The organism is Streptomyces sp. NPDC059009 (assembly GCF_042740175.1).
Classification (GTDB): Bacteria; Actinomycetota; Actinomycetes; order Streptomycetales; family Streptomycetaceae; genus Streptomyces.
The window spans coordinates 114,257-171,927 of the sequence record NZ_JBHYJB010000018.1; the positions used below are offsets into that span (position 1 = coordinate 114,257).

Sequence of the window (57,671 nt, forward strand, 5' to 3'; positions counted from 1 at the left end):
GTCGGGCTCGCGGACGGCGGCGTCGCGGCAGGCGAGGATGCGCTCGGGGCGGCTGCTGCCGATCACGGGGGCGATGCGGGCGGGGTGGCGGCGCAGCCACCACAGCAGGATCGTCTCCGGGGTCGTGCCCTTGCGTTCGGCGAGCTCCGCGACGAGGCGGGCTGCGGGCGCGGCCTGGTCGTCGGCGGAACCGGAGTCCCCCGTGCCGCCGGTGTAGCGGCCCTGGGCGAGCGGGCCCCAGGACTGCACCTGGATGTCGTGGTCGGCGCAGTGCTCCAGCGTCCCGTGCGGGAAGCCGTTCGCCGCCGCGGCCGGGGTGTTCACCAGGACCCCGGCCTCCACCCAGTCCCGCCGGGCCAGGCTCATCTCCAACTGGTCGGCGACCAGCGGGACGTCGAGGTGTGCCTGGAGGTGGGCGATCTGGGCCGCGCTCATGTTGGACACCCCGAACTGGCGCACCAGGCCCTGCTCATGCAGCGACATGAGCGCCTTCGCGATCTCCTCCGGGCCGGTCAGCGGGTCCGGGCGGTGCAGGAGCAGCACGTCGAGGACGTCGGTGCGCAGCCGGGTCAGGCTCTCCTCGACGCGCTGCAGGATGCTCGGCCCGCGCAGGTCGTAGTGGCCCGGCCGGTCGCCGTCGGGGAGCCGGATGCCGCACTTGGACTGCACGAGGATGCGCCCGCGCAGCCCGGCGGACCGGGCGAGCACCTCGCCGAAGACCGCCTCGGACTTGCCGCCGCGGTAGATGTCGGCGAGGTCGAACGCCGTGATCCCGGCGGCCAGGGCGGCCTCGACCGCCGCTTCGGCGTGCGCGATGTCCTCGGCGGTGCACACGTCGGTGTCCCGGCTGCCGCCGAGCCCCATGCACCCGTACAACAGGCGGCTCGTACGGATGTCGGTCGAAGCGGCGGTCATGGCTCTCCCTCACTGGGCCCGGTCGGGCCGTGGCCCGGTCAGCTGGTCCGGGCTCCAGTGTGCAGGGCGAGCGCGCCGCGCGCGGGCAGGGCCGCCGTGACCTTGCCGTCCGCGCCGACGGTGACCGTGCTGCCCGCGCAGTCGTCCGGCGCGGCCTTGGCGACGTTGCAGTACGTCCCGGCCGGGAGCGAGGTCGAGAAGGTCTGCGCGAGTTCGCCGTCGCCGTTGTTGAGGGCGACGAAGCCCTTGCTGCCGCGGCCGAAGGCGAGGGCGCTGCCGCCGTTGTCCCACCAGTCGGTGAGCTCGGCCGAGCCCACCTCGTTGCGGAACCCGACCAGGCCCGTGACCGCCTGCCGGGCGTGCACATTCGTCCAGCCGTCGGAACCGCTCGGCGGGCCCGCGTCCTTGTCGCTCCACTCGTAGCCGGAGTAGACGTTGGGGGAGCCGTAGGGCGAGGCGAGCATGAAGACGTTGGCGAGGGTGTAGCGCTCGCCGTCCTTGTAGGTGAGCGTGGAGCCGTTGCGCTCGGTGTCCCAGTTGTCGACGAACGTACGGGCCGAGCCGCTGCCCAGCTTGCCGTCCGCGACCGACTTCAACTGGGCGATGTTCCCGCCCTGGAAGGCCGACTTGAGGTGGCCGCCGTAGCGGAACTCGTCCACGTCCCCGATGCCCGTGTACTCGTCGGGCTGCACGGCCTCGCCGCCCCCGTGGATGACCTCGGAGACCCAGAAGCCCGGATCGCTCATCCTGCCCTTGATCGCGGCGACGTCGGCGGCCGCCATGTGCTTGGCGGCGTCGATGCGGAAGCCGTCCACGCCGAGCGAGCGCAGGTCGCCGAGGTACTTCGCGATGGTGGTGCGGACGGCGTCGCTGCCGGTGTCCAGGTCGGCGAGGCCCACGAGTTCGCAGTTCTGGACGTTGTCGCGGTTGGTGTAGTCGTTGATGTCCTTGCGGCAGGTGTGGAAGTCCTGGTCCTGGAAGGTGCCGGGGTAGTCGTACTTGGAGTACGCGGTCCCTCCGGTGCCCGTCCCGGAGCCGGAGCTCATGTGGTTGATGACGGCGTCCGCGATGACCTTGACGCCCGCCTTGTGACAGGCGTCGACCATGCCCTTGAAGGCGTCCCGGTCGCCGAGACGCCCGGCGATCTTGTAGCTGACGGGCTGGTACGAGGTCCACCACTGGCCGCCCTGGATGTGCTCGGTGGCGGGGGAGACCTCGACGTAGCCGTAACCGGCCGGGCCGAGCTGGTCGGTGCAGGCAGTGGCGACGTCCTTGAAGGGACGCTCGAAGAGGGTGGCGGTGACGGTCCTGTCGCCGGGGGGTGTCGCCTCCGACGGCCAGGGCGCGAGCGCGGCTAGCCCTGCGGCGGTCAGAACACCGGCCAACCCTCCGCCGAGCAGGCGGGATCGACGGTACATCGTGCGGCTCCTTCGGTGAGCGGGCACAGCTGTGCCCTCGAAGGCAGCCACGCGCCAGGCTGCCGTGGGGGGGACGGACAGAGTGCGGGTGTGTCTGTCCGCGTCAGAGAGTGCCGCCCCCTCAGGGACGCGTCAAGAATTTCTGCAAGAGCAACCAGAAACTTGCAAAGAGCTATGCGGTACGCCGCTCGCGCTGCCCCGCCGCGCGCGCCGCCGTCGAGTCCCGCACCACCAGCTCCGGCATGAACACGAACTCGCTGTGCGGCGCGGGCGTCCCGCCGACCTCCTCCAGGAGGGTGCGCACCGCCGACTGCCCCATCGACTCGACGGGCTGGCGGATCGTGGTCAGCGGGGGATCGGTGAACGCGATGAGCGGCGAGTCGTCGAAGCCGACCACCGAGATGTCCCCGGGCACCGTCAACTCCCGCTCCCTTGCGGCCCGTACGGCACCGAGCGCCATCATGTCGCTGGCGCACACGATCGCCGTGCAGCCCCGCTCGATCAGCGTCGCGGCCGCGGCCTGCCCGCCCTCCAGGGTGTAGAGGGAGTGCTCGATCAGCTTCTCCGACTCCTCGGCCGTGAGCCCGAGCCGCTCCTGCGCCGCCCGCCTGAAGCCCTCGATCTTGCGCAGCACGGGCACGAACCGCCGCGGGCCGACCGCGAGTCCGATGCGGGTGTGGCCGAGCGAGGCGAGGTGGGTGACGGCGAGGCGGGCCGCGGCCCGGTCGTCCGTCGAGACGAAGGGCGCACGGACCTTCGGCGAGAAGCCGTTGACCAGCACATACGGCACGCCCTTGGCGCGCAGCCGGTCGTAGCGCTCCATGTCGGCGGTGGTGTCGGCGTGCAGCCCGGAGACAAAGATGATCCCGGAGACGCCGCGGTCCACCAGCATCTCGGTCAGCTCGTCCTCGGTGGAGCCGCCGGGGGTCTGGGTGGCGAGCACCGGGGTGTAGCCCTGGCGGGTCAGGGCCTGGCCGATGACCTGCGCGAGGGCGGGGAATATCGGGTTGCTGAGCTCGGGCGTGATCAGGCCGACGAGTCCGGCGCTGCCGCGCTGCCGGAGCCGCACGGGACGCTCGAAGCCGAGCACGTCCAGGGCGGCGAGGACGGATTCGCGGGTGCCCGCCGCCACCCCCGGCTTGCCGTTGAGCACCCGGCTCACGGTGGCTTCGCTGACCCCCGCCTGGGCTGCGATGTCGACGAGCCGTGCGGTCATGGCCTGGACTGTACCCGTCGGCCCACGCCCTGCCCACCGGCTGCGGCAACTTGCGCAAGTCGGCCGCTCCGCAGGGGACTTGCAGGTCCGGCCCCCGCCGTCCCCGGCGCCGGGATACGTGCCGGTAACGATCGGCTGCACTCCTTGCAGAAATTTCCCGCAAGCTCTTTCGGCCGCTTTTCAATCCTGTTACGTTCCCTGGCAACCCGGCCTCCCCTTGTTCCGGGATCAGTTGAAGGAGTTCACATGCGGCGTGGCATAGCGGCCACCGCACTGGTCGCTGCCCTGGCCCTGACGGCGGCGGCGTGCGGTGGAGACGACGGGGACAGCGGCAAGAGCTCGGGCGGCAAGCTGTCCGGCACCGTCACCTTCTGGGACACCTCGAACGACGCCGAGAAGGGCACGTACCAGAAGCTCGCCAAGGGCTTCGAGGAGCTCCACCCCGGCGTCAAGGTCAACTATGTGAACGTCGCGTTCGGCGAGGCCAACGCCAAGTTCAAGAACGCCGCGGGCGGCAACTCCGGCGCCCCCGACGTGATGCGCACCGAGGTCGCCTGGGTCGCCGACTTCGCCAACCTCGGCTACCTCGCCCCGCTCGACGGCACGCCCGCCCTCGACAAGCCCGACGACTACCTGGGGCAGGCCGTCGCCAGCACCAAGTTCAAGGGCAAGACGTACGCGGCGCCGCAGACCATCGACTCCCTCGCGCTCTTCTACAACAAGAAGATGCTGAAGGACGCCGGGGTCAAGGTCCCCACCAGCTTCGACGAGGTGAAGACCGCCGCCGGGAAGATCAAGTCGAAGTCCGGCAAGACCGGCCTCTACCTGCGCGGCGACGACCCGTACTACTACCTCCCGTATCTCTACGGAGAGGGCGGCGACCTCCTCGACACCAAGAACAAGAAGGTCACCGTCGACGACGCCCCCGGCGCCGCCGCCTTCAAGGTCATGAAGGACCTCGTCGACTCCAAGGCCGCCACCACCGACGCGAGCGACGGCTACAACAACCAGCTCAACGCCTTCAAGGACGGCGACGTCGCGATGGCCATCGACGGCCCCTGGTCCATCGAAGGCGCCCTCGCGGGCAAGCAGTTCAAGAACGACAAGGGCAACCTCGGCGTCGCCCCGGTCCCGGCGGGCAGCGCGCGCCAGGCGTCCCCGCAGGGCGGCTGGAACCTCTCCGCCTACGCGGGCTCCAAGAACCTCGACGCCTCCTACGAGTTCATCAAGTACATGAGCTCCGCCAAGGTCCAGCAGCAGACCACCGAGAAGCTCAGCCTGCTGCCGACCCGCACCTCCGTCTACGAGGCGAAGTCCGTCAAGGGCAACCAGATGGTGCAGTTCTTCAAGCCCGCCGTCGCCACATCCGTGCAGCGGCCGTGGATCCCCGAGGCCAACTCCCTCTTCGAGCCGATCCGCCTGGAGATGGGCAAGGTCCTCACCGGCAAGACCTCGCCCGACGATGCGGCGAAGGACGTCGGCGACGCGTACCGCAAGCTCCTCAAGGACTACAAGTAGATGACGGCCGACACCGGCCGGCCGGCGGCCGCGGCCACGGGTGCCCCGAGCGCCCGCGGCCGCGGCCACCGCACCGGCAAGAGCAGGAGCGCGCCCCCGGGGCGGCTGCGCAGGGCCCTTTCGACCCACTGGTACGCCTGGAGCATGGTCGCCCCCGTGGTGATCGTCATCGGCGTCATCATCGGCTACCCGCTGGTGCGCGGCGCCTACCTGTCGACGACCGACGCCAACGAGGCCAACGTCGAGCGGCACATCGGCGTCAACGACATCCCGGCGACCTACAAGTCGGTCGGCCTCGACAACTACCGGTCGATCCTCTCCGACGGCGTCTTCTGGGACCGCCTCACCTGGACCGTCGTCTGGACGGTCTCCTGTGTGGCGCTGTCCTTCACGCTCGGCCTGATCCTCGCGAACATGCTCAACCGCAAGCTGGCCGGGCGCTCCCTCTACCGGATGGCGCTCATCCTGCCGTGGGCCGTGCCCGCCTTCGTCTCCGTCTTCACGTGGCGGCTGCTCTTCAACGAGAAGAGCGGCCTGCTCAACAAGATCCTCGCCGGCGGCGGCATCGACGCGGTCCCGTGGCTCAACGACCCGACCTGGGCGAAGATCTCGGTGGTCACCGTCAACGTCTGGCTGGGCGTCCCCTTCATGCTCGTCGCCATGCTCGGCGGGCTCCAGTCCATCCCGGGCGAGCTGTACGAGGCCGCCGAGATGGACGGCGCGAACGCCTGGCAGCGCTTCAGGCACATCACCCTGCCGGGGCTGCGCACCGTGAGCAGCACCGTCATCCTCATCAGCGGCATCTGGACCTTCAACATGTTCCCGGTCATCTACCTCCTGACCAGGGGCGGACCCGGTGACGCGACGGAGATCCTGGTGACGTACGCCTACCGGCTCTCGTTCGTCGTCAGCCCCCGCGACTTCGCGGGCTCGGCCGCCTGGGGCGTGCTCATCCTGCTGCTCCTCTCGCTCATCGCGGTGGCCTACCGCCGCGCGCTCCGCAAGCAAGGAGAGGTGTGGTGACCTCGATGACCAAGAACAAGCCGAGGCCGCGCGGCGAGCGCGGACCACTCGCCTCCGTCGCGCTGCACGTGACCCTGCTCCTCGCCAGCGCGGTCGCGGTGCTGCCGCCGCTGTGGCTGCTCGTCACCTCCTTCAAGCCGCAGAGCGAGGCGTTCTCCACCGACCTGGTGAAGGACTTCACGTTCGGCAACTACGACCACGTCGTCAACGACACCAAGTTCCTGGACTGGGTGGGAAATTCACTGCTCGTCGTCGGACTGACCACGGTCGTCGGCGTGCTCATCTCGGCGACCACCGGGTACGCGGTCAGCCGCTTCAAGTTCCCCGGCATGCGGCCGCTGATGTGGCTGCTGCTCATCACGCAGATGTTCCCCGTAGCGGTGCTCATCGTGCCGCTCTACAACCTCCTCGGGAGCCTCGGCCTGCTGAACCAGCCGGTCGGCCTCGTCCTCACGTATCTGACGATCGCCGTGCCGTTCAGCGCCTGGATGATGAAGGGCTACTTCGACACCATCCCGGTGGAGATCGACGAGGCGGGCCGGGTGGACGGACTCAACCCGTTCGGCACCTTCTGGCGGCTCATCGTGCCGCTGGCCAAGCCCGGGCTCGCCGTGACCGGCTTCTACACCTTCATCACCGGCTGGGCCGAGGTCGCGTACGCCTCCGCCTTCCTCACCGGCGAGGAGAACCTCACGCTCGCCGGCGGACTGCAGACCTTCGTCAACCAATACACCAGCGACTGGGGCTCGTTGACGGCCGCCGCCGTGATCGTCGCGGTGCCCGCCGCCGTCGTCTTCGGCTTCGTCCAGCGCCACCTCGTCTCCGGCCTGACCGCCGGCGCGACGAAGTCCTGACCTCCCCGCCCCTTTCACCATCCCAGGGAAGACATGACCCAGCATCTCGCCGCCTCCGCCACCACCACCGCAGGCGGCACCCGCACGGACTGGTGGCGCGGCGCGGTGATCTACCAGGTCTATCCGCGCAGCTTCGCCGACGGCAACGGCGACGGCACGGGCGACCTGCAAGGCATCCGCTCCCGCCTGCCCTACCTGCGCGACCTGGGCGTCGACGCCGTCTGGCTCAGCCCGTTCTACGCGTCCCCGCAGGCCGACGGCGGCTACGACGTCGCCGACTACCGTGCCATCGACCCGACCTACGGCACCCTCCTCGACGCCGACGAGGTCATCCGCGACGCCCACGACCTGGGCCTGCGCATCATCGTGGACCTGGTGCCCAACCACTCCTCCGACCAGCACGACTGGTTCCGGCGCGCCCTGGCAGAGGGCCCCGGCTCGCCGCTGCGCGAGCGCTACCACTTCCGCCCCGGCAAGGGCGCGCACGGCGAACTCCCGCCCAACGACTGGGAGTCCATCTTCGGCGGCCCCGCCTGGACCCGCACCGCCGACGGCGAGTGGTACCTGCACCTCTTCGCGCCCGAACAGCCCGACTTCAACTGGGAACACCCCGCCGTCCACGACGAGTTCCGCTCCATCCTGCGCTTCTGGCTGGACCTGGGCGTCGACGGCTTCCGCGTCGACGTCGCCCACGGACTCGTCAAGGCCGAGGGCCTGCCCGACATCGGCCACCGAGACCAGCTGCAGCTGCTCGGCAACGCGGTCATGCCGTTCTTCGACCAGGACGGCGTGCACGCGATCTACCGGAGCTGGCGCACGGTCCTCGCCGAGTACGCGGGCGACAAGGTGCTCGTCGCCGAGGCGTGGACGCCCACCGTCGAGCGCACCGCGCACTACGTCCGCCCCGACGAGATGCACCAAGCCTTCAACTTCCAGTACCTGGGCACCCATTGGGACGCCGCCGAGCTGCGCGAGGTCATCGACGCCTCGCTCACCGCGATGCGCCCCGTCGGCGCCCCCGCCACCTGGGTGCTCTCCAACCACGACGTCACCCGGCACGCCACCCGCTTCGCCAACCCGCCGGGACTCGGCACCCAGCTGCGCACCCCCGGCGACCGCGCACTCGGCCTGCGCCGGGCCCGCGCCGCGACCCTCCTGATGCTGGCCCTGCCCGGCTCCGCCTACCTCTACCAGGGCGAGGAGCTCGGCCTGCCCGACGTCACGGACCTGCCCGACGAGGTGCGCCAGGACCCGTCGTTCACCCGTGCCCAGGGGCAGGACGGCTTCCGCGACGGCTGCCGGGTGCCCATCCCGTGGACCCCCGAAGGACCGAGCTTCGGATTCGGTACGGGCGGCAGCTGGCTTCCCCAGCCGCCGAGTTGGGGCGAGCTGAGCGTGCGCACCCAGACCGGCGACCCGGACTCGACCCTGGAGCTGTACCGCAGCGCGCTCGCGGTGCGCCGGGAACAGCCCGGGCTCGGCGCGGGCGACGCGCTGGAGTGGCTCGACGCCCCCGAGGGCGTGCTGGCCTTCCGGCGCGAGGGCGGCTTCGTGTGCACCGCCAACACGACGGGTGCGGCGGCCGGTGTCCCCGTACCGGGGCGGGTCCTGCTGGCGGCGGGCGAGGTGGCGATCGAGGGCGACCATGCCCTTCTCGGGGCCGACTCCACCGTCTGGTGGGCGGTGTGACCGTCTCCCTGCCGCGGCCGAGCGAGCCGGGGGAGCGCGGTGCGGCGCCGGGGGAGCGCAGTGCACCCCGGCTCGCGGACATCGCCGCCCAGGCCGGGGTGAGCGAGGCCACCGCGAGCCGGGTCCTCAACGGCAAGCCGGGCGTGGCCACCGCGACCCGGCAGCGGGTCCTCGCCGCCCTGGACGTCCTCGGCTACGAGCGGCCGCTGCGCCTGAAGCGGCGCAGCGCGGGCCTGGTCGGCCTGGTCGTGCCCGAGCTCAGCAACCCGATCTTCCCCGCCTTCGCGCAGGTCATCGAGCAGGTACTCGCCGGGCACGGCTACACACCGATGCTGTGCACGCAGATGCCGGGCGGGGCCACCGAGGACGAGCTGGTGGAGCAGCTGGAGGAGCGCAGCGTCAGCGGCATCGTGTTCCTGTCCGGGCTGCACGCCGACACCACCGCCGACCCCACCCGCTATCTCGAACTCGCGGGCCGGGGCGTGCCGTTCGTCCTCATCAACGGCTACAACGAACACATCCCGGTGTCCTTCGTCTCGCCCGACGACCGGGCGGCCGCCCGGATGGCGGTGCGCCACCTCGTCGACCTGGGCCACGAACGCATCGGCCTGGCCATCGGCCCCACCCGCTACGTCCCCTCGCGGCGCAAGGCCGAGGGGTTCACGGCGGCGCTGCACGGCATGCTCGGCCTGGCACAGGGGGAGGCCGAACTGCGCGTGCAGCGCACCCTGTTCACCGTCGAGGGCGGCGAGGCAGCGGCCGGGGCGCTCCTCGACCAGGGGTGCACGGCGATGGTGTGCGGCAGCGACATGATGGCACTCGGAGCGGTGCGCGCGGCGCGCCGGCGCGGGCTGAACGTGCCCGGCGACATCTCTGTCGTCGGCTTCGACGACTCCCCGCTGATCGCGTTCACGGACCCGCCGCTCACCACCGTGCGCCAGCCCGTCCAGGCGATGGCCACCGCCGCGGTGGGCGCGCTGCTGGAGGAGATGCACGGAAACCCCGTGCAGCACACGGAGTTCGTGTTCCAGCCGGAGCTGGTGGTGCGCGGCTCGACGGCGCAGGCGCGGGGCTGAGCCGATCTGTTTGCAGCTGATGAGAGCTGAACTCCGGTCCGGACGGCCGGGCGCGTGGGGCCCGTTGGACAGGTCCCCCGGCCGTCCGGACCGGAGCGTGGTTGAAGGTAACACCGCCGCAAGGTCTTGCGTAAGAGCTTGCGACTGCTCGAGAGCGATACCGCACGCACCCTCGTCGCAAGGAGAACCCCGTGACCGGAACCCCACGCCGCACCGCGGCGGCCGTAGCCCTCGCGGTGCTGGCCGCCGCGGCCCCCTTCGCCTCCCCGGCCCTCGCCGCACCCCCCGCCGCGGCGAGGGTCGAGGCCCCCGCCCCCCTCGACCTGACGAAGGCGCGGGCCCAGTGGATCGACCGCGACACCGTCGCCTGGGACCCCCAAGGCGCGTCCGCCACACAGGAGTTGAGGTACTCGGCGGACGGCAGCCTCGCCCTCGAGGGCGGCGAACTCACCGGCGGGGGGCGGCACATCGGGCTCACCCCTGTCCCCGGCGGACTCACCGCCGCCCAGGGCGCCAGGTACCCGCACCTCAAGGACTACGCGGCCTACTCCGTCGACCCGAAGGACCGCGACCAGGTCCGCGAGGCCCTCACCGGCCAGCTCGTCGCCGTCCGCCGCGCCGCCGACGGCACCCCGCTCGCCGCCGCCGGAGTCCAGACCCAGGGCGTGCTCGACGACCTGTACGCGCCGTCCGCGACCCGGGCCACCCTCGGCCCGGACTTCCGCGACGCCGACCGCCCCTCGCTCGCGGTGTGGGCCCCCACGGCGCAGTCCGTCGCCCTCGAACTCGACGGCGAGCGCGTCCCGATGCGGCGCGACGACGCGAGTGGCGTCTGGTCCGTGCGGGGCCACGCCTCCTGGGCGGGCAAGCCGTACCGGTACGTCGTGAAGGTGTGGGCGCCCAGCGTCCAGAAGGTCGTCACCAACAAGGTCACCGACCCCTACTCCACGGCCCTCACCGCCGGCTCGGCCCGCAGCCTCCTCGTCGACCTCCACGACCCGAGGCTGGCCCCGGCGGGCTGGGCGCGCCTGAAGAAGCCGCGGGCGACCCCGCTGCGGGACGCGCAGATCCAGGAGCTGCACATCCACGACTTCTCGATCGAGGACCGCACCTCCCACCACCCTGGTAAGTACCTGGCGTTCACGGACTCCCGCTCCGACGGCATGAGGCACCTCCGTACGCTGGCGAAGTCCGGCACCTCGTATGTGCACCTCCTGCCCGCCTTCGACTTCAGCACGGTCCCCGAGCGCACTGCCGAACAGGCCGCCCCCGACTGCGACTTGGCGGCCTTGCCGCCGGACTCGGAGGCTCAGCAGAAGTGCGTCGCGAAGACCGCGGCCAAGGACGCCTACAACTGGGGCTATGACCCGCTGCACTACACGGTCCCCGAGGGCAGCTACGCCGACGACCCCGAAGGGCCGCGCCGCACCGTCGAGTTCCGGCGGATGGTGCAGGGCCTGAACCGGGCGGGCCTGCGCACCGTGATGGACGTCGTCTACAACCACACCGCCGCGAGCGGGCAGGCCGACCGCTCCGTCCTCGACAGGATCGTGCCCGGCTACTACCAGCGGCTCCTCGCCGACGGCACGGTCGCCACGTCCACCTGCTGCGCGAACACGGCCCCCGAGAACGCCATGATGGGCAAGCTCGTCGTCGACTCGATCGTCACCTGGGCCAAGGAGTACAAGGTCGACGGATTCCGCTTCGACCTGATGGGCCACCACCCCAGGGCCAACATCCTCGCGGTCCGCAAGGCCCTCGACGCGCTCACCCCGGAGCGGGACGGCGTCGACGGCAAGAACATCATCCTCTACGGGGAGGGCTGGAACTTCGGCGAGATCGCGGACGACGCCCGCTTCGTGCAGGCGACCCAGCGCCACATGGCGGGCACCGGCGTCGGGACCTTCTCCGACCGGGCTCGTGACGCGGTGCGCGGCGGCTCCCCCTTCGACGCGGACCCCGGCGTCCAGGGCTTCGCGACGGGCCTGGCGACCGACCCCAACTCCTCCAAGGCGAACGGCACTCCGGCCGAGCAGAAGGCCCGCCTCCTCCACTACCAGGACCTGCTCAAGGTGGGCCTGACCGGCAACCTGGCGGACTACACCTTCACGGACTCGTCCGGCCGCCGCGTCACCGGAGCGGACGTCGACTACAACGGCGCCCCCGCCGGCTACGCGCAGGCCCCTGGCGACGCCCTCGCCTACGCCGACGCGCACGACAACGAGACCCTCTACGACGCCCTCGCCTACAAGCTGCCCCCGGCCAGGACCCCCGCCGAACGGGCCCGCATGCAGGTCCTCGCGATGGCGACGGCGACGCTCTCCCAGGGCCCGTCCCTCTCCCAGGCGGGCACGGACCTGCTGCGCTCCAAGTCCCTCGACCGCAACTCCTTCGACAGCGGCGACTGGTTCAACGCCATCCACTGGGACTGCCGGGACGGCAACGGCTTCGGCCGCGGACTGCCCATGGCCGCCGACAACAAGGACAAGTGGCCCTATGCGAAGCCCCTGTTGACCGCCCCGAACCTCACCCCCGGCTGCACGGAGATCAACGCGGCGTCGGCTGCCTACCAGGACCTGACGCGGCTGCGCGCCACGGACCCGGCGTTCTCCCTCGCGACCGCCGCCCAGGTCCAGTCCGAGCTGTCGTTCCCCCTCTCCGGCACGCCCGCCGAGACCCCGGGTGTGGTCACCATGCGCCTGGGCCGTCTCGTCGTCGTCTTCAACGCGACACCGCGCAGCCAGTCGCAGACGGTCGACGCCGTCAAGGGCGCGCGGTACGAGCTGCACCGGGCGCAGGCGAAGGGCTCCGACCCGGTGGTCAAGTCGGCGTCGTACGACGGGAGTTCGGGGACGTTCACGGTGCCCGCGCGCACGGTGGCGGTGTTCAGCCGCTGACTAGGCCCGCCGCTCCGCATGCACCGGGCAGTAGTGCATCGCCTTGCCCCGCTCCGCGAGCGGCGGCAGATTCCGTACGGGGGTGTGGAGCAGCGGTGCGCTCGCGGGCACCCGCCCCCGCACCCGGTCGAGCCCGTCCCGGGCCCGCGGATGCTTGCGCAGACGAGGCGGCACCAGCCGGAACGCCCCGCCCACCGCCCGCCCCACCAGCTGGTGCAGCCGCGCGTCCCGCCGCGACCACGTGTACCCGAGGCGCTCCCGCACCACCTCGTCGTAGAGCCCCACGGTCAGCCAGAGAAAGCCACGGCCGACGGGGACCCGGACCAGCCGCCACACCGGCATCGGCAGCCAGGAAGCGGACGGCGGCCGGTCGAGCCGCTCGATGTCGAGGACGTCGCGCGTGGCCTTGTTGTCCTCCAGGACGCGACGGCACATGTCGTCCCAGTACGCCTGGAAGTCCTCCCACGTCTCCGGCACCGGCCGCATGCTCACCCCGTACCGCGCGTACCACGCCCGGTGCTCCGCGAAGAGCCCGCGCTTCTCCTCCTCGGTGATGCCGCCGCAGAAGTGCTCGGCGGTGAGGACCGTGCCGTAGAAGAAGGTCGCGTGCGCCCAGTAGAAGACGTCCGGATCCAGCGCGTGGTAGCGCCGCCCCCGGTCGTCGACGCCCTTGATCTCCCGGTGGTAGTCGCGCACTTCGCGCGCCGTCCGCTCGGCGTGCTCGCCGTCGAAGACGACGCCGCCGATGGGGTAGAGCGAGCGGTACAGCCGCTCCCAGCGCTCGCTGAAGAAGTCCGAGTGCTGCTCGACGGCGGCACCGAGCTTGGGGTGCATGTTCTGCATCGAGCCCGCCCACAGCGCCTGCAGGATCCCGCGCCAGTCCCCGAAGTACTTCCAGGTCAGGGAGGAGGGCCCGAGGAGGTCGTCCGTCATCGCGTCAGCTCCCGTCACGCCGTACGCCGCGTACGGCCGGTCAAGATGTGGTACTGACAACGTGCGTTGTCACGCTAAGAAGACCCACAGGAGGTGTCAAGTGAGCGGACCGGAACGGGAGTTGCTCGACGCGCGGCGCCGGACCCGGCGCGCCGACCTGCTCGCGGCGGGCGTCGCCCTGCTGGGCGCCCCCGAGCGCCCGGGCGTGACGGTGCGGGCGGCCTGCCGCAGGGCGCGGCTCACCGAGCGCTATTTCTACGAGAGCTTCGGCGACCGGGACGCGTTCGTGCGGGAGGTGTACGCGCACGTGGGCGCGGTCGCCCACGAGGTCCTGGCGGGGGCGGTGGCGGACTCTGAGGGCGCGGGCCCCGACAAGGTGGCCCGCGCGGCCGTGGAGGCGTTCGTCCAACTCCTCGTGGAGACACCGGAGACGGCCCGGGTCCTGCTCCTGGCCCCCCTGCGGGAGCCGGTGCTCGGCGGCCAGGGCCTGGCGCTGGTCCCCGCCTTCGTCGCGCTGGTCCACGACCAGCTCTCCGCGGTCACGGACCCGGCGGAGCGCCACATGGCGGCCCTCGGCCTGGTGGGCGCGCTCACGAACCTGTTCATCGCCCACCTCGACGGCACCCTCACGGTGGACCGGCAGCGCCTGACCGACCACTGCGTGGCCCTGGTGGTGACGGCCAACAGGGCCACGCGGTAGGGGAGTTGCCTCACTCGGTGCCGACGGCGTTGACGACGGTGGCGGGGTCGTCGTCGAAGGTCACGGGAGCCGCCGGGGCGGCGGGCTCCGACGCCCGCCGCAAGGCGGTGATGCATGTGCCGAGGGCGGCCTGGAGCTCCTCCAGGCGCTGCAGCATGTCGTCCTCGAAGATGTCATCCATCTCGGCGTCGTCGAAGGTGAGCTCCTCGAAGACCTTCGTGGCCTTCTGCAGGCTGCTGTAGAACTTCGTCCGGCGCTCCTGGACGCGCAGTTCGGGATCGGTCTCGACGGTCTCGACGACCAGGCCCTTGATGGTGTCGTACGCCTCCCCGGCCCACTCGCCCGCGTCCTCGTCGTCGTCCAGCTCGTCGATGAGGGAGAGGTGCCGCTCGGCCTCGGCGCGCAGCTCGGCGGGTGCGTCGAGGGTCTGCCCGGCGGGGGACTTGAACTCCCCGGTCTCGGCGATCTGGCGCACATAGCCGATGCGGTCGGCGGCGCGGGACTCGCTGGCGACGGCCTTCTTCAGCTCGTCGGTGCGGGCGATGTCGCGGGCCAGCTCGGTCTGCAGCTCCGGGTCCTCCTTGAGGCGGTCGAGGAGGGCGTGCCGGGCGGCCTGCGCGGTGGAGGGGTCGGCGAGGATCGCGGCCCGCAGCGCGGTCGGGTTCTCCGCGACCTCCAGGGCCTTGGTGGGCTTGATGCCCTCGGCCTCGGCGGCGGCGCTGATGGCGGTGCCGCGCACGGAGGAGGCGCTGGACCGCGAGACGTAGTACGTCAACCACACGTCGGCGTCCGGCAGTTCGACGTCCTGGCCCGGCGCGAGCGCCTCGAAGTGCGGCACGAGACCGTCGTCGGCGGCCCGGTCCCACGCCTTGTAGTAGCGCATCACACGCTCGGCGGAGCACCCGGCGAGCTCGCTGAACTCCTTCGCCGACACCTTGTCCGAGGCCCCCGCGGCCTCCCCGCCGGGCCGCACGCTCCGCGCCACCTTCAGCCCGAAGGCCCACCCGCCGGTACGGGCGTACGCCCCGAAGTCCCGGGCGTCCCGCGCGACGGTCTCGTGCACGCCGCCCGCCAGGCCCTCCCGGCTCTCCTGGCCCTCCTGCGCGGGCAGCGCCGCCTCCTCGGCCTCCTCGGCCGGCTCCACGGCTGCGACGGCTTCTTCGGACGGGTCGATCGCTACGGTCACCGGGGTCTCTCCTGGGTCGGGTGTGGGGGACAAATGATCCACCCCGCAGCTTATCCGGGCCGGTCAGCCGAGCCGCACGGCCAGGGAGTAGACACGGGTGGACTGCGACGGGCGGGCGTTGTTGTCGGCGATCAGGTAGAGGACGCGGTTGCCCGCGTACGCGCCGGAGAGCTTCGGGCCGAGGGCCATTCCCTCGACGTTGGTGAGGACCGGATTGGGCTGGGTCTCGTCCGAGCGGACTCCGCGGGAGGGGCAGGTGCCGAGGTTGAACAGTGGCTTCTTCGGGGCGAGGACATCCGCGTCGTCCCGGCCGAGCGAGTCGTCCTCGCGCACGTCGTCGGCCTTGGACAGGTCCACCTCGTAGACGTGGATGCCGTTGCCGAGCTGGCTGATGTAGCCGCGCTCCAGGGCGAGCAGATGGTCCTTGTCGAGAGCCACGAGCTCGCTCAGATACAGGCCCTCATCGGTCTGGTACGCGTACTGCCCCGCCGTGGTGTAGGCGCCGCCCGACGATCCCTTGTAGTGCTCGATCCGCACCTGGTGGCGGCCGTGCACGTCGTCGTCCTGGAGCAGCGGGCCCTCCATGCCCGCGAAGAGATGCCCGCCGTCGGGTGTGACCGCCAGGGACTCCAGGCTGCGGGTCCGCTCGGCCTCGCCCTGCGGGGGCGGCCGGAAGGCGGCGGGGACCTGGATGCCGGGGCCGGTCTGCTTGCCGTCGCTGACGGTGAACCGGCGGACGGCGGGGCCGAGTTCGGAGCTGACCAGCGCCGTCCTGCCGTCCTTCTCGACCACCAGGCCCTCGCCGTCGAACTCGGCGAACCTGCTGTGGTCGGCCTTGTAGAGCCCCTGCACCTCGGTGACCTCGGGGCGCAGGTCGAAGGGGGTGCCCAGGGAGATCCGGAACAGCTGCGCGGGCTCGTCGTCACGCACCGCAAGGGCCTGCTGGACGCCGTCCCGGGTGCCGGTCAGGGCGAGAGCGGAGAGGCCGTCGACCTTGTTGCCCAGGTATTCGTCGTTCGGTGACTGGTCGAGCCGGTCGGAGACATCGAGCAGGGTGGCGGGGCTGTCCTTGCCGCAGGGGCCGGGGACGGCGGCGGTGGGGCTGGTCGTGTGCGGCTCCGGGGCCTTTGGCCCCCACAGGAGGGTGCCGCCCACGCCGGCTGCGGCGCCCGTCACGGTCAGCAGCGTGCCCCACGTCGTGAGTCGTCGCCGCCCCCACCGCTGACGCGGCGGCGCGGGCTCGGGCTCGGGGGAGGCCAGGTTGTTCCGTACGAAGGGCAGTTCACCGATGCTGCCGTCGTCGTGGCACCTGGGCTCCGGGAACTTCTTCTTGATGAGGGAGCGCCGGAGCGTGTGGTGGATCTGGTCGAGCGAGAGGTGCCCGCGGTCCGGGTGCTGCGGGTCGCCCCGCTCCAGGAGGCGGATCAGCTCGCCGGAGAATGCCGTGAAGCCGCCCTCGCCCTCGGCCTGGGCCTTGAGGTCGCTGCCCGTCGACGTGAGGATGTAGGAGCCCTCGATGGCGATGAGGCTCTCTTCGGGGGCGTCGCTGTCCGCTGCCAGCGTGCTGCCGTTGGCGGCCTGGCCGCTGTAGCAGCAGTCGAGCACGATGATCCGGCGCTTCACGGAGTGCTTCTGTTCCTCGATGTACGTCCGCAGCGTGTCGTACTGCAGCGCCTTCTCCCGGCGGCCGCGCTGCGAGCCGGGGAGCGCGAGGTACAGCTGGTCGCTGCGGATGTCGAGCAGTCCGTGACCGGCGTAGTAGACGAGCAGGGTGTCGGTGGCCCGCTCGGCCGCCGCGAGGATCGCGTCGATCACGGCCCCGGAGGACTCCGGGTTCCGGACCGGCGTGATCTGTGTCCCGGGCACACCCCAGATGTCGGTGTCCGCGAGGAGCTCGCCCAGCCTGGCCACGTTCTTCTGCACGGCGGGGAGCCCGGGCAGATGGTTGTACGCGTCGACGCCGATCAGGACGCAGGCGGACACTTTCGCCCGCCGCAGCCGCTCCTCGTCCGAGGCGCTCACGCGTCCCCCTCCGGGGGCGTGTCCGCGCCTTCCCGGGCGAGCTCCTCAAGCCGTTCCAGCGCGCGGCGCAGCGCGTCCGGGTCGCGCAGGTCGGCGGCGGAGAGCATGATGCCGTCCGCGGCCGAGTCCTCATCCGTGGCGGAGTCCTCGCCGGAGCCCTCGCGCGCGACCCGGAGCGCCCCGCGCGCCGCCCGCGCGTCCCGCCAGGAGATGACGGCGACGGCCAGCGCGCCCCAGTTCGGCCCGTGCTCCGCGAGCAGGCGCAGCACCTCGAAGGTCCCGCCCATCTCTCCGGGTGCGGGTTCGTCGCCCACGTCCTTGACCGTGATCCCCGTGCCGCGCAGCTCGCCGCCCTGCTCGGTCAGCCAGCGGGAGAGCGACCGGAACTCCAGCGCCTGCTGGGTGGGATCCGGTCCGTGCACCGACAGTCGTACGTACATGACGCACCCCCTCGACTGTGGCCGCAATCTCTCACGGCATGTGCCTGCTGCCCCCCGAGGGTACGGGAGTTGAGGCGGCCGCCGGGCCGGAAGCGCACGGCTCCCCGGCGCCCGCCGCCGGTCCGCCGTCGAGGTGGCGGACCCGGCCGGCGCCCACCCCCGCGATCCCCATGGGCACGCACAGCACCGTGAGCAGCACCAGCGGCACCGTCCAGCCGCCCGTCGCGTCGTGCAGGGCGCCGAGCAGGAACGGGCCCGCGGCGGCGAGGAGATAGCCCACGCCCTGCGCCATGCCGGACATCTCCGCGGCCCGCGCGCTGTCCGGGGCGCGCAGCACGATGACGGCGAGCGCGGTGGAGATGAGCAGCCCGCTGCCGAAGCCCTGCATGATCATCCAGGCGTACGCGCCGCCGACCGGGGCGATCGTCAGGCCGACGAGCGACGCGGCGAACAGCACGGATCCGCAGACGGCGAACGGGACTTGGGAGCGGACGCGGCCGACGAGCGCCGTGAACGCGAGCGAGCCGGTGATGCCGACGAGGCTCATCAGGGAGAGCATCCAGCCCGCCTCGGCGCTCGCCATGCCCTTGTCGGTGAGCAGCGCCGGGATCCACGCGGCGCAGGCGTAGTACACCAGCGACTGCAGGCCCATGAGCAGGGTGATCTGCCAGGCCAGGGGGGAGCGGCGCAGCGGCGGCCGCCCGGATGCCGCGGCCGGGTCCGCCGGGTCCGCCGGGTCCGCCGGAGCTGCGGCCGGGAGCGGGGCCTCCTGTGCGCGCCCGTGGCGCAGTTGGGGCAGCCAGAGCAGGAACGCCAGGGCCGACAGGACCGCCCAGACGCCGATCGCGCCCCGCCAGCCGAGCCCGAGCGCGTCCCCGACGGGCACGGTGACCCCGGCGGCGAGCGCCGCGCCGCAGAACAGGGCGACGGAGTAGAGGCCCATCATCAGGCCGGTCCGCTCCGGGAAGTGCCGCTTGATCACGCTCGGCACGAGCACGTTGGAGAGCGCGATCGCCGCCCCGAGCAGCGTCGTGCCCGCGAAGAGCGCGACCATGCCGGGCGCGAGGCGCAGGGATATGCCCGCGGTGAGCAGCAGCATCAGCGCGCCGAGGGCCCGGGTCATGCCGATGCGGCGGGCGAGCCGCGCGGCGAGCGGCGCGAGCAGGCCGAAGCAGAGGATCGGCAGCGTCGTGAGGAGCCCGGCGAGCGAGGAGCTCAGGCCGGTGTCGTGGCGGATCGTGTCCAGCTCCGGCGAGACCGAGACGACGCCGGGACGCAGGTTCATGGCGATGAGCAGCACACCCGCCGCGAGCAGCGGGGCACCCCCGACGGGGGCGGATCGGTTGGCACTTTGAGGCATGCCCGCCAACGTAACATCCCATGTTTGGGCGACGAAGACTGCCTGGTGGCGGCGGATGCCGGGATCCGTGGCGAGATCGTGGATTCATCTATGGGATATCTGGATGTGTGAGCGCGCGAGCGCACCCACGCGACGACCTCGCCGACGCCCTGGCCCGCCGTCAGTGCGCGCCGCCCGCCCGCTGACCCGCCTCGGTGACCCACTGCCGCAGGCTGTCCGGCGTCATCGGCTCACCGGCCCGCGCGGGGTGCACCGGCTCCCCGTCGAGCAGCACGGTCAGTCCGGTGGCCGAACTCCCTTGTGTGGGCGCCTGGTTGGACTTCGCCACCCAGCCGTTGTGCGCGCCCTCGTTGACGCACCGAGTGAACTTGTCGTCGGTCAGGCCGGTCACCATGCCCGCGAGGCGCAGGAGTTGGGGGTTGTCGTAGGCGGCGCCCGCGGCCTCGGCCGGCTGGTTGGCGAAGAGGATGTCGTGGTACGGCGTGAACTGCCCGGCGTCCTGGGCGCACGCCGCGGCGTTGGCGGCGCGCAGCGCCCCGCGGGCCTCCTGCCCCGCGTCCGTGCGGGACGTGAGGTGGTACTCCGTCTTCAACTGGCCGCTGTTCTCCAGCTCGTGGAGGACGTTGCGGTACGTCTTGTTGAAGTCCCCGCAGGGTGAGCAGCGGAAGTCCTCCCAGACGGTGAGCGTCGCGGGGGCCTTGGCGTTGCCGACGGGGATGAGTGAGCCGTCCTTGCCCGCGGCGCCGCCGGGCGGCGAGACCTGCTGTGTCGCGCTCGTCCCGGCCTCCTGCTCCGCGTCGTCGGCGCCCTTGCCCCCGTACGCGAGTGTCAGCAGGCCGAGGCCCAGGGCGCCCGCCACTCCGGCGGCGACCAGAAACACCCGGCGCCGTCGCTGCCGGGCGTCGATCCGCGCCATCTCCGCCGCGAGCCACGCACCGCGGCCGGTCTGCTGTTCCTGCAAGCTGTCGTCTCTCACCCCCGCAGGATCGGTGCGGGCGGCGGCCCGTCCCGCGAGGCGGCTCCGGCGGGACACCCTTTCGGTGGCATGGGTGGGGGGCGGGATCCGCCATGAGGCCCTGGTGAATCAGCCATCTTTGACGGCCTGTCCGGACTCTGTCTATAAAACCGGCATGCTGGTTTGTTAACGTGCTCTCGTTGTTCGCTCATGCCCGTTTCCCCACGATCGACGGGAGTCCATTCGTCGTGGCTACCTTCCTGTACAAACTGGGCCGCCTGGCCTTCCGGCGGCGAAAACTGATGCTCCTGCTGTGGGTGCTCGTCCTCGGCGGGGCCGGTTACGCGGCCTCCGCCGCGCCCGCCCCGCCCGCCGACACCTTCGCGATGCCCGGCACCGAATCCCAGAAAGCCTTCGACCTCCTGGAGCAGAAGTTCCCGGCGGCGAGCGCGGACGGCGGCACGGCGCGCGTCGTCGTGCGCGCGCCCAAGGGCGAGAAGATCACCGCGCCCGAGCAGAAGGCCAAGGTCGACAAGCTCGTCGCCGAGCTGGGCAAGGGCCCGCAGGTCGCCGGTGTCGCCGACCCCTTCGCGGCGAAGGCCGTCAGCAAGGACGGCACCACCGCGTACGCCTCCGTCACCTACAAGGTCCTCGGCACCGAGCTGACCGACAAGGCGCACGAGGCGCTCACCCAGGCGACCGACCGGGCCCGCGGCACGGGTCTCACCGTCGAGACCGGCGGTGACGCCGTCGAGGTCGAGGCGGCCATGGGCGGCAATGCCGAGAAGATCGGCGTCAGCATCGCCTTCGTCATCCTGCTGCTCACGATGGGCTCGCTCGTCGCCGCGGGCATGCCGCTCATCACCGCCCTGATCGGCGTGGGCGTCGGCATCTGCGGCATCACCGCCCTCGGCTCCACGCTCGGCCTGTCCAGCACCACCACGACGCTCGCCATGATGATCGGCCTCGCGGTCGGCATCGACTACGCGCTGTTCGTCGTCTCGCGCTACCGCGCGGAGATCGCCGAGGGGCGCCAGCCGGAGGACGCCGCGGGCCGGGCGACCGGAACGGCGGGTTCCGCGGTGGTCTTCGCCGGGCTCACGGTCGTCATCGCCCTCGCGGGCCTCGCGGTCGTCAACGTCCCGCTGCTCACCAAGATGGGCCTCGCGGCCGCGGGTACGGTCGCCGTCTCCGTGCTCATCGCCATCACCCTGGTCCCGGCCCTGCTCGGCATGGCCCGCTTCAAGGTGCTGCGCCGCAGGGACCGCAAGAAGTACGCGGGCAAGCCGCTCTCCGCGCGCCAGCAGCGGAAGCTCGCCAAGGCCGCCGCCCGCACCAAGCCGGTGCTCGGCGCGCGCTGGGCGGACTTCGTGGTGCGGCGCCCGCTGTCCATCCTGTTCCTCAGCGTCGTGGGTCTCGGTGCGGTGGCGGTGCCCGCGGCCAGCCTGGAACTCGGACTCCCGGACGAGGGCACCTATGCGCCGGACACCACCCAGCGCAAGGCGTACGACATCCTCGCCGACTCCTTCGGCGCCGGGTTCAGCGGCCCGCTGACCGTCACCGTCGACACCGCGGGCAAGGGCGCCGCCAAGGCCGCGGACCAGGTCGGCAAGGCGCTCGCCGCCCGGGACGGGGTGCAGCAGGTCGCCCCCGCCCAGGTGAACAAGAGCGGTGACACCGCGATCATCAGCGTGGTCCCGAAGACCGCGCCGGGCGACGAGAAGACGCGGGACCTGGTCAAGTCCATCCGCTCCGAAGCGGGTTCACTGGAGGCGAAGACCGGCTCCGAGATCCTCGTGACGGGCCAGACCGCCCTGTTCATCGACTTCTCGAAGACCCTGGACGACGCGCTGCTGCCGTACCTCGGCCTCATCGTCGGCCTGGCCTTCCTGCTCCTGATGCTGGTCTTCCGGTCGATCCTCGTCCCGCTCAAGGCGGCGCTCGGCTTCATCCTGTCGGTGGCCGCCGCGCTCGGCTCCGTGGTGGCCGTCTTCCAATGGGGCTGGCTGCAGGACGTGTTCGGCGTCGACCAGCCGGGTCCGGTGGTCAGCACCATGCCGATCTTCATGATCGGCGTCATGTTCGGCCTCGCGATGGACTACGAGGTCTTCCTCGTGACCCGGATGCGGGAGGCGTACGTGCACGGGGCGCACCCCAAGGACGCGATCGTCACCGGCTTCGGCCACAGCGGCCGGGTCGTGTGCGCCGCGGCGCTCATCATGATCAGCGTCTTCTCCGGCTTCATCATGGAGAACAACGACACGATCAAGATGATGGGCTTCGGCCTCGCGATCGCCGTGCTCTTCGACGCGTTCGTGGTCCGCATGGCCATCGTGCCGGCCGTTCTCGCGCTCCTCGGCAGGGGCGCCTGGTGGCTGCCGCGCTGGGTGAACGCGATCCTGCCGAACGTCGACGTGGAGGGCGAGGGGCTGCGCCGCCTCGACCCGCCGCAGGGCGCGGCGCACGGCGGGCAGCACTGGGTGGTGCCCGAGCAGGAGCGCTACCGCGAGCCCGTTCACTGAGTGTGAGCAGGTGAGCCGACGCGCGGCCCGGTGACTCGGTGGGTCACCGGGCCGTGGGTTTGGCAGAGTTCGGGCATCCGCACCCCCGCCGCACCGAGGAGCCCGCCCCATGCCCACCGCAGGCCGCCCCGCAGGCCACCCCGCCGGCCGCTTCACCGGCCGCGTCGCCGTCGTGACCGGAGCCGCCTCCGGCATCGGCGCCGCCACCGCCGAGCGCCTCGCCCAGGAAGGCGCCGCCGTCGTCCTCGCCGACCTGAACGCCGCCCGCGGTGACGCCGTCGCCGCCCGGATCCGGGACGCGGGCGGGCGCGCCCGGTCCGTACGGGCCGATGTCGCGGCCGCCGACGACTGGGATCAACTCATCGGTGCGGCACACGAGTTCGGTCCCGTCTCCGTCCTCGTCAGCAACGCCTTCACCAAGGACGTCGCCCCCGCCCACGAGCTCAGCCCCGACTCCTGGCGCCGGCAGCTCGACGTCAACCTCACCGGGAGCTTCCTCGGCTTCCGCGCCGCCCTGCCCGACCTGGCGGCCCACGAGGGCGCCGTCGTCCTCACCTCGTCCGTCCACGCCCACAAGGGCATCCCGGGCCATCCCGCCTACGCCGCGAGCAAGGGCGCGCTGCTCTCGCTCTGCGGCCAGCTCGCCGTCGAGTACGGGCCCCGGGTGCGGGTCAACGCCGTCCTGCCCGGCCCCATCCTGACCGCCGCCTGGGACGAGGTTCCGGAGGCGGACCGGGAGCGCAGCGTGGCCGGGACGGCGGCGCGGCGGTTCGGCACGCCCGAGGAGGTCGCGGCCGCCATCGCGTTCCTCGCGGCCGGCGAAGCCTCGTACATCACCGGCACCAGCCTCCTCGTGGACGGCGGCTGGAGCGTGGTGAAGGAGTCCGCGTAAGCAGGGTCGCCAAGGTCAACTTTCCCTGGCGTACGCCCTGTTGGCCGGACCGCCCGGCGGACCTACTCTGAAATCCGCCTGAGGGGGTCGCATGAGCGGACGCAGCGAGCGGAGCCGGAGCGCACAGCAGCCCTACGGGAAGGACGGCGAGCCGCGCGGGAGGCCGGGGAAGCCGGGAAGAGGTGAGCGGCTCGCGGACTGGGCGGACGGCCGCCTCGGGATCAACACCCTGGCCAAGGCCCAGATGCGCAAGATCTTCCCCGACCACTGGTCCTTCATGTTCGGCGAGATCTGTCTCTACAGCTTTCTGATCCTCATCCTCACCGGCATCTACCTCACGCTGTTCTTCGAGCCCAGCGGCGTCGAGGTCGTCTACGACGGCTCGTACGTCCCGCTCAAGGGCATCACCATGACGCGGGCCTACGAGTCCACCGTCGACATCAGCATGGAGGTGCGCGGCGGGCTGCTCATCCGGCAGATCCACCACTGGGCGGCCCTCGTCTTCGTCGCCGGGATGCTCGTGCACATGATGCGGGTGTTCTTCACCGGCGCCTTCCGCAAGCCGCGCGAGATCAACTGGCTGTTCGGCTGGACCCTGTTGATGCTCGGCCTGATCACGGGGCTCACCGGCTACTCGCTTCCCGACGACATGCTCTCCGGCACCGGCATCCGCTTCGCGCAGGGCGCCATCCTGTCGATCCCGGTCGTGGGGACGTATCTGGCGATGTTCCTGTTCGGCGGGGAGTTCCCCGGGCACGACATCATCTCGCGCCTCTATCCCATCCACGTCCTGCTGCTGCCCGGCATCATGCTGGGGATCGTGGTGGCCCATCTGATCCTGGTCTTCTACCACAAGCACACCCAGTTCGCCGGGCCCGGAAGGACCGAGAAGAACGTGGTCGGGGCGCCCTTCCTGCCCATCTACATCGCCAAGGCGGGCGGCTTCTTCTTCCTGGTCTTCGGGGTGCTCGCGATCATGGGCGCGGTCGCCACCATCAACCCGGTGTTCGCGATCGGGCCCTACCGGCCCGACCTCGTCTCCACCGGCGCCCAGCCCGACTGGTATCTGGGCTTCTCGGAAGGGCTGATCCGCGTGATGCCCAGCTGGGAGATCAACATCGCGGGCCACACCGCCGAGTTGGGGGTCTTCATCCCCTTCATGCTCTTCCCGCTCATCATGGCGGCGATCGCCGTCTACCCCTTCGTCGAGGCATGGGTCACCGGCGACAAACGCGAGCACCACATCGCCGACCGGCCCCGCAACGCCCCGGTGCGCACCGGCATCGGCGTGGCCTGGCTGACCCTGTACGGGGTCCTGATGATCGGCGGCGGCAACGACCTGTGGGCCACCCACTTCCGGCTGTCCATCAACGCCATCACGTGGTTCGTGCGCATCGCCGTCTTCGTCGCGCCCGCCCTCGCCTTCTTCGTCACCCACCGGTTCTGTCTGGGACTGCAGCGCCGCGACCGCGAGAAGGCGCTGCACGGCAGGGAGAGCGGACTCATCAAACGGCTGCCGCACGGCGAGTACGTGGAGGTCCACGAGCCGCTCACCCAGGCCGAGTTGTACACCCTGACCGCACATGAGCAGATCACGCCGTACGAGGTCGGTCCGCTCGTCGACGAGCACGGCGTGGCCCGCCCGGTGACCCGGGGCATGCGGCTGCGGGCCCGGCTCGCCAAGGCCATGTACGGGCCGGGCGCCCAGGTGGCCAAGCCCACCGCCGAGGAGTACCTGCAGGTGCACCGGGGTGAGGGGACTCACCACTGACCGGGGCGGAGATCGGGATAGCCTCGCAAGGGTGATGGCATCCAGAGACGCAGCGGACGGACCGGGACGGCACGGCGACTCCCCGCAGGGGCCGACGCTGTTCGGCATCAGCGATCTGCATGTCGCCCACGACGACAACAAGAAGTTCCTGGACACGCTCCGGCCGCGGAGCGAGGGGGACTGGCTGATCGTCGCGGGCGACACCGCGGAGACCATGGCCGACGTCGAGTGGGCCCTGCGGATCCTCACGAGCCGCTTCGCCAAGGTGGTGTGGGTGCCCGGCAACCACGAGCTGTGGACGCCCAAGGGGGACCCGGTCCAGCTGCGCGGCGAGGCCCGCTACCGCCATCTCGTCGAGTTGTGCCGGGAGTTGGGCGCCGTCACCCCGGAGGACCCCTACCCGGTGTGGCGCGGCGCGGGCGGCCCGGTCACCGTGGCACCCCTCTTCCTGCTCTACGACTACACGTTCCGGCCCACCGGCACGCACGGGAAGGAAGACGCCCTGGCGGCGGCCCACGAGTCCGGCGTGGTCTGCACCGACGAGTTCCTGCTCCACCCCGACCCGCACCCCACCCGGGACGCCTGGTGCCGTGAGCGGGTGCGGATCACCCAGGAGCGGCTCGACGGGCTCGACCCCGGGCTGCCCAGCATCCTCGTCAACCACTGGCCGCTGCGGCGCGAGCCCACCGACGTCCTGCACTACCCCGAGTTCGCGCTCTGGTGCGGCACCGAACTGACCGCCGACTGGCACCTGAAGTACCGCGCCGAAGCAGTCGTCTACGGCCACCTCCACATCCCCCGGCGCACCCGCTACGACGGCGTCCGCTTCGAGGAGGTCTCCGTCGGCTACCCGCGCGAGTGGCGGCGGGAGCGCCACCCGCGGCCGGGCCTGCGGCCGATCCTGCCCGCGCTCCCGGCCGGGGCGCGCTGGAACGACTGAGCTCCCGCGGCCGCGGCGGCTCCCCGACTCCCGTACTGCGGCTCCTCAACTCCCTTACTACTGGCCGGAGTCCTGCCGCGACGTCGTCTCCGGCCGGTGCGCGAGCAGCTGGGCCAGGCCCCGGCGGGTCGCCGCGATCACCACGCGGTCCTGCGGGCGCAGCACGTAGTCGGGGTCGAGCTGCCAGGTCAGGCCGGGGGAGCGGGCCGAGGTGCGGGAGTGCTCGGCGGCCGCGTCCCGCTCGGAGGTGTCCAGGGCGAGCACCCGCCAGGCACCCGGCCGGAACGTCTCGGAGACCTTGCGGCCCACCAGGGACGGCTGGCCCGCGCAGTCGACCGCCGCGAGGAGCAGCACCGCGCGCTCGACCGGGATGGCGCCCAGGATCTGACGTCCCATCATGGCGCCCGCGAACGCCGGGGCCGCGAGCGTGGACACGCTGCGGCTGCGGGTCAGGGCGTGCGGATGCGCGGCGCGCAGGGTGCGGTAGACGGCGGTCGCGAACGCGTCGTCGTACAGGCGCAGGACCACCCGGAGCCGGGGCCTGACCGAGCGGGCGATCAGCGCGGCCTCCAGGTTGATGGTGTCCGCGCTGGTGAGGGCGAGCAGTGCGTGCGCCCGGTGGATCTTCGCCGCCTCCAGGACGCCCTCCTCGGTGACGTCGCCGATGACGGTGGGCACGCGAAGGCGGCGCGCGAGCGAGACACCGCGCGCCTCCGGGTCGGCCTCCACGCACACCACGGGGATGTCGAGGTCGCGCAGCCGGGCCAGCACCCGGGTGCCGACCTTGCCGAGGCCGAGCAGCACCACGTGGCCGGAGAGGCCGCGCGGCGGACGGCGCAGCGAGGACGCCGAGCGGAAGGTGCCGAGCGCCTCCAGGACGGCGGCGAAGATGACCGGCAGGAGCAGCAACCCGACCAGGGCGGACAGGAGTTGGAGCACCTTGCGGGCGGCGTCCTCGTCCTTCGCGGGGTCGTTGATGGCGAAGAAGTCGAGCAGCGTCAGATAGGTGGCGTGCAGCGGGTTGTCGCCCGCTGTGGCCATCGAGGCAATCGCCATCGCGAGGACCGCGCCGACGAGTCCGGCGAGCGACCAGCGCAGGCGGCGCGAGAAGAGCGAGCCGAAGGGCACGCCGCGGCCCGCGAAGCGGCCCCCGCCCGAGGAGGGCGTCTCGTACGCGACCGTCTGCAGGACCAGGGCGCCCCGGGTCGTGTCGGCGGCCACCGTCGCGTCGTCGGGGAGCAGCCGGGGGCCGGTGTCGCCGCTCGGGTCGGCCGAACCCTCCGCGCCCGCCGGGTCGTTGGCGGTCGCCGAGAGCAGCGCGAGCGTGGCGATGCCGGGGGCGCCGCGCCCCGCGGCGGTCGGCGGGGGCTGCTCCACGGCGCGCAGCAGCAGCCCGTCGGCGTGCACGACCTTGTGGGTCCCGGTGAGGGCGGTCGCCGCGAGGGCCGGGGCCGCCGTGTCCGCGTCGGACAGGACGGTGACCGAGGCGTCACCCACGTCCAGGCCCGCGACCGCGGCTGCCTGCCCGAGCAGCTCCTCCAGATACTGGCCGAGCTTGCGGTTGTAGAGCCGGATCACCAGGCGAAGGCGGGGGTTGATGCGGCGGGCGGCGAGCGCGGCCCGGATGTTGGTCTCGTCCTCGTCGTGGACCAGCGCGAGGGCGGCGGCCTGTGCGAGCCCGGCCTCGGCGAGCACGTCGTCGGAGAGCTCGACGGCCTCCATCACGCGCGGCGCGAGCTCGTCCGCGCTCTCGCCGCCGTTCGTTCCGCTTCCGTTCCCGTTGCCGGTGGTGCGGGCGGTGACGGCGGCGGTGATGCGGCCGAGGAGCGCGGTCGTGGTGGTGCGCCGGGCCCGTCCGGCCGCGGGGGCGGGACGCGCGGGCGGCACGACGAGCACGACCTGCTCGCGGTAGACCCCGCGCAGCTCGGCGGCGAGCCGGTGCGCGAGGGCGCCCGCGCCGCAGACGACCATGTGCCCGGTCAGGGGCAACGGGGCGCGGGGTGGGGGGAGTGCGGTAGCGGAGGACACATGGTCGAAGATGCCGCAGCGGGGGTGGCGGTTCCCGGCGGCGCGCCCGCGCGGGCACGGCCGTCGTCGCAGGCGGCCGCCCCTGTGGCAGGTCGGACGCGTCGCCCTGGCGGCGGACGGTGTAGCAGTCACCTACCCAAGTGCCGTTCGGATACGGTGAGTTCGACGTTCAACAGGCCGGTCCGGGAGGCGATTGCTGATGGCGGATGCGACGACGACGTGGGAGTTCACCGACGACCGGGGGCAGACGGTGCGCACGGCACGGCGCCCCGAACGGGTCCTGGCCTACATACGGGCGGGCGCGGCGCTGTGGGACCTGGGGCGGCCCCCGGCCGGGGTGTACGGGTCCGGCCACGACGGGGCCGGACCCGACCCCGTCAAGGCGGGCGAGATGGGACCGCTCCGGGTTCCGTATCTCGGTGCCGGGGCCGGGCTCGACGCGGCGGCGCTGCGCGCGGCGGACGCCGACCTCGTGGTCGACGTGACCTATGACGGCGAGCGGACCTACGCGGTGGACGAGGACGCCGCCCGCGCCGCCGGGCTGCCCGTCCTCGCCCTCGCGGTGGGCGGCGACGTCACCCTGACCGGCCTGCTCGCCCGCTTCGCCGAGCTCGCGGCCGCGCTCGGCGAGCCCGGTGAGCCCCAAGCCGCGGGCGGTCGGGCGCAGTTGACCGCCGCCGAGAGTGCCGTGCGGGCCGCGGCCTCCGGGACGCAGTCGCCGCGCGTCCTGGTGCTGTCGGCCGCGGGCGGCGACCAGGTGCACCTGGCGCGCCCCGAAGCCTGGCCGGAGCTGCGCCATCTCGCGGGCCTGGGCGTCCAGTTGGCCGACCCCGGCCCCGGTGGCGGGGCCAACTGGCTGACGACGACGTGGGACCGCGCCCTGGACCTGGGTGCGGACCTGGTCCTCGCGGACAGCCGGGGCAACGCGACGCCGCCCGCCGAGCTCGAGGAGCTGCCCGCGTGGCGGGAGCTCACCGCGCGCTCGCTGCGGGAGCCCTGGAACCCCGAACTGCCGCCCAGCGAGACGGCGTACGCGGCCTTCCTGCGCTCGGTCGCGGACGCCCTGGAGATCCTCCGGGACAAGCGCGGCTCGGCCTGAGACCTCGGGCCGGAGGGCGTGGTCCGCGGCCGCCCGGGCGCGACGCGGGCCGCGCCCCGACAGCGGAGGCTGTCGCGCCGCGGAACCGGAGGCCACCGTGGAGCGCCGCGCCCGGCACCCGGCCCTCATGCGGACTTTCCGCTTCCTGTCCCGAGTCTGTTTTGTCCGTCCTGCGAGGTGAACGCGGCGGCCTACGGTCCCGTACAGCGGCTCCACCAGGAATGAACGTGTGCGCATCGGCGTGCAGTGTTCGGCCTCTCGTTCTCCGCACGTACGGAAGGAACTGCCCGATGACCACCGTCACCAGCCTCGTCGACCAGTGGAACATCCACCCGCACCACACCTGGCTGCGCGGGGAGCGACCCGAGCAGCCGGTCGTGTTCAACGAGCAGGCCCAGATGTGGAACGTCTACGGGTACGACGAGGTGCAGGAGATCCTCACCAACCCGATGACGTTCTCCTCCGACACGACCGGTCTCCTCTCCGTCGAGGTCGACGCCTCGCTGATGGAGGGGAACATCATGCTGACGGACCCGCCCGGCCACACCAGGCTGCGCAAGCTCGTCAGCAACGCCTTCACCCCGAAGGTGGTCGCCGACCTCGAGCCGAAGATCGTCCGGCTCGCCAACGAGCTGCTCGACCAGGTGCAGGGGCAGGACCGGATCGAGCTGGTCAGCGCCCTCGCGTACCCGCTGCCCATCATCGTCATCGCCGAGCTGCTCGGCGTGCCCGCCTCCGACCGGGACCTCTTCCGGGGCTGGGTCGAGGCGGCGATGGAGAACTCCATCGAGATGATCAAGACCGAGCGGGGTGAGGAGGAGGACCGCGCCTACGAGGAGCAGATGGACAAGACCAACAAGCTGCTCGACTATCTGCGCGGCCATGTCGCCGAGCGCCGCAAGAGCCCGCGCGAGGACCTGCTGTCGCGGCTCGTCCAGGTCGAGGCCGGGGGCGAGGGCAAGCGGCTCAGCGACAACGAGATCGTGAACTTCGCCTACATCCTGCTGGTCGCCGGGCACATCACCACCACGATGCTGATCGGCAACACGGTGCTCTGCCTCGACGCCCACCCGGAACAGGACGCGCTGGTGCGCGCGGACCGCTCGCGGCTGCCGGGCGTCATCGAGGAGTCGCTGCGCTTCCTGAGCCCCTTCACGCTCGCCCTGCGCGGCGCCACCGAGGAGGTGGAGATCGCGGGGCAGCGGATCTCGCCCGGCAAGATGATCATGGTCTGGATGTCGGCGGCCAACCGCGACCCGCGCCGTTTCGAGCGCCCCGACGTCTTCGACCCGACGCGGGCGCCCAACCCCCACCTCGGCTTCGGCCGTGGCGTGCACTTCTGCCTCGGGGCGCCGCTGGCCCGCCTGGAGGGGCGGCTCGTCATGGACATCCTCCTCGACCGCTTCCCGGTGCTGCGCACGGACCCCGCGACGCCGCCGTCCTTCCTGGCGGCCGACCACATGACGGGTGCCAAGCACCTGCCGCTGATCACGACCGCCTAGGCGGCGCGCATCGGCGTGCGGATCCGGCCATGACGCCGGCCGGCCGGATCCGCGCCAACTGGCCGTTCCCGGGGGCGCATCGAGCGACCCCGGGATTCTGCTGTCCGGAAATCAACTTTCCCTTCTTGCGAGGCGTGCGCACGTGCATGCCTCTCTCGTACGGTGCCTGCATATGCAACGCTGTGCGCACGTCCGCACGGCGTTCGCCCCCTCGTGTACCGCACGCATGAAAGGGCAAGCCCGATGACTTCCCTCGCCGAACAGTGGGCCATCCACCCCCACCACACCTGGCTGCACGGCCAACGACCCGAGCACCCCGTCCAGTTCGACGAGCAGGCCCAGATGTGGAACGTCTACGGCTACGACGAGGCGCAGGAGATCTTCGCGGACCCGGTGACGTTCTCGTCCAACACCGCTGGGCTCCTCTCCGTCGAGGTCGACCCGGCGCTGATGGAGGGCAACGTCCTGCAGATGGACCCGCCGGGCCACCAGAAGCTGCGCGAGCTGGTCAGCAGCGCCTTCACCCCGAAGATGATCGCCGCCCTCGAACCGCGGATCGCCGAGCTCACCCACCAACTCCTCGACCAGGTACAGGGCCAGGACCGGATCGAGCTCGTCGGCGACCTCGCCTACCCGCTGCCCGTGATCGTCATCGCCGAGCTGCTCGGCGTGCCCGCCTCCGACCGCGACCTCTTCCGGGGCTGGGTCGAGCGCGCGATGGAGGCATCCGACGAACTCCTGAAGACCGAGCGGGGCGAGGAGCAGGAGCGCGCCCTCGAAGTGCAGATGGCGGAGTCCATGAAGCTCCTCGACTATCTGCGCGGGCACGTCGCCGAGCGCCGCAGGAGCCCGCGCGAGGACCTCCTGACGAAGCTCGTCGAGGCCGAGATCGACGGGCAGCGGCTCAACGACAACGAGGTGGTGAACTTCGCCAACGTCCTCCTGGTCGCCGGGCACATCACCACCACGATGCTCATCGGCAACACCGTCCTCTGCCTGGACGCGAACCCCGAACAGGACGCCCTGCTGCGCGCGGACCGCTCCCGGCTCCCCGGCGTCATCGAGGAGTCGCTGCGCTTCCTGAGCCCCTTCACGCTCGCCCTGCGCGGCGCCACCAAGGAGGTCGAGGTCGGGGGCCGGCGCATCCCGCCGGGGCAGATGATCATGCTCTGGCTGTCGGCGGCCAACCGCGACCCGCGGCAGTTCGAGCGCCCGGACGTCTTCGACCCGACGCGGACGCCCAACGCCCACCTCGGCTTCGGCCGCGGCGTGCACTTCTGTCTGGGCGCGCCCCTGGGCCGACTTGAGGGCCGGATCGTCATGGACATCCTCCTCGACCGCTTCCCGGTGCTGCGCACGGACCCCGCGACGCCGCCCGCGTTCATGCAGGCCGAGCACCTCACGGGGGTGAAGAGCCTGCCGCTGCACACCCGCGCGTGAGCGGCAGATGCACACCCGCTGTGAGCGGCAGACGCACACCCGCGCGTGAACGGCAGACCCGGGCGGCGCCTCACCGGCCTCACGCGGACAGCTGCTCCGAGGCGGCGCCCCACTGCCGCAGCCACGCCGGGCGGACCACCTCCGTGCCGGGGCCCGACGGCAGCGGCAGCGGGCGGTGGCCGAGGTCCTCCTGGCGGTAGCGGCGGCAGCAGCGGTGCCAGGTGAGGATCCCGGCCATCCAGTTCCGCAGCTGCCGCACATGGCCGTCCAGGACGGCGCGATGCTCCTCGGACAGCCCGAAGTCCTCGTAAAGCTGCGGCAGTTCATGCGCCGCGACGTGCTGGAACTGGCTCATCCGGGAGCGCATCAGGTCGTCGATGACGCCGACGGCCGTCGGGTAGTCGCAGCCGAAGAAGTTCTGCACGACCAGGACGCCGTTGTGCAGCTCGCCCTCGTACTCGATCTCCTTCTGGTACGAGAAGAGGTCGTTGGTCAGCGTCGCGTAGTCGATCGCCGCGTTCTCCAGGTTCCGGACCGGGCCGCTGCCGTACACCTCCGGCGGGATCCCGACCGGGTGGCCGAGGCGGGCGAGGCTCAGCGTGAGGTCGGAGCCGAAGGTGCTGCGGCGCATCTCGATGTAGTCGACGGGGTCCGGGATCCGGTGCCGCGCGTGGTTGTCCAGCTCCCACAGCCAGCTGTCGAGCATCACCTCCACGGACTCCCGGAAGGTGCGCCGTGCCGCCTCGTCCATGGTGGCCGTGGTGCGCGCCCACAGATCGGCCAGGCCCCGCTCCAGGGCGTTGAGCGGCGCAGGGGTCTCGCCGCCGGACGAGGCCAACGGCATGAGGAGCAGCAGCCGTTCATTGCACAGCCTCGCCCCCGCGAGGTCGCGGGTCCTGCCGAAGGCCACCGGGTAGTAGTCGTCCCCGTACGTTCCCCAGGTGAGCCAGTGCGAGCCCAGGTCGAGCGCCGCCGGGTCGGCCTCGGGGTGCAGGCCCGCGGCGCACAGCGGGAAGTCGTAGCCGGCGAGCCTGCGCGCGTCCCAGACGCCCGACGCGGGCACGCCCGGCTGGGGGCGGAGCATGCCCATCGCGTCGGCCCACGCGATGCAGCGGGGGCGGGCGGCGTCCAGGTGCGGGCTGAGCCTGGTCGTGAACGGCATGTCGAAGACGGGGAGTTGTGACGGGCCCACGCGCTGGAAGGGCGTGTGCGTGTGGGCGCGCAGCCGCTCGGCGCCGACCGTGGCGAGCAGCGCCCGCACGCCGGCGGCGGACGTGCCCGGGCCGGTGGGCGCGGGCAGCCCCGAACGCGCCGCCGCACCACCGCCGTTCATGTACCGGCTGGAGCGCAGATGCCACTCGTGCCCGCCCGACTGCCAGTCCTGCAGCCCCTTCGCGTACGTGAGGACGTCCGCGCACTCGTGCGGCGTGAGGCCCTTCTCCGCGAAGAGCGGCGGCAGTTCGGTGAGCGTCGTGTTCTCGAACTGGTGCATGCGCGAGGTCAGGATGTCGTTGACCGTGTCGGCGGCCTCCTGCGTGGTGCAGCCGAGGAAGGTCTCCAGGACGAGCACGCCGTTGCTGAGCTCGCCCTCATCCTCGATCTCGCGCTGGTACGAGAACAGGTCGTTGCGCAGGTGCACCGCGTCCGAAAACGTGTCCTTGAGGACGCGCAGGGGCCTCGATCCGGCCACGGACGCCGGGACTTCGGCGCCCGTCGCGTACTCCACGAGCCCCGCCGACCAGGGGGCGCCGCCGACCTTGCGGCGCATCTCGATGTACTCGACGGGGTTGGCCACGCGGTGCGCGTTGATGTTCGAGAGCTCCCACAGGGACTCGTTGAGGAGATTCTCCGTGCTGCGTGCGAACCGGGCCCGCCAGGCGGGGGACATGTGCGGGACCGTGCGCGCCCAGAGGTCGGCGAGGCCCGCCTCGACCGGGTTCTCCGGCGCCGGCACGGGTGTGCCCGGGTCCATCGGCATGAACGCGGGCAGCCGGTCCAGGTACGCCTTGCCGCCCGTGCGGTCCTGGCTGCGCTTGAACAGTTCGAGGAAGTGGTCGTCGAAGAAGAAGACCCACACGTACCAGTCGGTGACCAGCGAGAGCGCGGGGCCGTCGCAGTCGGGGTGGGTGTACGCGCACAGCAGGGCGTAGTCGTGCGCGTCCAGGTCGCGCTCCTCCCAGACGCCCGACCCCTCCAGCATCCCCATGCCGCGCGCCCACTTCTTGGAGTGCTGCCGGGCCTCTTCCACATGGGGGTTGAGGCGGGCGGGGTGCACCAGGTAGAAGTCGGGCAGTTCGAAGGGCTGCGACATGTCGCGGTCTCTCCTCGCGGGGCGTGGTGGTGAACGGGCAGCCCCGAGCATGTCCCGCGCGAAACCCGTCGACGCCGTGGGCGACCGCTTGTCACACCATTGCGTGATCTTCGTTCTGGATCGCTCGAACAAGACCCGTCACCAGGTCCGCCCGCTCGGCCATCGCGTCGACCACCAGGTACTCGTGGTCGGCGTGGGCGCCGCCCCCGACCGCGCCGAGCCCGTCGAGCGTGGGCACGCCGAGCGCGGCCGTGAAGTTGCCGTCGCTGCCGCCGCCGACGGCCACGCCCTCGATGCCCGGCAGCAGCCGCCGGGCCAGCGCGAAGAGCCCGGCCGACGCGGACTCGGGCATGGGCGGCCGCCCGACGGAACCCTCGACCGAGATCCGGGCCCCGTCCAGATGCGGGGTGAGCGCGGCGAACGCGGCCTCGATCCGGTCCTTCTCGGCGGCCGACTCCACGCGCACGTCGACGACGATGCTCGCCGCCGCGGGCACCACGTTGTCGAGGGTCCCCGCGGAGGCGACGGTCGGGGTGACGGTCGTGCCGATCTCCGGGCGGCCGAGCGCCGCGATGTCCAGGACCTGACGGGCCGCCTCGACCAGGGCGTTGACCCCGGCCTCGGGTTCGAGCCCGGCGTGCGAGGCTCGCCCCGTCACGGTCACCTCGAAGGTCCCGCACCCCTTGCGCCCGGTCTTCAGGCCGCCCCCGTCGGCGGCCCCCTCGAAGACCAGCACCGCGCCGCACGCCCGGGCCCGCTCCTCGATGAGCGCGCGGGAGGCGCGGGAGCCGACCTCCTCGTCGGCGGTCACCAGGATCTCCACGCCCGCCAGGTCGTCGAGCGCGGCGAGCCCGTGCACCGCCTGCACGAGGCCGCCCAGCATGTCGAAGACGCCGGGCCCGGTCGCCTTGCCGTCCGCGACCGTGAACGGGCGCCGCTCCAGGGTCCCGAGCGGAAAGACCGTGTCGTGGTGGCCGAGGATCAGCACCTTCGGCTCCCCGCCGCCCGACCAGCGCACCTGTGTCCCGCCCGGACTCTCCACCAGCGTCGCCCGCCCGCCGAGCCGGCTCTCGATGACGTTCGCCACGGCCTTCGCGGAGGTGGCGAGGGCGTCGAGGTCGCGCGAGGGCGACTCGATCCCGACGAGCGCCCTGAGGTCTTCGATCATCGCGTCGACGCGCACGCCGACGGCCTGGTGCCTGGTCACGCGGCCAGGGTACGGGGCGCACGCACTTACCCGATGATGAGCCACTGACTGATGTGCCAGTCAGCAGCGCAATCCGTTGTCACGAAAGGGGAGTGTGAGCCTCGTATTGCGTTGAGCACAATGCCCGGCTAGCGTGGCCGACCATGCAGCACGACGCCGAGGTCCCGGTCCGCGTCCGCGAGGTCATCGCCGCCGCCGGTGTGAGCCAGCGCGAGTTCGCGCGGCGGATCGTCATGGATCCGTCGAAGCTCTCGCGCTCCCTCGGCGGCAGCAGGCGCTTCACCGCGGCCGAGCTCGCGCGCATCGCCGACGAGGGCGGCGTGGACGCGGGCTGGCTGCTCGGTGTGGGGGGCGCCCCGGGGACTGGGTCTGGGGCCAGGTCTGGGGCAGGGACAGGTGCAGGGCTGGGTGCAGGGCCGGTGTCGGCAGCGGGGCGCACGGGTGCGCGGGCCCCAGGGGGCGCCGCTCCCGAGGGCGGGCGCGCGCTGCAGATCGTGCGCGAGACCGTCCGGCTCATCGCCGAGCGCGGCTTCCACGCCGTGCGCGTCCAGGACATCGCCGCCGCCTGCGCCACCAGCACCGCCGCCATCCACTACCACTTCCCCGGCCGCGACGACCTCCTGGAGGCCGCCGTGCGCTGGTGCATGGACGAGGACACCGCACGCAGAGCCGTCCGGATCGCCGAGGCCGCCGATGTGGCCGACGAACTGCGGCAGTTGATCGAGCTGCAGATCCCGCGCACCGAGCAGCAGCGGGCGCAGTGGAGCGTCTGGCTCGACCTGTGGGCGGAGGCCGCCCGCTCCACCGCCGTCGGGCGCCTGCACGCCGACTACTACCGCCAGTGGCGCACCACGGTCGCCGACGTCATCCGGCGCGGCGTCGCCGACGGCGCCTTCCGGCTCGTCGACCCGCAGGCCGCGGCGCTGCGCCTGACCGCGCTCATCGACGGCCTCGCCGCCCAGGTGCTCGCCGGCGGCCCCGAAGCCCCCGGCACCCGCCCCGACGACATGCACGAGGCCCTCGTCCAGTACGTCGACGCGACCCTGACGGCGCGCTGACCCACGTACGAGAACAAACCGGCACACCCGACCGCGAACCCCGAGCACACACTCAACACCCCACCCCCGAGGGAGAGTTCCGCATGCCCGTGAACGAGAACGTCATCATCACCTGCGCCCTGACCGGCGCGGGCGACACGGTGCGCAAGAGCCCGCACGTGCCCGTCACGCCCGAGCAGATAGCCGGCTCCGCCGTCGAGGCCGCCGAGGCGGGGGCCGCCGTCGTGCACATCCACGTGCGCGACCCCGAGACCGGCGACCCCTCGCGCGACCCGCGGCTCTACCGCGAGGTCGTCGAGCGGATCAAGGAGACCGGCACCGACGTCGTCATCAACCTCACCGCGGGCATGGGCGGCGACCTCGTCATCGACCCCGCCCAGCCCCTCAAGGACCTCGGCGAGCTGCCCGGCACCGACCTCGTCGGCGGCCTCGACCGGCTCCCGCACGTCGAGGACCTGCTGCCCGACATCTGCACCCTCGACTGCGGCTCCCTCAACTTCGGCGACAACCTCTACATCTCGACGCCCGACATGCTGCGCCAGGGTGCCAGGCGCATCCAGGAGCTGGGCGTGCGGCCCGAGTTGGAGATCTTCGACACCGGGCAGCTCTGGTTCGCCAAGCAGCTCATCGAGGAAGGGCTGCTCGACAGCCCCACCGTCTTCCAGCTGTGCATGGGCATCCCGTGGGGCGCGCCCGCCGACCCGGGCGTCCTGCAGTCCATGGTCAACATGCTGCCCGAGGGCGCCCAGTGGGCCAGCTTCGCGCTCGGCCGCATGCAGATGCCGTGGGTCGCGCAGTCCATCCTGCTCGGCGGCCAGGTCCGCGTCGGCCTGGAGGACAACCTCTACCTCGGCAAGGGCAACAAGGTCAGCAACGCCCAACTCGTCGAGCGCGCCGTGCAGATCACCGAGAACCTCGGCTCGCGCGTCGCTACGCCGGACGAGGCCCGCCTGCGGCTCGGCCTCAAGCCCCGTTCCTGACCTCCTCGGCTCTCCACCCCTCAACTCTCCACCCCTGAACTCCGCGGAGGACCGCACCATGACCGGCACCAACCCCCCTGAAGAAGTCCGCCGCGTCGCCTGCATAGGCGCCGGAGTCATCGGCGGCGGCTGGGTCGCCCACTTCCTGGCCCGTGGCTACGACGTCACCGCCTGGGACCCGGCCCCCGACGCCGAGCAGAAGCTGCGCCGCCTCGTCGACGCCGCCTGGCCCGCGCTCACCCAGCTGGGCCTCGCCGACGGCGCGTCCCGCGACCGGCTCACCGTCGCCGCGACCCTCGAAGAGGCCGTCGCCGACGCCCAGTTCGTGCAGGAGAGCGCCCCCGAGAAACTCGAGCTCAAGCGCGAGCTGCTCGCGCAGCTGGCGGCCGCCGCGCCCGCCGAGACCGTCATCGCCTCCTCCACCTCCGGCTACCCGATGACCGACATGCAGACCGAGGCGGCCGACCCCGGACGCCTCGTCGTCGGGCACCCCTTCAACCCGCCCTACCTCATCCCGCTCGTGGAGGTCGTCGGCGGCGAGCGCACCGACCAGGCGGCCGTGGCCTGGGCGTCGCGCTTCTACGAGGTGGCGGGCAAGTCCGTCATCACCATGGACCGCGAGGTCCCCGGCTTCATCGCCAACCGCCTCCAGGAGGCCCTGTGGCGGGAGGCCCTGCACATGGTCGCCAACGGCGAGGCCACCGTGAAGGAGATCGACGACTCCATCACCGAGGGGCCGGGGCTGCGCTGGGCGTTCATGGGCCCCATGCTCACCTTCGCGCTCGCGGGCGGCGAGGGCGGCATGGCGCACATGCTCGACCACTTCGGCCCGTCCCTGAAGTCCCCGTGGACGCGCCTTGAGGCCCCCGAACTCGACAAGCAGCTCTACGACGCCGTGGTCGCCGGCTGCGACGAGGCGGCGGACGGCCGCACCATCGCCGACCTCGTGGCCGAGCGCGACCAGGGCGTCATCGACGTCCTGCGCGCCACCGGACGCCTGAACGGAGGCACGAAGTGACCGAGCCCCTGCCGCTGCTCCGCCGGCAGGTCCGCCCCGAGTGGATCGACTACAACGGCCACATGAGCGAGGCGTTCTACGTACTCGTCTTCGGCTACGCCACCGACGCCATGATGATCGAGACCGGCCTGCACGCGGGCTACCGCGAGTCCACCGGCTGCTCGCTCTACACGGTCGAGGCGCATGTGCGGTACCTGAACGACGTCCCCGAGGGCGCCCATCTCGCGGTCCGCACCCGGCTGTTGGGCGCGGACGCCAAGAAGGCCCGCTTCGCGCACGAGATGTACGTGGTCGAGGACGCGACGGCCGAGCCCGCACCGGACGCCGCACCGGTGGCCACCACCGAGCTGCTCGCGCTCCACGTCGACCAGCAGGCGGGCCGCTCCGCCCCCTTCCCGGACGACGTACGGGAGCGGCTCACCGCACGCGTGGAGGCGGCGCCGGAGTGGGCGGGGCGGTCGATCGTGGCGGTGGGAACGGCCTGAGGACGGTGAGGGTGGGGACACCCTGAGGGGCGTACGGGGTCGGCTCCGGGTGCGTCTCCGGGGCATCCCGGATGGGCGCGGCGTGATCGCCGGGGAGCATGGGATCCATGACCTCTTCATGGCTTTCACGGCGTTCGCTCGTGCGCGGATCGCTGGCCGGCGCGGCGCTGGCGGCAGCGGGAAGTGCCGTGCCGCACACGGCGGTCGGCCTGGGCCGCCGCCCGCTGGACACCCGCGCCCTGCGGGCCGCCCTCTCCGACCTCGCGCACCCGGAGGCCACCTCGGCCCAGCTCCGGGCGGTCCGTGACACCGACCGCTGGCACGGGACGGCGGGGGCGGCCGACACGGCGAGCGGGCGCGGCCCGCGCCCCGGCGACCGGTTCCGCGCAGGCAGCGTCACCAAAGCGTTCGTGGCGACCGTCGCCCTTCAGCTGTGGGCGGAGGGCCGCGTGGAGCTCGACGCCCCGGTCGGGCGGTATCTCCCCGGGCTGCTGCCCGCCGCCTTCGCCCGCATCACCGTGGCACAGCTGCTCGACCACACCAGTGGGCTCCCCGACCACCGCGGCCTGCCGGACCTGAGCACACCCGAGGCCGTCCTGCGCCACCGGTCCGACCGCTGGACACCGCGCGAGCTGGTCCGCACGGTGACGCACGACCCGCTCAAGTTCCGCCCCGGCACCCGGCAGGAGTACCGCGGCATCAACTATGTGCTGCTCGCCCTGCTGGTCGAGGAGTTGACGGGGCAGAGGTACGGCGCCGCGATCGACGCCCGCGTCCTGCGCCCCCTGGGACTGGCGAGGACGTCGATACCGGGCGCCGACCCGCGGCTGCACGGCTCCCACGTGCACGGCTATCTGCGCATGACCGACGGATCGCTGAGCGATGTCACCGTCTACGACCAGTCGAGCTCCTGGGGCGAGGGCGAACTGGTCTCGACCGTCGACGACCTCACCCGCTTCCAGGAGGCCCTGTTCACGGGCGCGTTGCTGCCACCTCGGGCGACGGAGAAGCTCTTCACCCTGCCACCGGACTCGGTCCGGATGCTGGACGGCGGCCCGGCCCGCTACAGCACGGGCCTGCAGAAGGCCACGGTGAACGGGGTGACGCTGTGGGGCAAGACCGGCGAGACCTTCGGCTACCGCACCCGCGTCTTCGCCACCCGCGACCTGCGGCTGAGGTTCGTCCTTGCCTATACCCCGACGCCGGTGGCCGCGGCCGAGGACATGACGCAACGGATCGTCTCCGTGCTCACCTCCTGACCCGGCCCGTCCTGGCCGGGCTCGTCAGTCCAGCTCCTTGTGGGCGGTCTCCGGCAGCCGCAGGTAGACCGCCGACGACGCGAGGCAGAGCACGGCCACGTACCAGGGGAAGAGCCCGGGGGAGCCGATCTCCTTGAACAGGGTGCCCATGTACGGGGCCGTGCCGCCGAACAGCGCGACCGTCAGCGAGTAGGGGAAGCCGATGCCGGCCGCCCGCACCCGCGCCGGGAACACCTCCGCGTTCACCGCCGCCGAGATCGAGGTGAAGCCGGTGAGCAGCACCATGCCCGCGCACTGCACGAGCAGCAGAGAAGTGAACGAACCCGTGAGGGACTTGAGCAGGGGCACGCTCAGCACGGCGAAGCCGATGCCGAAGAAGAGCAGCAGCGGGCGCCGCCCGAAGCGGTCCGAGAGCAGCCCGCCGAGGGGCTGGAGCAGCGCGAAGAAGCCGAGTGAGATCGTGCCCGCGAGCAGCGCCTGGCTCTTGCTGATGTCCGTGTTCAGCTCGGCATAGGTCGGCAGGTACGACGTCCAGGTGTAGTAGGCGATGGTGCCGCCCGCCGTGATGCCGCAGATCAGCAGCGACTGCCGGGGGTGCTTGCGCAGGGCGTCGAACAGGCCCGGGCGCGCGGCCTCGTCCTCGGGTGCCCGGTGCGTCTCGTGCGCACCCTGCCGGATCCAGAAGCCGACGAGGCTGAGCAGCGCGCCGACGAAGAACGGCAGCCGCCAGCCCCACCCGTCCATCTGCCCGTCGCTGAGCGTGGCGACCAGGAGCGCGGCGAGGCCCGACGCGGTGAGCTGGCCCGCGCTGGTGGAGACGTACTGGAAGCTGGAGAAGAGCCCGCGCCGACCGGGCCCCGCGGACTCCACCAGGAAGGTCGTGGAGGCCGCGAACTCGCCGCCCACGGACAGCCCTTGGAGCAGCCGGGCGAGGACGAGAACGACCGGCGCGAGGATGCCCGCGGCCGCGTACGTCGGAGTGAGACCCACGAGGAGGCTGCTGCCGCCCATCAGCAGGATGGTGACGGTCAGGGCGGCCCTGCGCCCGCGCCGGTCGGCGACCGCGCCCATCAGGAGCCCGCCGACGGGCCGCATGAAGAAGCCCACCGCGAAGACGGCGAACGTGGAGAGCAGCGGCACCAGCGAGTTTCCGGACCCCTTGGGGAAGACCTCCCGGGCTATGTAGGTCGCCAGGAAGGTGTACGCGTACCAGTCGTACCACTCGACGGCATTGCCGACCGAGGCGGCCAGCAACTGCCGTAGGGGGCGGCGGTCCCGGGCGGGGACGGTGTCGATCACATCGGAGTCGTGCTGTGTCATGATCGCGACCATCCCCCCGTCGTTCTGTGCGCAAACTCTTCCCCACGAGCCGTAATTCGCATTTAGCAAACCGGCCCCCGCACATCGCCGGAGCGGTGAATTCATCCGCTCTCTGGAATACGCGGCCCGGCCCGCGAACGGAAAAGTCAAGGGCGGCAAGAGCCACCTCCCAGGTGGCCGAACACCGCCTCAACCAGCCGGAATCGGCTGCTAGCGTCCCCCTCTCCATTTCGTGTCCGCTCCGCATTCGTTCCGTATCCGTCGATTCAGGCACCGCTTCCGAACCCATGGAGGGGGAGTTCTCGCATGCCCATGGAGAAGACCACCGCACCCGCACGATCCGCACCCGCGAGCCGACACCTCGGCCTCGCCCTCTTCGTCATCGCCGCCGCCCAGTTGATGGTCGTCCTCGACGGCACCATCACCAACATCGCGCTGCCGAGCATCCAGGCCGACCTGGCCGTCTCCGACGCCGACCTGGCCTGGATCGTCAACGCGTACGCGCTGGCCTTCGGCAGCCTGCTGCTGCTCGGCGGCCGCGCCGGGGACCTCTTCGGGCGGCGCCGGATGTTCCGCGCGGGCATCGCCCTGTTCACGCTCGCCTCGCTGCTCGGCGGGTTCGCGCCCGGCGAGGGCACGCTGATCCTCGCGCGCGTGCTGCAGGGCGTCGGCGCGGCCGTCGCGGCGCCCACCGCCCTCGCCCTGATCGCCACCACGTTCCCCGAAGGCCCGGCGCGGGGGCGGGCGATGGGCGTCTACGCCGCCATGGCCGGGGTCGGCGCCACCGTCGGGATGCTGCTCGGCGGCGTCCTGACCGACGCCCTCGACTGGCGGTGGGTGTTCCTCGTGAACGTCCCCATCGGCCTGGCCGTCCTCGCCGGGACCCGGGCACTCGTCGAGGCCGAGCGGCACACCGGGCGCCTCGACGTGCCCGGCACCCTCACCGGCACCGGCGCCCTGCTCGCCCTGGTGTACGGGCTCACGCGGGGCGGCGAGCACGGCTGGGCCGACGCCCTCACCCTGGGCTGCTTCTTCGCCGCGGCCGCCCTGCTCTTCGCGTTCCTGCGCGTGCAGAGCCGCAGCGCGCACCCGATGATGCCGCTCGGACTCTTCAAGGACCGCAACCGGTCCGGGAGTTACGCCGGGATGCTGTTCATCGGCGCCGGCATGATCGCCATGTTCTACTTCCTCACCTTCTTCATGCAGCGCGTCCTCGGCTACAGCGCGATCGAGGCCGGGCTCGCCAACCTGCCGTTCAGCGTGGGCATGGCCGGGGCGGCCACGTTCGGCTCCCGCCTCGCCGCGCGCCTCGCGCCCCGCCTCGTGGCCGGGCCCGGCCTGCTGGTGGCGGCGGGCGGCCTGTTCTGGTTCGCGACCCTCACGTCCGACGCCTCGTACGTGAAGGACCTGATGCCCGCGATGTTCGTGACCGCGGTCGGCCTCGGCATGTGCTTCGTGCCGATGACCCTGGGTGCGGTCAGCGGGGTCCGCGACGAGGACGCCGGGATCGCCTCCGCGCTCCTCAACACCGCCCAGCAGACCGGCGGCGCGCTGGGCCTCGCGGTCCTGGCGACGCTGTCCACCACGGCGTCCGGCGCGACGTCCGAGGACGGCTACACCGTGGCCTTCCTCGGCGCGGGCGTCGCGTTCCTGGCGGGCCTGGGTGTCACCGTGCTCGCGGTCGACGCGGGCAAGCAGAGGGCGGACGCCGGTTTGACCTGAAGTGCGGTTTAGGTTGTCTGCCCGGAGACGAGACAGCGTTCACACAGGAAGAACTGGAACAACAGGAAGGAGTCATGCACATGGCTCTCACGACCCGGACGCAGGCCGTGCGGATCCCCACCCCCGACGGCACGGCCGACGCCTTCGCCGCCTTCCCCGCCGAGGGCGGACCGTATCCCGGCGTCCTGATGTACATGGACATCTTCGGGCTGCGGCCCGTGCTCGAAGGCATGGCCGAGCAACTCGCCGCGCACGGCTACCACGTCCTGGTGCCCAACCTCTTCTACCGGCACGGCCCGGCGCCCGTGGTCGAGCCGACCGATCTGCGCGTCCCGGAAAACCGGGAGGCGTACATCAAGCAGGTGTGGCCCGTCTACGAGCAGCTCACCGCGGCGCTGTCGGACCGGGACGCCCGCGCCTACCTGGACTTCCTCGGCGGGCGGCCCGGCGTCCGGCCGGGGCAGGCCGGGGTCGTCGGCTACTGCCTCGGCGGCGCCCTCGCCGTGCGGACGGCGGCCGCGCACCCCGAACAGGTCGCGGCCGCGGCGGGGTTCCACCCGCCGCTCATCGCCGAAGGCCCCGACAGCCCCTATCCGCAGGCGCCCCGGATCACCGCCGAGGTCCACCTCGGCATCGCGGCCGGGGACGACGAGCACACCCCGGGAGCCGTCGGCGTGATCCGGGAGACCCTGGACGCCGCCGGTGTCCGGCACACCACCGAGGTCTACCCGGACACCGCCCACGGCTTCACCATGGCCGACACCGCCGCCTTCAGCCCCGCCGGTCTCGAACTCCACTGGGAGCGGCTGCTGGAGCTGCTCGGCCGCACCCTCTGAGATCGGCCGTACCCTCTGAGATCGGCCCCTTGAGGGAGGTCCCTCAGCCGGTCGTCGGCTTGTACGCGTACACCGACGTCATCACCAGGCACGGCGCCGGCGGCACCACCTCGACGCGCAGGGTGCGCCGTGCGCTGTCGTAGTCGATGCCCTCCGTCTCGAACGTGCCGGAGCACAGGCTGCGTTGGGGCGCGGCGAAGAGGCTGGTGACGTGGCCGGTGACCGGCTTGCCGTCGAGGGCGCGCTCCAGGTCGACCTGGAGGACGGGCCGGTCCTCGGGGAACAGCTCCTTGGACGCGTCGTTCGAGGAGCAGACCAGCCGGGTGTCCGCGACGAAGTCGCAGCCCTGGATGTCGCGGACCGGCTTGTCCAGGGTGATCTGCCCGGCCTGCGCCAGCGCGCCCCCGGTGGGCGGCGTCGAGGAGTTGAGGAGCGGGGCGGGGAAGACCTGGAGGCGATTCTGGTCGCCCCACTCCCCGGAGACCAGCCACTGGGCGTCCGGCGACACGGCGGCGAAGGAGTTGTTCAGCTTCTCGCCCGCGTCCAATGGGTGCTCGTACAGGTAGCGCTTGCCCTCCGGCGTGGTGACCGCGAACATCTTGGACTTCGCGTCGTCGCCGCCCTGATAGGCGTCGAAGGTGTGCCCGTCGGCTATGTCCGGGTCGCCTATGTGGCTCCAGCCCTTGATCCGCAGGTCCAGCGGGACCGAGCCGAGGCCCCGGTAGGTCAGGCCGCCGTCGGCGCGGCTCGCCAGGCCCTGGCTGCCGGTGAGGGAGTTCACCGATGACGTGCCGGACTCCTTCCAGCCGCCGGGCAGTTGGGGCTCGGCGGTGGCTCCCGGGCCCGTGACAGCCACGAGGGCCAGGGCGCCGAGCAGGGCGGCGGAAGCCTTGAGAGGGTTCATCGGGTCGCTACCTCCGTGGGGGGAAGGGGATCGCGGGGCGTTCGCCGCGGCGGCGCCATCGTACGTACGGTGATCGGGGAGCAGGCGCGAGTTGCGCACAATGTGACCTGGGTCCCGGAGCCGCTCCGCGGCCCTCGGCGAGGCAGCGACAGAAGGCGAGTTCAGACGTGAGGCTGACGATTCTCGGCGGTGGCGGATTCCGGGTGCCGCTGGTGTACCGGGCGCTGCTGCGCGACCGGGAGGAGGGCCGGATCACCGAGGTCGTCCTGCACGACCTGGACGCGGCGCGGCTCGGCGCGATCGCCCGGGTCCTCGCAGAACAGGCCGCAGGGGTGCCGGACGCGCCCACGGTCACCACGACGACCGACCTCGACGAGGCGCTGCGCGGCACCGACTTCGTGTTCTCCGCGATCCGCGTCGGCGGCCTGGAGGGACGCGCCGCCGACGAGCGCGTCGCCCTCGCCGAGGGCGTGCTCGGGCAGGAGACCGTGGGCGCGGGCGGCATCGCGTACGGGCTGCGCACGGTGCCGGTCGCCGTCGACATCGCCCGCCGGGTGCGCACTCTCGCCCCGGACGCCTGGGTCATCAACTTCACCAACCCGGCGGGCCTGGTCACCGAGGCGATGTCCCGCCACATCGGGGACCGTGTCATCGGCATCTGCGACTCGCCTGTGGGCCTCGGCCGCCGGGTGGCCGGCGTGCTCGGCGGCGACCCCGACGAGGCGTTCATCGACTACGTGGGCCTCAACCACCTGGGGTGGCTGCGCGGTCTGCGGTTCGGCGGCGTCGACCAGCTGCCGCGCCTGTTCGCGGAGCCGGACCTCCTCGAATCCTTCGAGGAGGGCAAGCTCTTCGGCGCGGAGTGGCTCCGCTCCCTCGGTGCGGTTCCCAACGAATACCTGCACTACTACTACTTCAACCGCGAGACGGTCCGCGGCTACCAGGAGGCCGAGCAGACCCGCGGCGCCTTCCTCCGCGACCAACAGGCCAGGTTCTACGAGAAGATGGCGCACCCCGAGGCCCCCGCCTGGCGGACCTGGGACGCGACCCGGGCCGAGCGTGAGGCCACGTACATGGCGGAGAGCCGGGAGGCGGCGGGCGCGGGCGAACGCGCCGCGGAGGACATGGAGTCCGGCGGCTACGAGAAGGTCGCGCTCGCCATCATGCGGGCCATCGCGCGGGACGAGCGGGCCACGCTGATCCTCAACGTCCGCAACCGCACGACGCTTTCGGTGCTTGACGCCGACGCGGTGATCGAGGTGCCCTGCTCCGTCGACGCCAACGGCGCCCACCCGATGGCGGTCGACCCGCTGCCCGGGCACGCCACCGGCCTGGTCTGCTCGGTGAAGGCCGTCGAGCGCGAGGTGCTCGCGGCGGCTGACAGCGGCTCCCGCGCCACCGCCGTGAAGGCGTTCGCGCTGCACCCGCTGGTCGACTCGGTGAACGTCGCGCGCAGGCTCGTCGACGGGTACAAGGGGGCGCACCCCGGACTGGCATACCTGCGATGATCTTCGGGTGACCGTCACCGACTCCGCCAACTCCCCGACCACCGCACCGATAGCACCGATATCCCGCCCGTCCCGCCCCTGCGGCCTCGTCGTGTGCCGGGGCTGCTGCTGCGGCGACGCGGCCAAGCACCCCGGCACCGACCATGTGGGGCAGCTGGCGCGCCTGCGGGCGGCGGCGGCCGACTCGGGGAACCGCCTCACCGTCCGCACCAGCGAGTGCCTCGGCCTCTGCGGGCAGGCCAACATCGTGGTCGTGCAGCCGTCGAGCGAGGGCCGTCGGCGGGGCGGCCGGCCCGTCTGGGTGGGGTTCACCCTGGACGACGCGTCCCTCGACGAGATCCTCGACTGGGTGGCGGCGGGCGGGCCCGGGATCGCCGAGCCGCCCCCGACGCTACTGCTGCAGGTGGTCAACCCCCGTACGGAGGCGGGAACTTAGGCCGCGCTGCTCAGGGGTGCCCGGGCCGCCCGGAAGACGGGCCGTCGGCGCAGCGTGAAGCCCAGGGACTCGTAGAGCCGGACCGCGTTCGTGTTGCGGGCCGCCGCGTGCAGGAACGGCGTCTCGCCGCGCTCCCGGATGCCGTGGGCGACCGCGAGCACGAGGCGGGTGCCGAGGCCCTGGCCGCGGTGGGCGTCGTCGGTGCAGACGGCGCTGATCTCCGTCCAGCCGGGCGGGTGCAGCCGCTCGCCCGCCATCGCGACGAGGGCGCCGCCCCTGCGGATCCCCAGATACGTGCCCATCTCGACGGTGCGCGGCAGGAACGGGCCCGGCCGGGTGCGCGCGACCAGCTCCAGCATCTCCGGCACGTCGTCGGGCCCGAGCCGCACGGCCTCGGGGTCCGGGGCCGTGGCCACCCCGGAGCCGACGAGCTGCACACCGTCCGCCTCGAAGGCGATCTCCCACCCGTCGGGCAGGGGCCCGGCCACGGCGGGCAGCGGCACCTCCTCGCCGGGCCCGTGGAGCGCGGCGAGGTCGGCCCAGTCGGCGGGCGTCGGATCGTCGGGCAGGGCGAGCCAGGGGGAGACATCGGGGTGGTAGCGCAGGATGCGCCCGTGGCGTTCGGCGAGGTGGGCGTGGGGGCCGGTGAGGGCGGCGTGGGCGGGGTTGTCGAGGGGGTGCGCCGACGCCGCGTCCACCGGGGCGGGGACGGAGAGCGCCTCGGTCATGCCGAGACCTCAAGGACGACCTTGCCCAGGGTGTGGCCCTCCTCCACGGAGCGCAGGGCCTCCCCGGCCCGCTCCAGCGGGTAGCGGCCGGTGATGTGGGGGCGCAGCACGTCCGCTGCCGCGAGGCGCGCCACCTCGTCGAGGACCGCGCTGGTGCGGGCCCGGGCCACGGGGGCGCCGCCGAGTTCCGCGACCGTCTCCTTGGCCGCGGCGGTGATCAACTTGCTGCGGTCGTCCAGGAGTTGAGAGAGCTCCACGAGGTCGTCGCCGCCGACCAGGTCGTAGATCGCGTCGATGCCGTCGGGAGCCGCCGCGCGCACCCGCTCGGTGAGGCCGGGGCCGCGCGGCACGTGCACCGCGCCGAGCGACTCGACGAACTCCTTCTTCGCCTCGCTCGCGGTGCCGATCACGCGCACGCCCAGGTGGCGGGCGAGCTGGGTGGCGGGTGCGCCCACGCCGCCGCCCGCCCCGATGATCAGGAGCGTCGCCCCGGCGGGCAGCGCGAGCTGCTGCACACCGTCGTACGCGGTCGCCGCCGCGACCGGGAGCACCGCGGCCTCCGCGAAGGAGAGCCCCTTCGGCTTGTGCGCGGCGATGGCCTGGGGGAGCAGGGTGTACTCGGCGTAGCCGCCCGCGACCGCCGTGCCGAAGACCTCGTCCCCGACGGCGAACCCCTCGACGTCCGGGCCGACCTTCTCGACCACTCCGGCGGCCTCGCTGCCGAGCACCTCGGGGTAGGTGGCGGGCGCCTGGCCGGGCCTGCGGTAGCCGGAGCGCAGCTTCCAGTCGACCGGGTTCACCCCCGCGGCGCGCACCGCGACGAGCAGCTGCCCCGGTCCCGGCTCCGGCACCTCCCGGTCCACGAGGGCCTCGACCTCGGGGCCGCCGGGTCGCGTGTAGACGTATGCCTTGGGCATCTCGCTCTCTCCTCTGGCTGGGGTCGCGGTCCACTGACCGCACGCGGGTCCACTTAGCTCGAACGTCATGATCCGCTCGCTATTCCCGGCACGGCCCGGGACGGCCGCGCGTTCACGAGCCCGTAGAAAACTGAACGCCCCTGAAACTTTCCCTTCCCCGACCCTTGACCTTCAGCGTTCAACCAATCAAGACTCAGGCCCCGTACTCCCGCACTGGCGCGGTTGCCGCCTTCAGCTCTTGGCGACCGGAGGCCAGTTCTCCTTGTCCCGAGCCGCGTCACGGAGGCCATTTCGTCATGCCTGCCAGCACTCGTCGTGAACTCCTGAAGCAGTTCGGCGGCACCGCGGCCGCGTTCGCCTTCGTTGCCGCGGCGGGCCCGCTCGCCACACCGGCGACGGCTGCCTCCGCACCCGCTTCCGTACCCGATTCCGCCTCCGCCGCCAAGGCGGGCCCGCGCGTCCGTCGGCTCCTCGCCCGCCTCACCCTCGACGAGAAGATCAGCCTCGTCCACGGCGCCACCGACCCCCGCCGCCTCGGCCAGGCCGGATACCTGCCGGGCGTCGCCCGCCTCGGCATCCCCGAGCTGCGCCTCACCGACGGCCCGGCGGGCGTCAACGTCACCCGGTCCGCGACCGGCCTGCCGCCCGTCTCCACGCTCGGCGCGAGCTTCAACCCCCAACTGGCGCGCGCATACGGCGCGGTGATGGGCCGCGAGGGGCGCACCCTCGGCATGGACGTCCTGCTCGCCCCACAGATCGAGCTCTCCCGCACCCCCTTCTTCAGCCGCAACAAGGACCAGTCGGGCGAGGACCCCCTCCTCAACGCCCTGATCGGCGCCGCCCAGGTCGAGGGCGTCCAGGCGCAGGGCATGCTCGCCCAGGCCAAGCACTTCCTCGCCAACAACCAGCGGCTGCACGAGTTCGACCGCGAGAAGCCGGCGAACTCCTACGACTTCGTGGTGGACGACCGGACCCTGCACGAGCTGTACCTGCCCGCCTTCGAGGCGGTCGTGCGGGCCGGGGTCGCCTCGGTCATGTCCGCGTACAACCACCTCAACGGCGAGTGGAACAGCGAGAACAGGACCGTCCTCACCGACATCCTCCGCGGCGAGCTCGGCTTCGAGGGCTTCGTCACCTCCGACTGGGGCGCCACCCACTCCCCGTCCGCGCTCGCCGACGGCCTCGACATGCAGATGTGGGACGGCTCCCACTTCGGCGCACCCCTGAAGAAGGCGATCGAGGACGGTTCCATCCCGCTCGCCGCCCTCGACACCGCGGTCTCCCGCATCCTCGGCCAGTACGACGCCTTCGGCATGCTCGACGGCACCCGCGTACCGGCGCGCACGTCCATCGACGTCGAGGCCGGGGCCCGCGTCGCCCGCGAAGTCGCCACGCAGGGCGCGGTGTTGCTCACCAACGACGGCGGCCTGCCGCTCTCGCACGCCGCGCTCCGTGACCTCGCCCTCATCGGCCCCACCGCCGGCCAGGTCGCCGTCTCCGTCGCGGGCGAGCGCGCCTACGGCTTCGAGGACCGCATGGTCAGCCCCCTCGACGCGCTGCGCCGCAGCACCGGCCGGAAGATCGCGTACGAGGTGGGGGTGGACCTCACCGGCACGGCGATCCCCTCCTCCGCCCTCCCCAAGGGCATGGCCCGCAAGGGCGGCGGCACCGACAGGACGGTGGACTTCACCGGCGACCGGGCACTGCCCCGGGGCACGGCCACCGAGTGGACGGGCACCCTCGTGCCGCCCACCACCGGCGAGTATGCCCTGAACATCCAGGGCTGGGGCGGCGCCGTCTCGCTGCTGCTGGACGGCAAGGAGATCGCGACGGCGTCCGGCGTCCGCGACAGCTTCACCCGCAAGTGGTCCTCGATCGTCCCGACGACGGACGGCCTCGACAACGGCAGGGCGGCGCCCCTGCGGCTGACCGGCGGACGCGCCTACGAGCTGCGCGTGACGGCCACCGGCTGGGACGCGTCGGTCGCCGAACGGGACCCGGTCCAGGTCCGGTTGGCCTGGGTCACCCCGGAGCAGCGGAGCGCTGGCATCTCCCGGGCGGCCCGGCTGGCCCGCCGCGTCCACACGCCCGTCGTCTTCGCCCACAACGGAGAGGGCGGCGCGCTCGGCGGCAGCGGCGACCTCACCACGCTCGCGCTCCCCGCCCACCAGGACGAGCTGATCGAGGCGGTGGCCGCCGCCAACCCCCGTACGATCGTCGTCCTCAACACCGGCGGCCCGGCCCTCATGCCCTGGCTCGACCGGGTCGGCACGGTCCTGCACGCCGGATACGTCGGCCAGGAGGGCGGCTGGTCCACCGCCGACCTCCTCACCGGCCGCGCCAACCCCGGCGGCAAGTCCGTCATGACCTGGCCGAAGCGCGAGTCCGACCACCCGACCCTGGACCCGGCCCACCCGGAGCGCTACTTCGGCGTCGACGGCGTGGTGACGTACAGCGAAGGCATCTTCACCGGCTACCGCGGCTTCGACAAGGCGGGCACGGCCCCCCTCTTCCCCTTCGGACACGGCCTCTCCTACACGGAGTTCGGCTACTCCGGCCTCTCGGTGCGCCGGTCGGGCGACGGCTACGAGGCGTCCTTCACGCTCACCAACCGCGGCCGGCGCACCGGCGCGGAGGTACCCCAGGTGTACGTGGGCGCGCCCCGGGACGCGGAGGTGGAGCTCCCCGTGAAGGCCCTGGCGGGCTTCGAGCGGGTGGAACTCGCCCCGGGCGAGACACGGCGGGTGCGGATCAGGGTGGCGGCGCGGCAGCTCTCGTACTGGGACTCGGAGCGTGGTGCGTGGACGCGGACGCGGGGGTGGCGGGGGCTGTACGTGGGGGCGTCGTCGCGCGACATCCGTCTGAGCAAGGCGGACGCCCTGAACTAGGGTCGCGGGAATGAAGGGGATCACTTTCCCTGCCTGGCACGGCAGTCACTACGTCACCCTCGCCGAACTGCTGGTGCGCCTCGGCAGCTTCGGCCTGGGGCTGACCTGGCGGGTGGAGTGCGAGGAGAGCGTGGATCCTCGCTGTGCCGAGATGGAGCGGCGGTCCGTCGGAGCCGGTATGGACACGTTGACGCTGTTGTCGCTGACGACCCCTGGTCTCCAGTTGATCGACGCCGAGGCGCGCGGGTTCGCCGAGGACGTGCTCGTGGTCGTCCTGACCGAAGTGGACAGCTCCCTGTGGGAGGTCAGGGCCGCCGATGAACGCGTGCTCAGCGAACTCCGGTGCCACTGCCCGGGCGTGACGGATCTCTGAGCACAGCCCTCCCTAGTCGGCGAGCCCGTGCGCGTCCACGGTCAGGGACCGGGCCAGCCGGTCGAGATGGGCCCGGTACACGCCCATGAAGTCGAGGTCGCCCTCCGCGATGGCCCACTGCATCTGGAGGCCGTCGGAGACGGCGAGGATCTCCACGGCGGTGCGGTGGGGATCCGTGTCCGGCTTCAACTGGCCTGCGTCCAGGCCACGTTGGAGCATCTCCGCCACATCCCCCGCCACCCGCCGGTACCGCTCCGCGAAGTACGCGTGCGCCGGGTGCTCCCGGTCGCCGCCCGCCTCGGCGGCGAGCTTGGTGTAGAGCTGGATGAGTCCGGGCTGGGTGAGGTTGTAGGCGGCGAGGGCGAGCAGTGCGCGGAACAGGTCGCGCACGTCGTCGCTGTCCGCCGCGGCGCGCAGCGGCCCGAACCCGCTCCTGGTGCGCTCCTCGCGGGCCTCCAGGACGGCCATGAGGAGCCGCTCCTTGGACCCGAAGTGGTGCACGATCAGGGTCGCCGACGTGCCCGCCTCCGCTGCGATCTTGGCGAGCGAGGAGTTGAGGTACCCGCTCTGCGCGAACCGGGCGAGCGCGGCGGCCAGGATCTGTGTGCGCCGGGGGTCGGCGGCGGCGTACGAACCGGGGGAGTGGCGGGTCCGGCGGGATCGGATGGGCATCCGACCATTGAACCGCACCCCTCTCATCAGGGCTCTGACCTGCGCGTTAGGGTGAGATCCGCCGTATGTCGCCGAGGAGGCCGAGGAGCCCCCCATGCCCGCCCGCACCACCGTCCTGATCCTCCAGCACGTCGAGGTCGAGAGGCCCGGTCTGATCCTCGACGCCCTGGACGGCAGTGGCCTCGACGTCGTGGTGCGGAATCTGCTCGACGAGGACCCCGCACCGGGCGCCGCGGGTGAGCTGCCGTCGGTGGACGGGCTCGCCGGGCTCGTCGTCATGGGTGGCCCCATGAACGCCGACGACGTGGACGGGTACCCCGCACTGAAGGCCGAGCGGGATCTTCTTGTCGACGCCCTGCGCGCCGAGGTGCCGACCCTCGGAGTGTGCCTGGGTGCCCAACTGCTCGCCCGCGCCCAGGGGTTGGCCGTGCGGTCGGGGGCCGAGCTCGGTTTGGAGGAGGAGATCGGCTGGGCGCCGTTGCGTGGTGTGGACCGGGGCGATCCCGTCGTCGGGCCGCTCGCCGACGCTCCCGCCGTGCTGCACTGGCACGGCGACCGCATCGTGCCAGGACCCGGCACCCGCGTCCTGGCCCGCACCGACAGCACCGAGTGCCAGGCGTTCCGCGCCGGTCCGGTCGCGTGGGGGCTCCAGTTCCACCTGGAGGTCACGCCCGGACTCCTCGACGAGTGGCTCGGTGAGCCGTCGTTCGTCGCCGAGGCCGCCCAGGCGCTCGGCCCCGACGCCGTGGACCGGCTGCGTGGTGACGCCCGTGCCGTCGCCGACGAGCTGCGTCCGCTCGCCGAGCGGAGCCTCGCCCATCTGCGGAGCCTCATGGTGGAGCGCGCCGACTGAGCGCGCCGACTAGTTGGCCTTGAGGCACTCGTACAGCGACTCCACCAGCTTCCAGCTGCGCACATCCTCCCCGGACGTGCCGCCGTCCATCCGGTTCATGACGTACGCGTACGACACCCGCCCCTCCGGATCCGCGAACGCGAACGAGCCGCCCGCGCCCCCGTGGCCGAAGGCGCCGGGGTTCGTGCCCGCCATGCCGAACTGGTTGAGCATGTAGCCGAGGCCCCACCACCACGCGGAGGACACCGCCGTGCCCGCCGCGAGGACGACGTCCGGCTCGTCCGCGCCGCTCTGCCGGGTCCGCATGGCCTCCAGGGTCGAGGGCGTGACCAGGCGGTTGTTCGCCAGCTCGCGGTAGACCGTGGCCAGTCCACGGGCCGTCGCGTGGCCGTTCGCGGCGGGGATCTCCGCGGTGCGGAACGCCGCGCTGTTGACCTCGCCCATCGGGAGGTAGTTGAGGGCGAGCGTGAGCGGGGCCAGGGGGTGGGCGTCGAGTCCGGCGACGGGGGGCTCCGGGGCGCCGCCGAACAGGGTGCCCTCCGTGTCCTTCTCCGAGTTCGCGTCCGTCGTGCCCGGCGGGATCATGTCCGCGCAGCGGGCGTGCTCGGACGCCGGTGTGCCCACGTACACCGAGGAGTCCACGCCCAGCGGCGCCGTCACCTCCGTGCGCAGGAACGTGCCCAGGGACACCCCGGTGATCCGGCGCACCACCTCGCCGACGAGGAAGCCGTACGCCACCGCGTGGTAGCCCTGCCGTTCGCCGGGGCGCCACCACGGCTCGGCCGCCGCGAGCGCCGCGCACACCGTGTCCCAGTCCTGCACCTGCTCGGGCCGCATCGGCTCGCGCGGGGCGAGCACACCGGTGCGGTGGCTCAGCAGCCACCGCACCGGGATGTCGCCCTTGCCCGCCTGGGCGAACTCGGGCCAGTACCGGGCCACCGGCGCGTCCAGGTCCAACTCCCCGCGGTCCACGAGGAGATGGGCGCAGAGCGCCGTCAGGCCCTTCGTCGTCGAGTAGACGTTGACCAGTGTGTCCCGCTCCCAGGCGCGGGTGCCGGACAGGTCCGCCGACCCCGCCCACAGGTCGACCACGAAGGTGTCGTCGACCGTGACGGCCACCGCCGCCCCGAGCTCGCCGCGTTCGCGGAAGTTCCGCTCGAACTCCTCGCGGACGCCCTCGAATCCAGGGGCGCAGGTGCCGTGGACGGAGGGAGGAGGCGTCGTCATGGGGGCTGGGCTCCTTCGGGCGGCGGACTCTGACGGAGTGTCAGAGCCACTCACCGTACCGGCGGATGTACCACGACTTCACGCCCTGGGTGAGTGCGCAGTACGCCAGCAGGGTGCCGATCAGCCACGGGAAGTAGCTCATCGGGAGCGGCTGCATCGAGAACGTCGACGCCAGGGGCGAGAACGGCAGCCACAGGCCGAACGCCATGACCGCACCCGTCATGACCAGCACCGGGACCGAGGCCCGCGACTGGATGAAGGGGATCTTGCGGGTGCGGATCATGTGCACGATCAACGTCTGCGAGAGCAGGCCCTCCACGAACCAGCCCGTGTGGAACAGGGTCTGGTGCGCCGGAGAGTTGGCCTGGAACACGTACCACATGACGAGGAACGTCGTGATGTCGAAGATCGAGCTGATCGGGCCGATCCGGATCATGAACCGGCCGATGCCCTTCGCGTCCCACGTGCGCGGCTTGCGCAGGTACTCCTTGTCCATCCGGTCCCAGGGGATGGAGAGTTGGCTGATGTCGTAGCAGAGGTTCTGGATCAGGAGCTGGATGGCGAGCATCGGCTGGAAGGGGAGGAACGCCGAGGCCACCAGGACGGAGAAGACGTTGCCGAAGTTCGACGAGGCCGTCATCTTGATGTACTTGATGGTGTTGCCGAAGGTCTGACGGCCCATCAACACGCCCTGCTCCAGGACCATCAGGTCCTTCTTCAGCAGGATGATGTCCGCGGACTCCTTGGCGATGTCCACCGCCGTGTCCACCGAGACGCCCACGTCGGCCTCGCGCAGCGCCGCCGCGTCGTTGATGCCGTCGCCGAGGAAGCCGACGGTGTGCCCCTCGGCCTTGAGCGCCCGTACGATCCGGGCCTTCTGCACCGGGTTGACCTTCGCGAACACCGTGGTGTCACGGGCCAGTTCGACCAGCTCGACGTCGTCGACCTCGTCGATGCGGGCGCCGGTCACGACCTCGCCGACGTCCAGGCCGACATCGGCGCACACGCGGGCGGCGACCAGCTCGTTGTCGCCCGTGATGACCTTGACGTCCACGCCGTTGTCGTCGAGGGCGCGCAGCGCGGCGGCCGCGTCCTTCTTCGGCGGGTCGAGGAAGGCGAGGAAGCCGACCAGGGTCAACTCCCGCTCGTCCGCGACCGAGTAGGTGTTGCGCGCCGCCGACAGGGAGCGGGTCGCCACCGCCAGGACGCGCATGCCCTCGCGGTTGCGGTCCTCGCTCACCGCTTGGGCGTGCGCGCGCCGCTCGTCGGTGAGCCGCACCCGGCGGCCCCGGTCCATGACGTGGTCGCAGAGGCCGAGGACCTCCTCGACGGCGCCCTTGGTGATGAGGACGTGCTCCTGGGGGACGGTCACCTGGCCCGTGAGGCCGCCGGGCGTCTCGGTGCAACCGGGCGTCTCGGTGAACTCGTTGCGGCTCAGGACCACCGACATGCGTCGGCGGGCGAAGTCGAAGGGGATCTCGTCGACCATCGTGAAGCGGGTGTCGACGACAACCTCCTCGGCCTCGTCCACGCGGTTCAGGACCGCCTGGTCCATGAGGTTGCGCAGGCCCGTCTGGAAGTGGGAGTTGAGGTACGCGTACTCCAGGACCTCCAGGTCCTCCTGGCCGCGCGTGTCCAGGTAGCGGTCGAGGACGATGCGGTCCTCGGTGAGCGTGCCCGTCTTGTCGGTGCACAGGACGTCCATCGCGCCCAGGTTCTGGATCGCGTTGAGCTGCTTGACGACGACGTGCCGCTTCGACATCGCGACCGCGCCGCGCGCCAGGTTCGCGGAGACCACCATCGGCAGCATCTCGGGCGTGAGCCCGACCGCCACGGAGATCGCGAACAGGAACGCCTGGTCCCAGTCGCCCTTGGTGAAGCCGTTGATGGCGAAGACCACCGGGACCATCACCAGCATGAAGCGGATCAGGAGGTAGCTGACGCGCTTCACACCGAGGTCGAAGGCGGTCTGCGGCCGGTCCCCGACCAGGGCGCCCGCCATCGACCCGAAGTAGGTGTCGGTGCCGGTCGCGACGACCACGCCGGTCGCCGTGCCCGAGGTCACGGAGGTGCCCATCAGGCAGAGGTTGTCGGCCTCGACGGGGTCGGTGGTGGCGCGCTGGCCGAAGTCGTGCGCGCGGGTGTCGGCCTTGGCGGCGGGCAGCGACTCGCCGGACAGGGCGGCCTGGCTGACCATCAGGTCCTTGGCGGTGAGCACCCGCAGATCGGCGGGGACCATGTCGCCGGCGGCGAGCTTGACGATGTCGCCGGGGACGAGCTCCGCCATCGGGATCTCTTCGGTGCCGGGGTGCTCGCTCCACCGGCGCTGCACCGCGCACGAGGTGGTGACCAGGGCCTTGAGGGACTGCGCCGACTTGGTGGAGCGGTACTCCTGCCAGAACCGGAGGAGCCCGCTGATCAGCACCATCGTGGAGAGGATGATGACGCCGGGGTCGGCCGGGTCCTGCACGTACATGACGATGCCGAGGACGACCAGGACGCCGATGAAGGGGTTCGTGAAGGACTTGACCAGCTGCAGCGGCCAGGGGGTGGGCCGCTCGTGGGCCACGACG

General features: G+C 72.0%; 44 protein-coding genes and 1 pseudogene (2 of these 45 running past the window's edge). 26 read left to right on the forward strand and 19 right to left on the reverse strand.

The window, feature by feature from the left end:
* The 3 genes from ACFWYM_RS19710 to ACFWYM_RS19720 form a co-directional block, all read right to left on the reverse strand.
* On the reverse strand, positions 1-915 hold the 5' portion of the coding sequence (locus tag ACFWYM_RS19710) for an aldo/keto reductase family oxidoreductase (RefSeq protein WP_384838330.1). Its footprint begins 60 nt before the window's first position; the window shows 915 of its 975 coding nt (coding positions 1-915); it begins with the start codon at positions 913-915; its stop codon lies off the left edge, out of view.
* 38 nt (positions 916-953) lie between these two features.
* On the reverse strand, positions 954-2,333 hold the full coding sequence (locus ACFWYM_RS19715; RefSeq protein ID WP_384838332.1) for an alpha-amylase family protein: 1,380 nt from the start codon (positions 2,331-2,333) through the stop codon (positions 954-956).
* Between the two features lie 172 nt (positions 2,334-2,505).
* Positions 2,506-3,549, reverse strand: coding sequence for a LacI family DNA-binding transcriptional regulator (locus ACFWYM_RS19720; protein WP_384838334.1), 1,044 nt, complete (start codon positions 3,547-3,549; stop codon positions 2,506-2,508).
* Positions 3,550-3,795: 246 nt separating this feature from the next.
* Between ACFWYM_RS19720 and ACFWYM_RS19725 the strand changes: the two genes are divergently transcribed.
* From ACFWYM_RS19725 to pulA, 6 genes and pseudogenes are all read left to right on the forward strand, one after another.
* A complete protein-coding gene (locus ACFWYM_RS19725) occupies positions 3,796-5,067 on the forward strand; it encodes an extracellular solute-binding protein (RefSeq protein WP_384838337.1) in 1,272 nt (423 codons plus the stop codon).
* Positions 5,068-6,090 (forward strand): carbohydrate ABC transporter permease, encoded by a 1,023-nt coding sequence (locus tag ACFWYM_RS19730; RefSeq protein WP_384838339.1) that lies wholly within the window; start codon positions 5,068-5,070, stop codon positions 6,088-6,090. It begins immediately after the preceding gene.
* 5 nt (positions 6,091-6,095) lie between these two features.
* Positions 6,096-6,944, forward strand: a complete 849-nt coding sequence (locus tag ACFWYM_RS19735) for a sugar ABC transporter permease (protein WP_384838460.1) — start codon at positions 6,096-6,098, stop codon at positions 6,942-6,944.
* Between the two features lie 33 nt (positions 6,945-6,977).
* Entirely contained in the window at positions 6,978-8,633 is a 1,656-nt protein-coding gene (locus tag ACFWYM_RS19740) for a glycoside hydrolase family 13 protein (protein WP_384838342.1), read from the forward strand.
* Entirely contained in the window at positions 8,621-9,709 is a 1,089-nt protein-coding gene (locus ACFWYM_RS19745; protein ID WP_384838344.1) for a LacI family DNA-binding transcriptional regulator, read from the forward strand. Before ACFWYM_RS19740 ends, ACFWYM_RS19745 begins: the two co-directional genes overlap by 13 nt.
* 317 nt (positions 9,710-10,026) lie before the next feature.
* Positions 10,027-12,606: pseudogene (gene pulA / locus ACFWYM_RS19750) on the forward strand (pullulanase-type alpha-1,6-glucosidase); the annotation flags it as partial.
* On the opposite strand, the gene ACFWYM_RS19755 reads toward pulA, so the two are convergent.
* The gene (locus ACFWYM_RS19755; RefSeq protein WP_384838347.1) at positions 12,607-13,539 is read right to left on the reverse strand and encodes an oxygenase MpaB family protein; all 933 of its coding nucleotides are present in this window, start codon (positions 13,537-13,539) and stop codon (positions 12,607-12,609) included.
* 100 nt (positions 13,540-13,639) lie between these two features.
* Here ACFWYM_RS19755 and ACFWYM_RS19760 point away from each other — a divergent pair, with 100 nt between their 5' ends.
* Entirely contained in the window at positions 13,640-14,239 is a 600-nt protein-coding gene (locus ACFWYM_RS19760) for a TetR/AcrR family transcriptional regulator (protein WP_384838350.1), read from the forward strand.
* Positions 14,240-14,249: 10 nt separating this feature from the next.
* Here the strand turns inward: ACFWYM_RS19760 and ACFWYM_RS19765 are convergent, their stop codons facing one another.
* From ACFWYM_RS19765 to ACFWYM_RS19785, 5 genes are all read right to left on the reverse strand, one after another.
* A complete protein-coding gene (locus ACFWYM_RS19765; protein WP_384838462.1) occupies positions 14,250-15,350 on the reverse strand; it encodes a hypothetical protein in 1,101 nt (366 codons plus the stop codon).
* 138 nt (positions 15,351-15,488) lie between these two features.
* Entirely contained in the window at positions 15,489-17,447 is a 1,959-nt protein-coding gene (locus ACFWYM_RS19770; protein ID WP_384838353.1) for an esterase-like activity of phytase family protein, read from the reverse strand.
* Positions 17,444-17,887: a hypothetical protein gene (locus ACFWYM_RS19775; RefSeq protein ID WP_384838356.1), complete on the reverse strand. Its 444-nt coding sequence runs from the start codon at positions 17,885-17,887 to the stop codon at positions 17,444-17,446. The genes ACFWYM_RS19770 and ACFWYM_RS19775 overlap by 4 nt, the downstream gene beginning before the upstream one ends.
* 31 nt (positions 17,888-17,918) lie before the next feature.
* Positions 17,919-19,247 carry a CynX/NimT family MFS transporter gene (locus ACFWYM_RS19780; protein WP_384838358.1) on the reverse strand — a complete coding sequence of 443 codons (1,329 nt, stop codon included), beginning with the start codon at positions 19,245-19,247 and terminating at the stop codon, positions 17,919-17,921.
* 160 nt (positions 19,248-19,407) lie between these two features.
* Positions 19,408-20,223: a DsbA family protein gene (locus tag ACFWYM_RS19785; protein ID WP_384838361.1), complete on the reverse strand. Its 816-nt coding sequence runs from the start codon at positions 20,221-20,223 to the stop codon at positions 19,408-19,410.
* A gap of 227 nt (positions 20,224-20,450) precedes the next feature.
* Here ACFWYM_RS19785 and ACFWYM_RS19790 point away from each other — a divergent pair, with 227 nt between their 5' ends.
* From ACFWYM_RS19790 to ACFWYM_RS19805, 4 genes are all read left to right on the forward strand, one after another.
* Positions 20,451-22,724 carry an MMPL family transporter gene (locus tag ACFWYM_RS19790; protein WP_384838364.1) on the forward strand — a complete coding sequence of 758 codons (2,274 nt, stop codon included), beginning with the start codon at positions 20,451-20,453 and terminating at the stop codon, positions 22,722-22,724.
* A gap of 109 nt (positions 22,725-22,833) precedes the next feature.
* On the forward strand, positions 22,834-23,616 hold the full coding sequence (locus ACFWYM_RS19795; RefSeq protein WP_384838367.1) for an SDR family NAD(P)-dependent oxidoreductase: 783 nt from the start codon (positions 22,834-22,836) through the stop codon (positions 23,614-23,616).
* Positions 23,617-23,707: 91 nt separating this feature from the next.
* Positions 23,708-25,387, forward strand: a complete 1,680-nt coding sequence (locus tag ACFWYM_RS19800) for a cytochrome bc complex cytochrome b subunit (RefSeq protein WP_384838370.1) — start codon at positions 23,708-23,710, stop codon at positions 25,385-25,387.
* 34 nt (positions 25,388-25,421) lie between these two features.
* Positions 25,422-26,327: a metallophosphoesterase family protein gene (locus ACFWYM_RS19805; protein ID WP_384838373.1), complete on the forward strand. Its 906-nt coding sequence runs from the start codon at positions 25,422-25,424 to the stop codon at positions 26,325-26,327.
* Positions 26,328-26,384: 57 nt separating this feature from the next.
* On the opposite strand, the gene ACFWYM_RS19810 is transcribed toward ACFWYM_RS19805, so the two are convergent.
* Positions 26,385-28,298 (reverse strand): potassium channel family protein, encoded by a 1,914-nt coding sequence (locus ACFWYM_RS19810; protein WP_384838465.1) that lies wholly within the window; start codon positions 28,296-28,298, stop codon positions 26,385-26,387.
* Positions 28,299-28,554: 256 nt separating this feature from the next.
* On the opposite strand from ACFWYM_RS19810, the gene ACFWYM_RS19815 reads away from it, so the two are divergent.
* The 3 genes from ACFWYM_RS19815 (at position 28,555) to ACFWYM_RS19825 (ending at position 32,396) form a co-directional block, all read left to right on the forward strand.
* The gene (locus ACFWYM_RS19815; protein WP_384838376.1) at positions 28,555-29,454 is read left to right on the forward strand and encodes an ABC transporter substrate-binding protein; all 900 of its coding nucleotides are present in this window, start codon (positions 28,555-28,557) and stop codon (positions 29,452-29,454) included.
* A 290-nt stretch (positions 29,455-29,744) separates the two neighbouring features.
* Positions 29,745-30,956, forward strand: a complete 1,212-nt coding sequence (locus ACFWYM_RS19820) for a cytochrome P450 (protein WP_384838379.1) — start codon at positions 29,745-29,747, stop codon at positions 30,954-30,956.
* A gap of 243 nt (positions 30,957-31,199) precedes the next feature.
* Positions 31,200-32,396, forward strand: coding sequence for a cytochrome P450 (locus tag ACFWYM_RS19825; protein WP_384838382.1), 1,197 nt, complete (start codon positions 31,200-31,202; stop codon positions 32,394-32,396).
* Positions 32,397-32,475: 79 nt separating this feature from the next.
* Here ACFWYM_RS19825 and ACFWYM_RS19830 read toward each other — a convergent pair whose 3' ends face one another.
* Entirely contained in the window at positions 32,476-34,707 is a 2,232-nt protein-coding gene (locus ACFWYM_RS19830) for a germacradienol/geosmin synthase (protein WP_384838385.1), read from the reverse strand.
* A 91-nt stretch (positions 34,708-34,798) separates the two neighbouring features.
* Entirely contained in the window at positions 34,799-35,875 is a 1,077-nt protein-coding gene (locus ACFWYM_RS19835) for a M20 family metallopeptidase (RefSeq protein WP_384838467.1), read from the reverse strand.
* Between the two features lie 182 nt (positions 35,876-36,057).
* On the opposite strand from ACFWYM_RS19835, the gene ACFWYM_RS19840 reads away from it, so the two are divergent.
* From ACFWYM_RS19840 to ACFWYM_RS19860, 5 genes are all read left to right on the forward strand, one after another.
* A complete protein-coding gene (locus tag ACFWYM_RS19840) occupies positions 36,058-36,972 on the forward strand; it encodes a TetR/AcrR family transcriptional regulator (RefSeq protein WP_384838388.1) in 915 nt (304 codons plus the stop codon).
* Between the two features lie 83 nt (positions 36,973-37,055).
* Entirely contained in the window at positions 37,056-37,952 is an 897-nt protein-coding gene (locus ACFWYM_RS19845) for a 3-keto-5-aminohexanoate cleavage protein (RefSeq protein ID WP_384838390.1), read from the forward strand.
* A 58-nt stretch (positions 37,953-38,010) separates the two neighbouring features.
* Positions 38,011-38,970: a 3-hydroxyacyl-CoA dehydrogenase NAD-binding domain-containing protein gene (locus tag ACFWYM_RS19850; RefSeq protein ID WP_384838393.1), complete on the forward strand. Its 960-nt coding sequence runs from the start codon at positions 38,011-38,013 to the stop codon at positions 38,968-38,970.
* Positions 38,967-39,455 carry a thioesterase family protein gene (locus ACFWYM_RS19855; protein WP_384838396.1) on the forward strand — a complete coding sequence of 163 codons (489 nt, stop codon included), beginning with the start codon at positions 38,967-38,969 and terminating at the stop codon, positions 39,453-39,455. The genes ACFWYM_RS19850 and ACFWYM_RS19855 overlap by 4 nt, the downstream gene beginning before the upstream one ends.
* A gap of 107 nt (positions 39,456-39,562) precedes the next feature.
* Positions 39,563-40,714 (forward strand): serine hydrolase domain-containing protein, encoded by a 1,152-nt coding sequence (locus ACFWYM_RS19860; RefSeq protein ID WP_384838398.1) that lies wholly within the window; start codon positions 39,563-39,565, stop codon positions 40,712-40,714.
* A gap of 24 nt (positions 40,715-40,738) precedes the next feature.
* Here ACFWYM_RS19860 and ACFWYM_RS19865 read toward each other — a convergent pair whose 3' ends face one another.
* Positions 40,739-42,046: an MFS transporter gene (locus ACFWYM_RS19865; RefSeq protein ID WP_384838401.1), complete on the reverse strand. Its 1,308-nt coding sequence runs from the start codon at positions 42,044-42,046 to the stop codon at positions 40,739-40,741.
* Between the two features lie 294 nt (positions 42,047-42,340).
* On the opposite strand from ACFWYM_RS19865, the gene ACFWYM_RS19870 reads away from it, so the two are divergent.
* Positions 42,341-43,756: an MFS transporter gene (locus tag ACFWYM_RS19870; RefSeq protein WP_384838404.1), complete on the forward strand. Its 1,416-nt coding sequence runs from the start codon at positions 42,341-42,343 to the stop codon at positions 43,754-43,756.
* A gap of 80 nt (positions 43,757-43,836) precedes the next feature.
* Positions 43,837-44,592 carry a dienelactone hydrolase family protein gene (locus tag ACFWYM_RS19875; RefSeq protein ID WP_384838407.1) on the forward strand — a complete coding sequence of 252 codons (756 nt, stop codon included), beginning with the start codon at positions 43,837-43,839 and terminating at the stop codon, positions 44,590-44,592.
* 43 nt (positions 44,593-44,635) lie between these two features.
* Here the strand turns inward: ACFWYM_RS19875 and ACFWYM_RS19880 are convergent, their stop codons facing one another.
* Entirely contained in the window at positions 44,636-45,496 is an 861-nt protein-coding gene (locus ACFWYM_RS19880; RefSeq protein ID WP_384838410.1) for a hypothetical protein, read from the reverse strand.
* Between the two features lie 167 nt (positions 45,497-45,663).
* On the opposite strand from ACFWYM_RS19880, the gene ACFWYM_RS19885 reads away from it, so the two are divergent.
* Both ACFWYM_RS19885 and ACFWYM_RS19890 read left to right on the forward strand, forming a co-directional pair.
* On the forward strand, positions 45,664-47,004 hold the full coding sequence (locus ACFWYM_RS19885; protein WP_384838412.1) for a 6-phospho-beta-glucosidase: 1,341 nt from the start codon (positions 45,664-45,666) through the stop codon (positions 47,002-47,004).
* A 49-nt stretch (positions 47,005-47,053) separates the two neighbouring features.
* The gene (locus ACFWYM_RS19890) at positions 47,054-47,440 is read left to right on the forward strand and encodes a (2Fe-2S) ferredoxin domain-containing protein (RefSeq protein WP_384838470.1); all 387 of its coding nucleotides are present in this window, start codon (positions 47,054-47,056) and stop codon (positions 47,438-47,440) included.
* Here ACFWYM_RS19890 and ACFWYM_RS19895 read toward each other — a convergent pair.
* Positions 47,437-48,168, reverse strand: coding sequence for a GNAT family N-acetyltransferase (locus ACFWYM_RS19895; RefSeq protein ID WP_384838414.1), 732 nt, complete (start codon positions 48,166-48,168; stop codon positions 47,437-47,439). The two genes, ACFWYM_RS19890 and ACFWYM_RS19895, sit on opposite strands and share 4 nt — an antisense overlap.
* The gene (locus tag ACFWYM_RS19900) at positions 48,165-49,085 is read right to left on the reverse strand and encodes an NADP-dependent oxidoreductase (protein ID WP_384838417.1); all 921 of its coding nucleotides are present in this window, start codon (positions 49,083-49,085) and stop codon (positions 48,165-48,167) included. Before ACFWYM_RS19900 ends, ACFWYM_RS19895 begins: the two co-directional genes overlap by 4 nt.
* A 296-nt stretch (positions 49,086-49,381) precedes the next feature.
* On the opposite strand from ACFWYM_RS19900, the gene ACFWYM_RS19905 reads away from it, so the two are divergent.
* The gene (locus tag ACFWYM_RS19905) at positions 49,382-51,973 is read left to right on the forward strand and encodes a glycoside hydrolase family 3 protein (protein WP_384838419.1); all 2,592 of its coding nucleotides are present in this window, start codon (positions 49,382-49,384) and stop codon (positions 51,971-51,973) included.
* A gap of 10 nt (positions 51,974-51,983) precedes the next feature.
* Positions 51,984-52,346: a hypothetical protein gene (locus ACFWYM_RS19910; protein ID WP_384838422.1), complete on the forward strand. Its 363-nt coding sequence runs from the start codon at positions 51,984-51,986 to the stop codon at positions 52,344-52,346.
* Positions 52,347-52,358: 12 nt separating this feature from the next.
* On the opposite strand, the gene ACFWYM_RS19915 is transcribed toward ACFWYM_RS19910, so the two are convergent.
* The gene (locus ACFWYM_RS19915) at positions 52,359-53,018 is read right to left on the reverse strand and encodes a TetR/AcrR family transcriptional regulator (protein WP_384838425.1); all 660 of its coding nucleotides are present in this window, start codon (positions 53,016-53,018) and stop codon (positions 52,359-52,361) included.
* A 94-nt stretch (positions 53,019-53,112) separates the two neighbouring features.
* Here ACFWYM_RS19915 and ACFWYM_RS19920 point away from each other — a divergent pair, with 94 nt between their 5' ends.
* A complete protein-coding gene (locus ACFWYM_RS19920; protein ID WP_384838427.1) occupies positions 53,113-53,871 on the forward strand; it encodes a type 1 glutamine amidotransferase in 759 nt (252 codons plus the stop codon).
* 9 nt (positions 53,872-53,880) lie between these two features.
* Here the strand turns inward: ACFWYM_RS19920 and ACFWYM_RS19925 are convergent, their stop codons facing one another.
* Entirely contained in the window at positions 53,881-55,098 is a 1,218-nt protein-coding gene (locus ACFWYM_RS19925) for a serine hydrolase domain-containing protein (RefSeq protein ID WP_384838430.1), read from the reverse strand.
* Between the two features lie 40 nt (positions 55,099-55,138).
* A protein-coding gene (mgtA, locus tag ACFWYM_RS19930) for a magnesium-translocating P-type ATPase (protein WP_384838433.1) crosses the window boundary here: on the reverse strand, positions 55,139-57,671 show its 3' portion. The gene runs 263 nt beyond the window's last position; only the last 2,533 of its 2,796 coding nucleotides appear in the window; its start codon lies off the right edge, out of view — the gene reads right to left on this strand; its stop codon occupies positions 55,139-55,141.

Coding starts and splice junctions, on each gene's coding strand:
- ACFWYM_RS19865 (WP_384838401.1), bottom strand. CDS start 42,046: ATGGTCGCGATCATGACACAGCACGACTCCGATGTGATCGACACCGTC.
- ACFWYM_RS19795 (WP_384838367.1), top strand. CDS start 22,834: ATGCCCACCGCAGGCCGCCCCGCAGGCCACCCCGCCGGCCGCTTCACC.
- ACFWYM_RS19915 (WP_384838425.1), bottom strand. CDS start 53,018: ATGCCCATCCGATCCCGCCGGACCCGCCACTCCCCCGGTTCGTACGCC.
- ACFWYM_RS19815 (WP_384838376.1), top strand. CDS start 28,555: ATGGCGGATGCGACGACGACGTGGGAGTTCACCGACGACCGGGGGCAG.
- ACFWYM_RS19830 (WP_384838385.1), bottom strand. CDS start 34,707: ATGTCGCAGCCCTTCGAACTGCCCGACTTCTACCTGGTGCACCCCGCC.
- ACFWYM_RS19905 (WP_384838419.1), top strand. CDS start 49,382: ATGCCTGCCAGCACTCGTCGTGAACTCCTGAAGCAGTTCGGCGGCACC.
- ACFWYM_RS19720 (WP_384838334.1), bottom strand. CDS start 3,549: ATGACCGCACGGCTCGTCGACATCGCAGCCCAGGCGGGGGTCAGCGAA.
- ACFWYM_RS19725 (WP_384838337.1), top strand. CDS start 3,796: ATGCGGCGTGGCATAGCGGCCACCGCACTGGTCGCTGCCCTGGCCCTG.
- ACFWYM_RS19810 (WP_384838465.1), bottom strand. CDS start 28,298: ATGGTCGTCTGCGGCGCGGGCGCCCTCGCGCACCGGCTCGCCGCCGAG.
- ACFWYM_RS19845 (WP_384838390.1), top strand. CDS start 37,056: ATGCCCGTGAACGAGAACGTCATCATCACCTGCGCCCTGACCGGCGCG.
- ACFWYM_RS19825 (WP_384838382.1), top strand. CDS start 31,200: ATGACTTCCCTCGCCGAACAGTGGGCCATCCACCCCCACCACACCTGG.
- ACFWYM_RS19910 (WP_384838422.1), top strand. CDS start 51,984: ATGAAGGGGATCACTTTCCCTGCCTGGCACGGCAGTCACTACGTCACC.
- ACFWYM_RS19835 (WP_384838467.1), bottom strand. CDS start 35,875: ATGATCGAAGACCTCAGGGCGCTCGTCGGGATCGAGTCGCCCTCGCGC.
- ACFWYM_RS19780 (WP_384838358.1), bottom strand. CDS start 19,247: ATGCCTCAAAGTGCCAACCGATCCGCCCCCGTCGGGGGTGCCCCGCTG.
- ACFWYM_RS19820 (WP_384838379.1), top strand. CDS start 29,745: ATGACCACCGTCACCAGCCTCGTCGACCAGTGGAACATCCACCCGCAC.
- ACFWYM_RS19860 (WP_384838398.1), top strand. CDS start 39,563: ATGACCTCTTCATGGCTTTCACGGCGTTCGCTCGTGCGCGGATCGCTG.
- ACFWYM_RS19880 (WP_384838410.1), bottom strand. CDS start 45,496: ATGAACCCTCTCAAGGCTTCCGCCGCCCTGCTCGGCGCCCTGGCCCTC.
- ACFWYM_RS19870 (WP_384838404.1), top strand. CDS start 42,341: ATGCCCATGGAGAAGACCACCGCACCCGCACGATCCGCACCCGCGAGC.
- ACFWYM_RS19895 (WP_384838414.1), bottom strand. CDS start 48,168: ATGACCGAGGCGCTCTCCGTCCCCGCCCCGGTGGACGCGGCGTCGGCG.
- ACFWYM_RS19925 (WP_384838430.1), bottom strand. CDS start 55,098: ATGACGACGCCTCCTCCCTCCGTCCACGGCACCTGCGCCCCTGGATTC.
- ACFWYM_RS19740 (WP_384838342.1), top strand. CDS start 6,978: ATGACCCAGCATCTCGCCGCCTCCGCCACCACCACCGCAGGCGGCACC.
- ACFWYM_RS19775 (WP_384838356.1), bottom strand. CDS start 17,887: ATGTACGTACGACTGTCGGTGCACGGACCGGATCCCACCCAGCAGGCG.
- ACFWYM_RS19900 (WP_384838417.1), bottom strand. CDS start 49,085: ATGCCCAAGGCATACGTCTACACGCGACCCGGCGGCCCCGAGGTCGAG.
- ACFWYM_RS19875 (WP_384838407.1), top strand. CDS start 43,837: ATGGCTCTCACGACCCGGACGCAGGCCGTGCGGATCCCCACCCCCGAC.
- ACFWYM_RS19715 (WP_384838332.1), bottom strand. CDS start 2,333: ATGTACCGTCGATCCCGCCTGCTCGGCGGAGGGTTGGCCGGTGTTCTG.
- ACFWYM_RS19850 (WP_384838393.1), top strand. CDS start 38,011: ATGACCGGCACCAACCCCCCTGAAGAAGTCCGCCGCGTCGCCTGCATA.
- ACFWYM_RS19800 (WP_384838370.1), top strand. CDS start 23,708: ATGAGCGGACGCAGCGAGCGGAGCCGGAGCGCACAGCAGCCCTACGGG.
- ACFWYM_RS19920 (WP_384838427.1), top strand. CDS start 53,113: ATGCCCGCCCGCACCACCGTCCTGATCCTCCAGCACGTCGAGGTCGAG.
- ACFWYM_RS19840 (WP_384838388.1), top strand. CDS start 36,058: ATGCAGCACGACGCCGAGGTCCCGGTCCGCGTCCGCGAGGTCATCGCC.
- ACFWYM_RS19755 (WP_384838347.1), bottom strand. CDS start 13,539: ATGACGGACGACCTCCTCGGGCCCTCCTCCCTGACCTGGAAGTACTTC.
- ACFWYM_RS19730 (WP_384838339.1), top strand. CDS start 5,068: ATGACGGCCGACACCGGCCGGCCGGCGGCCGCGGCCACGGGTGCCCCG.
- ACFWYM_RS19735 (WP_384838460.1), top strand. CDS start 6,096: ATGACCAAGAACAAGCCGAGGCCGCGCGGCGAGCGCGGACCACTCGCC.
- ACFWYM_RS19805 (WP_384838373.1), top strand. CDS start 25,422: ATGGCATCCAGAGACGCAGCGGACGGACCGGGACGGCACGGCGACTCC.